Origin of the sequence: Candidatus Fermentibacter sp. (genome assembly GCA_030373045.1) — a bacterium.
Lineage (GTDB): Bacteria > Fermentibacterota > Fermentibacteria > Fermentibacterales > Fermentibacteraceae > Fermentibacter.
Genome location: JAUCPW010000050.1, coordinates 1 through 56818 on the forward strand (window position 1 = coordinate 1; position 56818 = coordinate 56818).

Annotated in this window: 54 protein-coding genes and 1 tRNA gene (1 of these 55 cut by a window edge); 44 read left to right on the plus strand and 11 right to left on the minus strand. The window is 65.4% G+C overall.

The genetic code is table 11. The features are described from left to right. The first annotated feature begins 48 nt into the window (after positions 1 to 48). The 12 genes from QUS11_08615 (at position 49) to QUS11_08670 (ending at position 12367) form a co-directional block, all read left to right on the plus strand. Positions 49 to 1221: a TlpA disulfide reductase family protein gene (locus QUS11_08615; protein ID MDM7993362.1), complete on the plus strand. Its 1173-nt coding sequence runs from the start codon at positions 49 to 51 to the stop codon at positions 1219 to 1221. 15 nt (positions 1222 to 1236) lie between these two features. Further along, on the plus strand, positions 1237 to 1695 hold the full coding sequence (locus QUS11_08620; GenBank protein ID MDM7993363.1) for a redoxin domain-containing protein: 459 nt from the start codon (positions 1237 to 1239) through the stop codon (positions 1693 to 1695). Continuing rightward, entirely contained in the window at positions 1692 to 2417 is a 726-nt protein-coding gene (locus QUS11_08625) for a 2-phosphosulfolactate phosphatase (GenBank protein ID MDM7993364.1), read from the plus strand. Before QUS11_08620 ends, QUS11_08625 begins: the two co-directional genes overlap by 4 nt. A gap of 99 nt (positions 2418 to 2516) precedes the next feature. Then, positions 2517 to 3158 (plus strand): redox-sensing transcriptional repressor Rex, encoded by a 642-nt coding sequence (locus QUS11_08630; GenBank protein ID MDM7993365.1) that lies wholly within the window; start codon positions 2517 to 2519, stop codon positions 3156 to 3158. Further along, positions 3155 to 3643: an NAD(P)H-dependent oxidoreductase subunit E gene (locus tag QUS11_08635; protein MDM7993366.1), complete on the plus strand. Its 489-nt coding sequence runs from the start codon at positions 3155 to 3157 to the stop codon at positions 3641 to 3643. Before QUS11_08630 ends, QUS11_08635 begins: the two co-directional genes overlap by 4 nt. 1 nt (position 3644) lies before the next feature. Next, complete coding sequence (locus QUS11_08640; protein ID MDM7993367.1) at positions 3645 to 5639, plus strand: NADH-ubiquinone oxidoreductase-F iron-sulfur binding region domain-containing protein; 1995 nt, start codon at positions 3645 to 3647, stop codon at positions 5637 to 5639. A 15-nt stretch (positions 5640 to 5654) separates the two neighbouring features. Continuing rightward, positions 5655 to 7376: an NADH-dependent [FeFe] hydrogenase, group A6 gene (locus QUS11_08645; GenBank protein MDM7993368.1), complete on the plus strand. Its 1722-nt coding sequence runs from the start codon at positions 5655 to 5657 to the stop codon at positions 7374 to 7376. Positions 7377 to 7385: 9 nt separating this feature from the next. After that, positions 7386 to 9392, plus strand: a complete 2007-nt coding sequence (locus QUS11_08650; GenBank protein ID MDM7993369.1) for a [Fe-Fe] hydrogenase large subunit C-terminal domain-containing protein — start codon at positions 7386 to 7388, stop codon at positions 9390 to 9392. 37 nt (positions 9393 to 9429) lie between these two features. Next, the gene (locus QUS11_08655; protein MDM7993370.1) at positions 9430 to 9828 is read left to right on the plus strand and encodes a response regulator; all 399 of its coding nucleotides are present in this window, start codon (positions 9430 to 9432) and stop codon (positions 9826 to 9828) included. Between the two features lies 1 nt (position 9829). Further along, positions 9830 to 11053 (plus strand): ATP-binding protein, encoded by a 1224-nt coding sequence (locus QUS11_08660; protein ID MDM7993371.1) that lies wholly within the window; start codon positions 9830 to 9832, stop codon positions 11051 to 11053. Next, entirely contained in the window at positions 11050 to 11811 is a 762-nt protein-coding gene (locus tag QUS11_08665) for a hypothetical protein (GenBank protein ID MDM7993372.1), read from the plus strand. Before QUS11_08660 ends, QUS11_08665 begins: the two co-directional genes overlap by 4 nt. A gap of 1 nt (position 11812) precedes the next feature. Beyond that, positions 11813 to 12367, plus strand: a complete 555-nt coding sequence (locus QUS11_08670; GenBank protein MDM7993373.1) for a peptidoglycan recognition family protein — start codon at positions 11813 to 11815, stop codon at positions 12365 to 12367. Here QUS11_08670 and QUS11_08675 read toward each other — a convergent pair. Beyond that, complete coding sequence (locus tag QUS11_08675) at positions 12360 to 15074, minus strand: FlgD immunoglobulin-like domain containing protein (GenBank protein ID MDM7993374.1); 2715 nt, start codon at positions 15072 to 15074, stop codon at positions 12360 to 12362. The genes QUS11_08670 and QUS11_08675 overlap by 8 nt on opposite strands. Positions 15075 to 15272: 198 nt before the next feature. On the opposite strand from QUS11_08675, the gene secG reads away from it, so the two are divergent. The 6 genes from secG (at position 15273) to QUS11_08705 (ending at position 21154) form a co-directional block, all read left to right on the plus strand. Further along, positions 15273 to 15503 carry a preprotein translocase subunit SecG gene (gene secG, locus QUS11_08680; GenBank protein MDM7993375.1) on the plus strand — a complete coding sequence of 77 codons (231 nt, stop codon included), beginning with the start codon at positions 15273 to 15275 and terminating at the stop codon, positions 15501 to 15503. Between the two features lie 14 nt (positions 15504 to 15517). Continuing rightward, positions 15518 to 15604, plus strand: a tRNA-Leu gene (locus QUS11_08685). A 258-nt stretch (positions 15605 to 15862) separates the two neighbouring features. Beyond that, positions 15863 to 16189: a hypothetical protein gene (locus QUS11_08690; GenBank protein MDM7993376.1), complete on the plus strand. Its 327-nt coding sequence runs from the start codon at positions 15863 to 15865 to the stop codon at positions 16187 to 16189. Positions 16190 to 16201: 12 nt separating this feature from the next. Further along, positions 16202 to 17713 (plus strand): T9SS type A sorting domain-containing protein, encoded by a 1512-nt coding sequence (locus QUS11_08695; protein MDM7993377.1) that lies wholly within the window; start codon positions 16202 to 16204, stop codon positions 17711 to 17713. A gap of 198 nt (positions 17714 to 17911) precedes the next feature. Further along, positions 17912 to 19342 carry a radical SAM protein gene (locus tag QUS11_08700; GenBank protein MDM7993378.1) on the plus strand — a complete coding sequence of 477 codons (1431 nt, stop codon included), beginning with the start codon at positions 17912 to 17914 and terminating at the stop codon, positions 19340 to 19342. Positions 19343 to 19627: 285 nt separating this feature from the next. Further along, complete coding sequence (locus tag QUS11_08705) at positions 19628 to 21154, plus strand: C25 family cysteine peptidase (GenBank protein ID MDM7993379.1); 1527 nt, start codon at positions 19628 to 19630, stop codon at positions 21152 to 21154. 457 nt (positions 21155 to 21611) lie between these two features. Here QUS11_08705 and QUS11_08710 read toward each other — a convergent pair whose 3' ends face one another. Further along, positions 21612 to 22268 carry a 4-vinyl reductase gene (locus QUS11_08710; protein ID MDM7993380.1) on the minus strand — a complete coding sequence of 219 codons (657 nt, stop codon included), beginning with the start codon at positions 22266 to 22268 and terminating at the stop codon, positions 21612 to 21614. Positions 22269 to 22548: 280 nt separating this feature from the next. Between QUS11_08710 and QUS11_08715 the strand changes: the two genes are divergently transcribed. From QUS11_08715 to QUS11_08745, 7 genes are all read left to right on the plus strand, one after another. Then, complete coding sequence (locus QUS11_08715) at positions 22549 to 23733, plus strand: glycosyltransferase (protein MDM7993381.1); 1185 nt, start codon at positions 22549 to 22551, stop codon at positions 23731 to 23733. Between the two features lie 207 nt (positions 23734 to 23940). Next, positions 23941 to 24543 (plus strand): TetR/AcrR family transcriptional regulator, encoded by a 603-nt coding sequence (locus QUS11_08720; protein MDM7993382.1) that lies wholly within the window; start codon positions 23941 to 23943, stop codon positions 24541 to 24543. A gap of 73 nt (positions 24544 to 24616) precedes the next feature. Then, the gene (locus QUS11_08725; protein ID MDM7993383.1) at positions 24617 to 25594 is read left to right on the plus strand and encodes an efflux RND transporter periplasmic adaptor subunit; all 978 of its coding nucleotides are present in this window, start codon (positions 24617 to 24619) and stop codon (positions 25592 to 25594) included. After that, positions 25591 to 28659, plus strand: a complete 3069-nt coding sequence (locus tag QUS11_08730; GenBank protein MDM7993384.1) for an efflux RND transporter permease subunit — start codon at positions 25591 to 25593, stop codon at positions 28657 to 28659. Before QUS11_08725 ends, QUS11_08730 begins: the two co-directional genes overlap by 4 nt. Beyond that, positions 28652 to 29494 carry an efflux RND transporter periplasmic adaptor subunit gene (locus QUS11_08735; GenBank protein MDM7993385.1) on the plus strand — a complete coding sequence of 281 codons (843 nt, stop codon included), beginning with the start codon at positions 28652 to 28654 and terminating at the stop codon, positions 29492 to 29494. The genes QUS11_08730 and QUS11_08735 overlap by 8 nt, the downstream gene beginning before the upstream one ends. Before the next feature lie 129 nt (positions 29495 to 29623). Continuing rightward, positions 29624 to 31087, plus strand: coding sequence for a C10 family peptidase (locus tag QUS11_08740; protein ID MDM7993386.1), 1464 nt, complete (start codon positions 29624 to 29626; stop codon positions 31085 to 31087). Between the two features lie 71 nt (positions 31088 to 31158). Next, on the plus strand, positions 31159 to 31713 hold the full coding sequence (locus QUS11_08745; GenBank protein ID MDM7993387.1) for a DNA-3-methyladenine glycosylase I: 555 nt from the start codon (positions 31159 to 31161) through the stop codon (positions 31711 to 31713). Here the strand turns inward: QUS11_08745 and QUS11_08750 are convergent. Continuing rightward, positions 31710 to 32060 (minus strand): hydrogenase maturation nickel metallochaperone HypA, encoded by a 351-nt coding sequence (locus tag QUS11_08750; GenBank protein MDM7993388.1) that lies wholly within the window; start codon positions 32058 to 32060, stop codon positions 31710 to 31712. The genes QUS11_08745 and QUS11_08750 overlap by 4 nt on opposite strands. A 172-nt stretch (positions 32061 to 32232) precedes the next feature. Between QUS11_08750 and QUS11_08755 the strand changes: the two genes are divergently transcribed. From QUS11_08755 to hypB, 15 genes are all read left to right on the plus strand, one after another. Next, positions 32233 to 32481, plus strand: coding sequence for a HypC/HybG/HupF family hydrogenase formation chaperone (locus tag QUS11_08755; protein ID MDM7993389.1), 249 nt, complete (start codon positions 32233 to 32235; stop codon positions 32479 to 32481). Then, the gene (gene hypD, locus QUS11_08760) at positions 32478 to 33572 is read left to right on the plus strand and encodes a hydrogenase formation protein HypD (GenBank protein MDM7993390.1); all 1095 of its coding nucleotides are present in this window, start codon (positions 32478 to 32480) and stop codon (positions 33570 to 33572) included. The genes QUS11_08755 and hypD overlap by 4 nt, the downstream gene beginning before the upstream one ends. Continuing rightward, entirely contained in the window at positions 33572 to 34633 is a 1062-nt protein-coding gene (hypE, locus tag QUS11_08765) for a hydrogenase expression/formation protein HypE (GenBank protein ID MDM7993391.1), read from the plus strand. Before hypD ends, hypE begins: the two co-directional genes overlap by 1 nt. 193 nt (positions 34634 to 34826) lie before the next feature. Continuing rightward, the gene (locus QUS11_08770; GenBank protein MDM7993392.1) at positions 34827 to 35183 is read left to right on the plus strand and encodes a roadblock/LC7 domain-containing protein; all 357 of its coding nucleotides are present in this window, start codon (positions 34827 to 34829) and stop codon (positions 35181 to 35183) included. A gap of 121 nt (positions 35184 to 35304) precedes the next feature. Beyond that, on the plus strand, positions 35305 to 35760 hold the full coding sequence (locus QUS11_08775; GenBank protein ID MDM7993393.1) for a roadblock/LC7 domain-containing protein: 456 nt from the start codon (positions 35305 to 35307) through the stop codon (positions 35758 to 35760). Further along, positions 35741 to 36325, plus strand: a complete 585-nt coding sequence (locus QUS11_08780; GenBank protein MDM7993394.1) for a GTPase domain-containing protein — start codon at positions 35741 to 35743, stop codon at positions 36323 to 36325. The genes QUS11_08775 and QUS11_08780 overlap by 20 nt, the downstream gene beginning before the upstream one ends. A gap of 49 nt (positions 36326 to 36374) precedes the next feature. After that, positions 36375 to 37073, plus strand: coding sequence for a DUF4388 domain-containing protein (locus QUS11_08785; protein MDM7993395.1), 699 nt, complete (start codon positions 36375 to 36377; stop codon positions 37071 to 37073). A 7-nt stretch (positions 37074 to 37080) separates the two neighbouring features. Further along, the gene (locus tag QUS11_08790; protein ID MDM7993396.1) at positions 37081 to 38742 is read left to right on the plus strand and encodes a DnaA/Hda family protein; all 1662 of its coding nucleotides are present in this window, start codon (positions 37081 to 37083) and stop codon (positions 38740 to 38742) included. Positions 38743 to 38784: 42 nt separating this feature from the next. Then, complete coding sequence (locus QUS11_08795) at positions 38785 to 39291, plus strand: hypothetical protein (protein ID MDM7993397.1); 507 nt, start codon at positions 38785 to 38787, stop codon at positions 39289 to 39291. Further along, positions 39288 to 40208 (plus strand): hypothetical protein, encoded by a 921-nt coding sequence (locus tag QUS11_08800; protein ID MDM7993398.1) that lies wholly within the window; start codon positions 39288 to 39290, stop codon positions 40206 to 40208. Before QUS11_08795 ends, QUS11_08800 begins: the two co-directional genes overlap by 4 nt. 34 nt (positions 40209 to 40242) lie before the next feature. Continuing rightward, positions 40243 to 41643: a Ni/Fe hydrogenase subunit alpha gene (locus QUS11_08805; GenBank protein MDM7993399.1), complete on the plus strand. Its 1401-nt coding sequence runs from the start codon at positions 40243 to 40245 to the stop codon at positions 41641 to 41643. Then, positions 41640 to 42362 (plus strand): 4Fe-4S binding protein, encoded by a 723-nt coding sequence (locus QUS11_08810; GenBank protein ID MDM7993400.1) that lies wholly within the window; start codon positions 41640 to 41642, stop codon positions 42360 to 42362. Before QUS11_08805 ends, QUS11_08810 begins: the two co-directional genes overlap by 4 nt. Then, entirely contained in the window at positions 42359 to 42832 is a 474-nt protein-coding gene (locus QUS11_08815; GenBank protein MDM7993401.1) for a hydrogenase maturation protease, read from the plus strand. The genes QUS11_08810 and QUS11_08815 overlap by 4 nt, the downstream gene beginning before the upstream one ends. Before the next feature lie 47 nt (positions 42833 to 42879). Continuing rightward, complete coding sequence (locus QUS11_08820; GenBank protein MDM7993402.1) at positions 42880 to 43992, plus strand: hypothetical protein; 1113 nt, start codon at positions 42880 to 42882, stop codon at positions 43990 to 43992. Further along, complete coding sequence (gene hypB, locus QUS11_08825) at positions 43989 to 44651, plus strand: hydrogenase nickel incorporation protein HypB (GenBank protein ID MDM7993403.1); 663 nt, start codon at positions 43989 to 43991, stop codon at positions 44649 to 44651. The genes QUS11_08820 and hypB overlap by 4 nt, the downstream gene beginning before the upstream one ends. On the opposite strand, the gene QUS11_08830 is transcribed toward hypB, so the two are convergent. Next, positions 44627 to 45340: a copper homeostasis protein CutC gene (locus QUS11_08830; GenBank protein ID MDM7993404.1), complete on the minus strand. Its 714-nt coding sequence runs from the start codon at positions 45338 to 45340 to the stop codon at positions 44627 to 44629. The two genes, hypB and QUS11_08830, sit on opposite strands and share 25 nt — an antisense overlap. A gap of 49 nt (positions 45341 to 45389) precedes the next feature. After that, the gene (locus tag QUS11_08835; protein MDM7993405.1) at positions 45390 to 46307 is read right to left on the minus strand and encodes a prohibitin family protein; all 918 of its coding nucleotides are present in this window, start codon (positions 46305 to 46307) and stop codon (positions 45390 to 45392) included. A gap of 127 nt (positions 46308 to 46434) precedes the next feature. On the opposite strand from QUS11_08835, the gene QUS11_08840 reads away from it, so the two are divergent. Next, a complete protein-coding gene (locus tag QUS11_08840; protein ID MDM7993406.1) occupies positions 46435 to 47520 on the plus strand; it encodes a hypothetical protein in 1086 nt (361 codons plus the stop codon). Here QUS11_08840 and QUS11_08845 read toward each other — a convergent pair. Next, positions 47495 to 48493: a radical SAM protein gene (locus QUS11_08845; GenBank protein MDM7993407.1), complete on the minus strand. Its 999-nt coding sequence runs from the start codon at positions 48491 to 48493 to the stop codon at positions 47495 to 47497. The genes QUS11_08840 and QUS11_08845 overlap by 26 nt on opposite strands. After that, the gene (locus QUS11_08850) at positions 48483 to 49268 is read right to left on the minus strand and encodes a hypothetical protein (protein ID MDM7993408.1); all 786 of its coding nucleotides are present in this window, start codon (positions 49266 to 49268) and stop codon (positions 48483 to 48485) included. The genes QUS11_08845 and QUS11_08850 overlap by 11 nt, the downstream gene beginning before the upstream one ends. Positions 49269 to 49362: 94 nt before the next feature. Between QUS11_08850 and QUS11_08855 the strand changes: the two genes are divergently transcribed. Both QUS11_08855 and QUS11_08860 read left to right on the plus strand, forming a co-directional pair. After that, a complete protein-coding gene (locus QUS11_08855; GenBank protein ID MDM7993409.1) occupies positions 49363 to 49923 on the plus strand; it encodes an 8-oxo-dGTP diphosphatase in 561 nt (186 codons plus the stop codon). After that, on the plus strand, positions 49920 to 51305 hold the full coding sequence (locus QUS11_08860) for an alpha/beta hydrolase (protein MDM7993410.1): 1386 nt from the start codon (positions 49920 to 49922) through the stop codon (positions 51303 to 51305). Before QUS11_08855 ends, QUS11_08860 begins: the two co-directional genes overlap by 4 nt. On the opposite strand, the gene QUS11_08865 is transcribed toward QUS11_08860, so the two are convergent. From QUS11_08865 to QUS11_08880, 4 genes are all read right to left on the minus strand, one after another. Next, a complete protein-coding gene (locus tag QUS11_08865; protein ID MDM7993411.1) occupies positions 51286 to 52104 on the minus strand; it encodes a glutaminyl-peptide cyclotransferase in 819 nt (272 codons plus the stop codon). The genes QUS11_08860 and QUS11_08865 overlap by 20 nt on opposite strands. Positions 52105 to 52228: 124 nt before the next feature. Then, a complete protein-coding gene (locus QUS11_08870) occupies positions 52229 to 53203 on the minus strand; it encodes a M48 family metallopeptidase (protein MDM7993412.1) in 975 nt (324 codons plus the stop codon). After that, the gene (locus QUS11_08875) at positions 53200 to 53736 is read right to left on the minus strand and encodes an SH3 domain-containing protein (GenBank protein MDM7993413.1); all 537 of its coding nucleotides are present in this window, start codon (positions 53734 to 53736) and stop codon (positions 53200 to 53202) included. The genes QUS11_08870 and QUS11_08875 overlap by 4 nt, the downstream gene beginning before the upstream one ends. A gap of 10 nt (positions 53737 to 53746) precedes the next feature. After that, positions 53747 to 55858, minus strand: coding sequence for an adenylate/guanylate cyclase domain-containing protein (locus tag QUS11_08880; GenBank protein MDM7993414.1), 2112 nt, complete (start codon positions 55856 to 55858; stop codon positions 53747 to 53749). Positions 55859 to 55998: 140 nt separating this feature from the next. Between QUS11_08880 and QUS11_08885 the strand changes: the two genes are divergently transcribed. Then, positions 55999 to 56818: the 5' portion of an HD domain-containing phosphohydrolase gene (locus tag QUS11_08885; GenBank protein MDM7993415.1), read on the plus strand. Its footprint extends 263 nt past the window's final position; only the first 820 of its 1083 coding nucleotides appear in the window; it begins with the start codon at positions 55999 to 56001; the stop codon falls past the right edge of the window.

The window sequence follows — 56818 nt, forward strand, 5'->3', positions numbered from 1 at the left end:
CGCCCCCCGCCCCCACCCCTTTTTATCGACCCTCTAGGAAGGCCCGCCATGAGAACCGTCGCTGCACTGGCGCCAGTTGTGCTCGTTCCCCTGCTGATCGCATGCGAACCGGCACCCGCACCGGCATCGCCCGATCCCGTTGCCATGATGAGGGCCGCCGATTCGGCTGCTGCGCAGGTGATGGCGGTGGAGTACGACTTCATGCTCTCCGGATCGGGAGATCTCGAGGAGATGATCCCGCCCTTCACGGGCAGGGTCAGGGCCGGCAGGACCGCAGACGGAGACTTCCCGCTCCTCCTGGTCGAATTCGAAGCCGACACCCTCGATACAGGCGACATCCTGCCCTCCCTGACGATAGCTTCCGATGGCGACAGCGCCTGGGTGCTAGACAGATCGGCCCTGCTGCTGTCCCGAGGCTCCCTGGAGGCCGGCGCCACCGATCTCCTGGAATTCGCCTTCTACGGCCTGATGATCGAGTACGTGGTGGATGAGCCCTTCAGCTCCGAGATCGAGGCCGACAGCATCGCATGGGAGCGGGTCGACTCGGTCGGCGGCGTTCCCTGCGACGTGATCTTCGTCGTCTACCAGGACGGCATCGAGAGCGCGCGCTGGTTCATAGGAAGGGATGACCATCTCCCGAGGAGGGTCGAGCGCTTCGCCTCCGAAGAGGACATGACAGGCGCCCAGATCCTCGAGATCGCGAATCTCGCGGTCCTCGACCCCGCTCCCGGCCCCGAGGCCTACAGGCTCGCCGACAACCCAGACGGGATACGGACCGAGGACTACAGCAGCGTACTCGGCAACGGATCCCAGGCTCCGGACTGGACCCTCGAAACCCCCGACGGTGAGCGGATAACCCTCTCCGGGCTGGCCGGGAACGTCGTTGTACTCGACTTCTGGGCGACGTGGTGCGGGCCCTGCGCCAGCGCGATGCCCGGCATCCAGGCCCTCTACGAGGAATTCGAGGGCAGACCTGTGAGGATAATCGGCGTGAACGTGTGGGAGGACGGCGATCCGGCGGCGTTCATGGCCGAGAACGGATACACCTATCCTATAGTGATCGGCGGCGACGAGGTGGCCGAGGCCTATCTCGTAACCGGGATCCCCACGTTCTACGTGATAGGGATGGACGGCAGCGTGGTCTATTCGTCGCGGGGATACGATCCCGCGGGCGAGGAGACCCTGAGGAGCCAGATAGAGGCGGCCCTGGCCGCGCAGTAGGCGGGAGGTCGGTTCATGCTGCTATCCGAGGGCGACACCGTGATGGATTTCGTGCTCAGGGACCAGCACAACGTCGAGTTCTCACTCTCGGAGCTGATGGGCAGGAAGGTGCTCCTCTCCTTCCACCCCCTGGCCTTCACCCCCGTGTGCACCAGGCAGATGCAGTCCCTCGAGGACGCGTACTACCGGTTCGAGTCCATGAACACCACCCCCGTCGGGATCAGCGTAGATGCATGGCCGGCCAAGCATGCGTGGGCAAGGGAGATGGGCCTCAACAACCTCCGGATCCTGTCCGACTTCTGGCCGCACGGCGGAGTCGCCGGGAAGCTGGGGCTCCTTCGCGGGAAGGAGGGTTTCTCCGAGAGGGCCAACCTCCTGCTGGACGAGAACGGGAGCCTGATCTGGTCCCGCATATACGAGATCCCCGAGCTCCCCGACATAGACGAGGTGCTGTCGATCCTAAGCCAGAGATGAGGCATCCCGGGGCTCCGGCCGTGAGGCGCCTGTCCCTCCTGGATGGCGCTGACAGGGCCGGCGGCCTCTGTGTGGTCATAGACGTCTTCAGGGCAGGCACCTTCGCGTGCCTGGCCCTGGAGAAGGGCGCCGACTCGATCGTCCCTGCAGGATCGGTGGAGGAGGCGCGGGCGCTCAAGGCCGTGAACCCCGGCTGGATCCTGGCTGGCGAGCGCGGGGGCGTCATGCTCCCCGGTTTCGACACCGGCAACTCGCCGACACTCCTCATGGAAATGGACCTGAGGGGACGCACCGTCATACATGCGACCTCGGCGGGATCACGCGGGGTCCTGCGCGTCTCGTCACGCTGTGACACGGTGATGATGGCCTGCTTCTCGAATGCCCGGGCCGCCGCCGGGTTCGTCCTGTCCAGCGGGGCGCGCCTGGTGACCCTTCTCGCCATGGGCGACTCGGGTTCGATCCCCGCTCCTGAGGACGAGGAATTCGCATCGTTCTTCGAATCGACACTGGCAAGGGGCGGCCGGATAACCGATCCGGGACCGTGGCTCTCCCGCATATCGGCATCCGGCGCCACGCGCCGCTTCCTGGAGTCGGTCGAAGCTTCCATGCCGCCCGGGGATGCCTCTATCTGCCTGACCCCGGACACATGCGGGTCCGTGCCCGTTCTCACTGTAGACGGAGGCGGCCCCCCGAGGCTCGTTGATGTCACCCGGACCCCCTGATCCGGGATATCGGACAGAGGCGGGTTGACAACGGAACGATGTTTGTCTAGCATTGCTGTGACGAAGTTCACAAAGCGCACCGAAAGATACTCGTAAATGATGAACGGTGTCACGATCGCGAGCAAGACGGTCGGGCGGCTGAGTCTCTACAGACGCCTGCTGGAATCCTCCATCCCCGGCGGAAGGGAGCACGTCTTCTCCCACGAGCTGGCCGTGCTCGCATGCGTCACCCCGGCCCAGGTGAGGCGCGACCTCATGTCCACGGGGTGTTCCGGGAGCCCCGGGAAGGGCTACAGGACGAAGGATCTGATCGACGGCATCTCAAAGGTCCTCGACTATCCCGAAGTCCAGAGAGTGGCTCTCGTCGGGGTCGGCAACCTCGGCAGGGCCATCCTCTCGTACTTCTCGGGCAGGCGGCCGAACCTGAGGATCACCGCATCGTTCGACACCGATCCCCAGAAGACCGGGAGGGTCATAAACGGCTGCAGATGCCATCCGATGTCGGAACTCACGGCGGTGCTCAGGCGCGAGTCCATAGCCACCGCCATACTGGCAGTGCCGGCCGCGCGCGCCCAGGAGACGACGGATCTCCTGGTCGCCTCAGGCATTCACGGGATACTCAACTATGCACCGGTGCCCCTGAGGGTTCCTGAAGGGGTGTTCCTCGAGGAGAGGGACATGACGATGTCCCTGGAAACAGTGGCCTTCTTCGCCAGGAGAGCCGCGCTGGAGCGGAAATGACTCAGGATCTCGGATCGACGATCGACCGGATTGTGTCTGAACACCCGGGAACGGGCAGGGATTCACTCATCCCGATCCTCCAGGAAGCTCAGCACGAGCTGGGCTACCTGCCCAGGGAGGCAGTGGTGCTGATAGGGAGGAAGCTGAGGCTTCCGGTCAGCAAGATCTTCGGAGTGGCGACCTTCTACAACCAGTTCAGGTTCGAGCCGGTCGGCCGCTTCCACGTGCAGGTCTGCCGCGGTACGGCCTGCCACGTGAAGGGTTCGCTGAAGGTGCTGGAGAGGACCAAGCGCGAGCTGGGCATCGAATCCGGCAGGACCACGCGCGACGGCCTCTTCAGCCTCGAGATCGTCGCCTGCATGGGCGCCTGCGCTCTGGCGCCGGTGATCAGCATCAACGGCGAAGTGCACGGGAGGGTTTCCCCCGACGACGCCGCGAGGCTGATCCTTGACTGCAGGCAGACGGCAGAAACCAGGGAGGCCTGACATGCCGGGGCTTTTGGATCAGAAATGCTGTGACGGCTGCTGGCATTCCTCCGGCAGGACCTGCCCGGAGGTCGTGGAGTGCATCAAGAGCGGACCGCTCTGCCACGAGAACGCCGGCTGCTCTGACAGGAGGGCCGCCGCGGCGGCGGAATTCCTCCGCGGGGATGTCGAGAAACCAGTCGTCTTCGTGGGTACCGGCACCTGCGGACTGGGAGCCGGCGCCGGCCGGACCATCGAGGCCGTGAGGGCATGGATCGCCGGGAGGAGCGAACCCGTCTCCGTCGTCGAAGTCGGCTGCGTGGGAGCCTGCTATCTCGAACCCATCATGGACGTGCAGCTCCCCGGCAGGCCCAGGCTCTCCTTCTCGCAGGTGACGGGCGAGAACGCCCCCGCGATACTCGACGCCGTATTCGCCGGCGAAGTGCCGGCCGGCAACCTGATCGGCCAGTACGAGCCGGCCTCGAAGACTCCCTGGAACGGAGCAGGGCTCCTCTCCGAGCATCCCTTCTTCGCCGGGCAGACCCGCTGGGTGCTGCGCAACTGCGGCCTGATCGACCCGTCGAGCCTCGACGAGTACCTGGCGCACGGGGGCTACAGGGCCTACGCCCGGATGCTCCGGAGCATGACACCGTCAGAGGTGTGCGAGCAGATGGAGAGGAGCGGGCTGCGCGGGCGCGGGGGCGGAGGGTTCCCCACGGGTCGCAAGTGGCGCCTCGCACTCGAATCCCCTTCCGACCAGAAATACATGATCTGCAATGCCGACGAGGGCGATCCCGGTGCCTTCATGGACAGGGCCGTCATCGAGGGAGACCCCCACAGGGTGATAGAGGGCATCGCAATAGCCGCATATGCGATCGGTGCCACGCAGGCCTACTTCTACATCAGGGCGGAATACCCCCTGGCCATAGAACGCCTCAGGGAGGCCATAAGGCAGGCCCGCGAGCGCGGCCTGATCGGCAGGAACATCCTCGACAGCGGCACCGATCTCGAGATCAAGATCAAGATGGGTGCCGGCGCCTTCGTCTGCGGCGAGGAGACCGCCCTGATGAACAGCATCGAGGGCCGGCGCGGTATGCCCAGGCCGAGGCCGCCCTATCCCGCGGTATCCGGCCTGTTCGGCAAGCCTTCGGCCATCAACAACGTCGAGACCCTGGCCAACGTGCCGGACATCATGTGGAACGGCGCCGAGTGGTTCTCCTCCCTGGGCACCCAGGGCAGCAAGGGCACCAAGGTCTTCGCCCTCTCCGGCAAGGTGGTCAGGACTGGTCTTGTCGAGGTCGCGATGGGTACTCCCCTCGAAAGGATCGTGATGCAGATCGGCGGCGGCATCCCCGACGGGAAGGCCTTCAAGGCCGTACAGATCGGCGGGCCTTCGGGAGGCTGCATCCCCGCCCGGCATCTCGACCTCGAGGTCGACTACGAGTCGCTGAAGAAGTTCGGCGCGATGATGGGCTCCGGCGGCCTGGTCGTGATGGACGAGGACAACTGCATGGTCGACGTGGCCCGGTTCTTCATGGACTTCATCCAGCGCGAGAGCTGCGGCAAGTGCATTCCATGCCGCGAGGGCACCAGGAGGATGCTCGAGATCCTCGACGCCATCACCACGGGCCGGAGGGACGAGAAGAACCGTCAGGCCCTCGAGCGCTTCAAGGGCGTGGTCTACCTCGAGCAGCTCGGATCGATCATCAGGAAGACGAGCCTCTGCGGCCTGGGGCAGACCGCCCCCAATCCCGTGCTCAGCACCATCCGCTGGTTCAGGGACGAGTACGAGGCCCATGTCTACGACAGGAAGTGTCCGGCGGGCCAGTGCAAGAGCCTGCTCGTGTTCTCGATAGACCCGGAGAAGTGTGTGGGATGCGGCCTGTGCGCCAAGGCCTGCCCGTCCGGCGCGATCCTCGGAACCAGGAAGAGCCCCCACCACATAGTTCCCGAGAGATGCATAGGCTGCGGCGGCTGCAGGGAAGTGTGCCCCGTCGGGGCCGTCTCCGCCGAGTAAGGCAGGGGTTTTACCATGATAGAGATCACAGTCAACGGCAGGGCGGTCCAGGCGGAGCCCGGTGAGACCATCCTCACGGCCGTGCGCCGTGCGGGGATATCCATACCGACCCTTTGCTACATCGACGGGCTTCCTCCTTCGGGCGCGTGCAGGATGTGCATGGTCGAACTCGAGGGCGACGGGAGGCTCGTGCCCTCCTGTTCCTTCCCGGTGGCACCCGGGATGAGGATCCTCACCCATTCCCCCGACGCCATAGCAGCACGCAAGACGATCGTCGAGCTCCTCCTGGCCAACCATCCCGACGATTGCCTCTACTGCGCGAGGAACGGATCCTGCGAACTGCAGGGCTACGCCCTCGAGCTGGGAGTCAGGCAGAGGCGCTACGCGGGTTCCAGGAACGACTGGAAGCTGGACCTCTCGAGCCCCGCGATAGTCCGCGACCCGGACAAGTGCATCCTGTGCGGCAAGTGCGTGAGGGTCTGCGAGGAGATCCAGGGCGTCTCGGCGATCGACTTCATCGGCAGGGGCAGCAGGGCGCACATCGGCACCGCCTTCGACGAGGGGCTCAACGTGTCGAGCTGCATCAACTGCGGCCAGTGCATCAAGGTCTGCCCCACGGGCGCCCTCACCGAGAGATCGAGCATCAGCAAGGTCATGGACGCGATCAACGACCCGACGAAGACGGTCGTCGTGCAGCACGCCCCGAGCATCTCGGTGACGATCGCCGAGGAGTTCGGCATGAAGCCCGGGATCGACGCGGCCGACATGATGACCGCCGCCCTGCGCAGGATGGGGTTCGACAGGGTCTTCGACACCTCCTTCAGCGCGGACCTCACGATAATGGAGGAGGCTGCCGAGCTGGTCCACAGGATCAGGACCGGCGGCAGGCTTCCCATGATGACGAGCTGTTCCCCGGGATGGATCAAGTTCGTCGAGCAGTTCTACCCCGAGTTCCTGGGCAATCTCTCGACATGCAAGAGCCCGCAGCAGATGCTCGGTGCGATCATCAAGAGCTACTGGGCGGACCGCGAAAAGCTCGACCCCAGGAACGTCTACAGCGTCTCGATAATGCCCTGCACCGCCAAGAAGTTCGAGGCGGGACGGCCCGAGATGCTCCGTGACGGCATCCCCGACATCGACGCCGTCCTCACCACGCGCGAGCTGGCCCAGGCCATCCGCACCTTCGGCATGGACCTGGCCTCGCTGCCAGGCGAGCCTGCGGACACCCCGTTCGGCGAGCGCAGCTCGGCCGGCAAGCTCTTCGGCGCCACCGGAGGCGTGATGGAGGCGGCGATCCGCACGGCCCACTTCATGCTCACCGGCAGGGAGCTGGAGATCCAGAGGATCACCGCGATCCGCGGCCTCGAAGGCGTGAAGGAGGCCTCGGTGGACATCGGCGGCACAGAGGTGCGCGTCGCTGTCGCGAGCGGCACCGCGAACGCCAGGAGGATCCTCGACCAGATCAGGGCCGGTAGGTCCGATCTCCACTTCATCGAGATAATGACCTGCCCCGGAGGCTGCATCGCCGGAGGCGGGCAACCCCTGAACGCCGATCCGGAAGTCCTGAAGGCGCGAATGCAGGCGCTCTACGGGATCGACAGGGATGCGCAGCTCCGCACATCCCACTCCAACCCGTCGATCAAGAGGATCTACAGCGAGTTCCTCGGCGAGCCGGGAGGCCATCTCTCGCACGAACTCCTGCACACCAGCTACACCGAGAGGGACGTTCTCCTCTAGGAGGCCGGAATGCCCAGGAACGCGGGAATACCGCTCGTCACGACCGACCAGGAGAAATGCAAGGCCTGCTATACCTGTGTCAGGGAATGCCCGGCCAAGGCGATCAAGATCCATATCGGCAAGGCCGAGGTCCTGCCCGAGAGGTGCGTGGGCTGCGGAAACTGCGTCAAGATCTGCAACATGAAGGCCAAGACCGTCAGGAGCTCGATGGGGCTCTTCAGCGAGACCATGGCCTCCGGGGCCGAGGTCAGCGCGATCATCGCCCCGAGCTTCCCGGCGGAGTTCGCCGAGTACGACTACAAGGTGTTCCTGGGCATGATCAAGGCCCTGGGGTTCACCTACGTGAACGAAGTGGCCTTCGGAGCGGATCTCGTGGCGGAGCGGTACCGCAAGCTGCTCGAATCCGATCCGGACGGCCACTACATCGGCACGAACTGCCCGGCGCTGATCAACTACGTCGAGATGTACCACCCCGAGCTGGTCAGGCACCTGGCCCCGATCGTGTCGCCCATGGTGGCCACGGCCAGGGCTCTCCGCAAGCTGCACGGCGACGATCTGCGCGTCGTGTTCTTCGGGCCGTGCATCGCCAAGAAGTCCGAGACAGACGCTCCGAGTGTCGAGGACGAGGTCGACGCCGTACTGACGTTCGCCGAGCTCCGGGCGCTCCTGGACGATCGCGGGATCGACCCTGAAAAGGTAGAACCGATCGACTTCGACCCGCCCCACGCCGGGCTCGGTGCACTCTTCCCGGTCACCCGCGGGATGCTCCAGGCCGCCGACATCAAGGAGGATCTCGCAGCAGGCGAGGTCGTCACCGCAAGCGGCAGGCAGTCCTTCGTCGACGCCCTGAAGGAGATGGAGTCGGGCGGCATTGATGTCCGCCTGCTCGAGATCCTGTGCTGCAACGGCTGCATCATGGGCCCCGGCATGACCACTTCCGACCAGCGCTTCAGGAGGCGCTCGAACGTCAGCGCCTATGTCCGGAGCAGGCTCGCGGAACTGAACTTCAACCGCTGGTTCGTCTTCATGGACCGCTTCAAGGACCTCGACCTGTCCAGGACCTTCGAGGCCCACGACATGAGGATGAAGAGGCCTTCGCGCGAGGAGCTGCTCCCGATCCTCGAGAAGCTGGGGAAGCACGGCCCCGAGGACGAGCTGAACTGCGGAGCCTGTGGGTACGAAACCTGCCATGACCACGCCGTGGCCATCTTCGACGGCCTGGCCGAGAACGAGATGTGCCTGCCCTACACGATCGAGCAGCTCAAGAGCGCCCTCTCCGACCTGGCCCGCAGCCACGCGGAGCTGGCCAATGCCCGCGAGGCCCTGGAGCATGCGGAGAAGATGGCCACCATGGGCCAGCTCGCCGCAGGCATAGCCCACGAGGTGAACAACCCTCTCGGCGTCGTCCTCATGTACGCGCACATGCTCCTCGATGGCTGCGAGGACGATCCGGCCATGGGGGAGGACTTGAAGATGATCGCCGAGCAGGCCGACCGATGCCGCAAGATCGTCTCCGGCCTCCTCGACTTCGCCAGGCAGAACAAGGTGGTGCACCAGCCCACGGACGTCCCCGACCTGATCCAGCGCACCGTGAACCTGGTCACCCTGCCGCCGGAGATAGCGGTCGAGTTCAACACGGCGACGGACGACCCGATAGCCGAGATCGACCCCGACCAGATCGCGCAGGTCCTGACGAACCTCATCACGAACTCGATCGCCGCGATGCCGGACGGCGGCCTGCTCAAGTTCACCACGAGAGGCGACGCTCAGAACATCAGGATAGAGGCCTCCGACACCGGCACGGGCATCCCGCCCGCCAACATCAACAGGGTGTTCGAACCCTTCTTCACCACGAAGAAGATCGGCAAGGGAACCGGCCTGGGCCTGGCCGTGACATATGGTATAGTCAAGATGCACCGCGGGCAGATCAGCGTGACATCCAACGCCGACCCCGCAGCCGGTCCGACCGGTACGACGTTCACAGTGGTTCTGCCGAGGAGGCCCCCGGAGGAATAGGCCGGGGCCGCCCGCAGATACAGCAGGGGAGTCTGACATGTCTCAGCCGTCCGGGAGGGTCCTGATCGTCGACGACGATCCCGACTACCTCGAGCAGATGAAGATGTACCTCCAGTCGCGCGGGTACGAGGTCCACTCGGCCTCGAGCAGGCCGGAAGGGGAGAAGATCCTCGAAGAGATCGCCCCCGACATCGCTGTGCTCGACCTGATGATGGAGAACGAGGACGACGGATTCGTGCTCTCGTACCGCATCAAGCGGAAGTACCCGTCCACCCCGGTGATCCTCGTCACGGCCGTCACCCACGAGACGGGGCTCGAGTTCGACGAGACCGAGGACAACGGCAACTGGATCAAGGCCGACACCATCCTCGCGAAACCCATCCGGTTCGAGCAGCTCGAACGCGAGATCGCCCGCCTCCTGAGGGACAAGGCCTGAGATGCCGGGGCAGGGCTCCGCGGCCGCCGCGACCAGCGAGAGGCTGAAGGTCCTCGTGGTCGACGACGAGCCGGGGATGAGGCTCGCCGTCACCAGGGCGCTGACGGGCTTCACGGTGATGATAGAGGAGGTGGGCTCCGCCGTCTCCTTCGACATCATCCAGGCCGCCTCCGGCGAGGAGGCCGTGCTCAAGCTCGAGAGCGACAGGCCCGACCTGATGCTCCTCGACCACAAGCTGCCGGGGATCACGGGGCTCGACGTGCTGTCCTGGCTCTCGGACCAGAAGGCCGACGTCCTCACCGTGATGATGACGGCCTATGCCTCGATAGAGACGGCCATCGCAGCCACCAAGAAGGGTGCGTTCGACTTCCTCTCGAAGCCGTTCACGCCCGCCGAGCTCAAGGCTTCCGTGCGCAAGGCTGTCGGCCATCTCATCGCCCTCCGCAAGGCCAGGATGCTCGAGGAGGAGCGCAGGAAGGTCCGCTTCCAGTTCATCTCAGTACTCGCGCACGAGCTCAAGGCGCCCCTTGGCGCCATCGAGGGATATCTCTACATCCTCAAGGACCCCACCGCCTGCCAGGATCCGGCAACGCGCGACAGGGCCGTGGACAGGTGCATCGTGAGGCTGGGCGGCATGCGGAAGCTGATCCTCGACCTGCTGGACCTCACCAGGCTCGAGTCGGGGCAGCGCAAGCGCGAGATACACGACGTCGACCTGGCCGAGACCGCCCGCACCTCGATCGAGACCATGACGCCCGACGCCTCGGCGCGGGGCATCACGATGGAGCTCGACGTCCCTGACGGTACCGTGACCATCCCCGCCGACAGGGCGGAGATGGAGATCGTGATGAACAACCTCGTCTCCAACGCCGTGAAGTACAACCGGGACGGCGGCAGGGTGGGCATCTCCATACGGCGCAAGGGTGCGAGGATCATCCTGTCGGTCTCGGACACGGGCATCGGCATGACTCCCGAGGAGTCGGCCAAGCTCTTCCACGAATTCGTCAGGATCAAGAACGAGAAGACCAGGAACATCCTCGGCAGCGGCCTGGGATTGTCCATCGTGCAGAAGATCGCAAACATGTACGGCGGTACCGTGGAGGTCGAGAGCAAGCCCGACGTGGGCAGCACCTTCAGGGTGACGTTCGACACGGCCGCGGCCGGACGCCAGGAGGCATCCTCCCCGGCGACGGTAACCGCGGGTTCCGGAGGGGGCGGGGAATGATCGAGGAGAGGATCGAGAAGGCCTTCAGGGTGCCTCCCGACACCCCCGTCATCGTCAGGAACTCAAACGGTTCGGTGCACGTCAGGGGAGTCCGCGGGGAGTCGGGAGTGGTGCTCATCCGCAGGAACGTGGAGCCCGACCTGCCCCACACGAGATATGTCGAGGCCGAGATCGACGAGGGGCCGCCCTTCGTCATCCGCTCCTGCTACAGCCTCAGCAGGGTCAGGGCCTCGGTGGACATCGAGGTCTCGATGCCCGCAGGCATCAAATCCCTGAGGATCGAGACAATAAACGGCAACATCGTCGTTTCGGACATCCCATGCAGGCTCGAGGCCGCGTCGAGCAACGGGTTCATCCGCACGAGCGGCGGCGGCGGTCCCCTCGACCTCCACACCCGCAACGGCAAGATAGACGTGTCGGGGCCTGCCACCGTCGCATGCCTCGAGACCCTCAACGGCGACATCAGGGTGCAGATGGCCGCGCTGGCCGGAGACCCGGCGATGATCAGCACCGTTTCGGGCTCGATCGAGATCGGAGTCGAGGACGGGCTCTGCGCCGACTTCGAGGCGGTCACCGGGCGCGGAGCGATCCGGCTGAACGGCATCGACGTCATTTCGCCGACCACGGGCACCGGCATGCTCAAAGGCACCATCGTCAGGAGCGGACAGCGCTTCCGGGCCGTTGCCAGGATCGGCGGCATCTCGTTCTCCAGGGCATCCGCCCTGGGCGGCCAGCCCGGAGAGCAGCAGGAGAACTGATATGACGGGGGAGCCCCGGCCGGGCCTGCTCGCCTGGCTGCGCTCCGTGGGCGCACCCGTTCCGCCGGGCATCACGGAGGATGACTGCGCCCGCCTCTCGTCGAGCCCCCCCGAGTCCGCCTTCGAGAAGCGCCCTTCCACCACCCGGATAGTCGTGCACCATTCCGCCACCCGCGACGGATCGATGCGGCACTTCAGGGTCATGCACAGGGTCGTGTCGGGATGGACCGACGTCGGCTACCACTATGTCATAGGCAACGGGATCCTGGCAGGTGACGGCCTCGTCGAGCCCGGCCGCCCGGCATGGGCGGTGGGCGCCCACGCCCGCGGCTCCAATACCGACAGCATCGGCATCTGCCTGGTCGGAGACTTCACTGCTTCGCTCCCGTCGCCACGCCAGGCCGCGTCGCTGTCGAAGCTGCTCTCCCGGCTGATGGAGGAGCACGGCATCCCGAAGGACTGCGTGCTCCTCCACCGCGAGGTTCCTGGCTGCGTCACCGAGTGCCCCGGCACGCTATTCACCCGGGGGTTCCTCGAAGGTACCGTCCTTACCTGATCAGGATCATCCGCCCGGTCTGCCTGGAGCCCGGAGCATCGAGCCTCATGAAATAGAGCCCGGCCGGGGCGGCCGATCCGTCGGCGGTGCAGCCATCCCACCGGATCGAGTGTGTCCCGGCCGCGAACTCGCCCTCGGCAAGGATCTCGATGCATCTGCCGGCCATGTCGTAGACCGCGAGCCTCATGGCCCCGCCCGAAGCCGGCACCTCGACGGGTATGCAGGTCGAACCGTGCGAGGGGTTGGGCCTCGGAAGGCCGAGTGAGAACTCGCCTGGCCCGGCTCCGCCTTCGATGCCCGTCTCCGGTTCGAGCGTCAGCCTGAACGACCAGTCGCCTGCAGTCATGTTGACCCATCCGGAGCTCGCGTTGTGCCACCAGCTCCGGTTCGTCCTCGGCTGGTCGAGATCCGTTCCGACGCCGAGAGCCTTCGTATCGGGCCAGTGCGTCACGAACCAGAGGTCGCCGGGATCGTCGATCCACACGTCCAGTGGCACTTCCAGCCAGGCCGGGGCCGAGGGCGCCGACAGGTTCTCGGCGGTGTAGTAGGGGTTCGCGATGTCCGGCATCCCGCTGCCGTTGTCCGGGCAGAGGGCCGCCCAGTCGAAGGGCTCGGTGGAGTTGACGTGAACCCTGAAGAGGGTGGCCCTGAAGGGAGTGTCGATGGTGGGGGTGAAACGGGTCGCGAACATGTCGTCGTCCAGGGAACCGACCCAGTAGTAGGTGTCCCACTCCCCGTCGTCGTAGATGATCTCGTACACGATTTCGACTGGCTGAAGGGCGCTGTTGTTGCCGGGGACATAGTCGTCCGCCACAGATACCGATGCCGTGGCCTGCCCCGAGCCGATCGCCGCAGGGATCCAGGCGGGGAGTGTGGCCTGTGCCGACGCGCCCGCAGCCACTCCGGCGACGGTCGTGCTCTGGCTGTAGACCTGGGAGCCGCCGATCTGGATCTGCATCGAGACCGTGATGCTCTCTGTGTAGGTGCCGGTGTTCTGCACCGCCACGACCGGCGAGGCGGACATCCCGATGGTGTTCTCGGCGTAGGGGCACAGCACCGAGATCGCGGCGGCGTCGTGATATGCCCGGAGGCCGGTGGAGAGGGTGTCGTTCCCGTGGTACGAGTCGCCGGCGAGGAGGGTCTGCGCGGTGAAGGTCCAGCTCCCGTAGGATGGGATCGTCCATGAGTCGAAGGAGACGTTCGTCTCCTGGCCGGCCCCCAGGCCGGTGACCGTGGCGTTGTCGGACCAGACCGTGGTGCCGCCTGCGTTCCTGATCACTGCCGAAACGCCGAAGGTCTCCGAGGACAGCCCCAGGTTGGAAACCGTGACCTGCGGAGTGACCGTGTTGCCGACCTGCTGGTTCTCGGCGGGGGAGAGCACGGCTACTACACCGACGTCGTGCTGCTGCGCCGCCATGATCTGGATCGAGTAGACCTCGCCGCCGTTGCCCATCTCGCGGGCGTGAACGGCCTTGCCGCTGGCAGTGGCGAACGATCCGTCGTCGCTGATGTCGACGCTGTAGATCGATCCGGGTTCGTCGATGCCGTCGAGGAGATGGAAGATGATCCCGCCGTCGTGGTCGAAGGCGGTGAACACGTCGCCCGAAGTGCCGCCGTACTGGCCCCAGGAGCCCGCGACTATCACCGAGCCGTCGTCGCAGACCGCGACCGAGGAAACCTCGTCGCCGTAGCTCCCGTACTGCCAGAGAGAGGACGGGGTTCCGCCCGAGGGCCAGCCTATGCAGAGCACCCTGCCCTTGTACGGGCTGAAGCCGAGAGTGCCGGCCGCCACGGTCAGCCCGTCGTCGCTGATGGCGACCGACGTGACCCAGCTGTCGCCCGACGTGATCTGCGCCGAGAGCTGCCAGGCCGATCCCGACCAGGCGTACATCCTGACTTTGCCGTTGAAGTCGCCCAGCACGAAACGGGATCCGTCGCCCGAGATCACTCCGCGGGTCTGCCCGTAGTTGCCCACGGGCGAGCCCACCAGCGCACCGTTCGACATGCTGTAGACCTGGGCGCCGGTGGATGCGTCATAGGCGCTGACGAGCACCCTGGAGTTGTTTGCCGAGATGTCCACCCCGTAGATGCCGTTCCCGACGGTAGAGATGGGTACGGTCCACAGCACGGCTCCGGTCGATGTGTTCAGGCACACCAGGTTGTTCTGTATGTCGGCAAAAACGAGCCTCGTACCGTCCTCGGAGATGTCCTGGTGCGATCCGGGGTCGGCCATCAGGGTTGGCGTCCCGCCGCTGCCCAGCCAAGCCAGGGTTCCGAGCACGTTGTTCGTCGCCGACCACGCGAGGCCCGCCGCCGAGGCGATGTCGACATTCCCGCCGCCCGTGGAGACAGGGTAGGTCCACTGCGGTGTCGACGAGCCGCAGGTCACATACCGGCTCACGCGCGTGTTGTTGAGGTACCAGCTCGTGAAGATGCCTTCGCCCCCGCCGCTGATGGCTGTTTCCTCGGCGATGGCGTTCTGGTGGGCGCGGTCCACCCAGAGGGTGCTCGCTCTGTACCCGCCGCTGGCACCGCCTGCCTCCGGCACTCCGGGAAGGATGGTCGAAGGTGCGGTTGCCCCGGGGGAGCACTCCGTAACCGAGGATTCGGCATATGAACCGTCAGGCATGATGCCTTCTACGGTGGAATGGCCCGCGGATCCCGCGGCGCCAACTAGCAGCGATGCGACTACAGGAAGGAAAAGCATCTTCTCGACCTCCTAGAGCCTCACACCCCATCCGTACTTCTCGCCCGGCCGGCCCTCGCCTCGACCGTCATCACCCGACTGCACTAAACTACACGGTGGAGCCCGCGATCCCAACCTCTTCCGCCACGGCACCCGCTATTGCCCGAGGGCTCGTCCAGGCCTTATATAAGCGCGCATTGTACGGGAGGATTGGAACACATGGCGATCGTTCTCTCATTCGTCCACATTCTCGCCTGCATCCTTCTCATCGGCGTGGTGCTGATGCAGAAGTCGAAGGGCGACGGCCTCTCCGGTGCCTTCGGCGGCGGCGGCGCGCTGACCGCTTCGTTCGGCACCCGCGGGGCGGCGACTCTGCTGTCCAAGCTCACGACGGTATTCGCCGTGGTCTTCATGCTCTCTTCGTTCTTCCTCGCTCTCATCAGCAGGTAGGAACTGCTCTGGGTGCCGGGGTGGTGGAATTGGCAGACACGCTAGGTTGAGGGCCTAGTGGGCGAAAGCCTGTACGGGTTCAAGTCCCGTCCCCGGTACCAGATTGCAAAAAGGTCGCTGGAAGACAGTCCGGCGACCTTTTTCTTTTCCAGACCGCGTTCGCATCTGCAAGCAAGGGTTCTTCACCGTAGGTAGGGAACTAGTCCAGTTCAGGCTGCTTCTATTTCATCCAAAACCTCACAAGGTTAAGATCATCGTGAAGAAGACCATCACGTATCGGCGCCCGCCTTGACCCGGCCAGTCTGACAATGCATCACTGGACAAGTGAATGGCTGCGGATTCTCTTCAGGGAGGCGCATATGAAGCTATTCCTGATCATGTTGGCGGTTGTCGTGTCGTCAGCAAATCCGGACTCAGCCACTCAGACAGACTGGTCGGGATACAAGAGTTCGGGGTACTGCGTACAGAATTGGGGTACAACCTTCGAATCCAACTCGGGAACTGACTGGGTCAGATCAGGTCAGTTGACCATCCTGCCTCCGACAACCCTGTTCGCCCCAGCGAACACACCTACCAGTGGGATCTGCAGCAGCGACCATGATGATGATGGGTATCCCGATGTTGCTCTCTGTCTCAACGATTCCTACTACTGGCTCGAGAACCCGGGAACCTTCGAACCCGCCTAGGAAGCCCACTTCGTGGCTGCGTCTCCGCTCAGTTATTCGACCAACATAGCTGCCGCCGATATGGATCGTGACGGCGATTCCGATCTGATCGCCTCGGGGGCCCCTGGAAAGTGCTACATCCTGTTCAACTCCATGAGCGGGGAAAGCTGGGAGATCTACCAGGTGCCGCAGTGTTCCGCCTTCAGGCAGGTAGCTGCGGGAGACATCGACAATGATGGAGATATCGACCTGGCCTGGGCTTCTATCAATGGCAGCATTGTTGCCTGGCAGGAGAACTTGAACGGAGCAGGCACGATGTGGCTGCGACAGACTATTGGTTATGTGAACCCAGGAGCTTGGGGTGTCTGCCTTCTCGATGCAAATGGTGACGATTACCTGGATGTAGCGGTGACCCCAGGGTATCCCCAAGGTGGGGTCTGGCTTTACTTGTATGCCCCCAACGGCGCTGTGAAGTGGACCCCCTGCCCGGTCGACACAACAACGATGGAGGTCACGGGATGTTTCGAGATCTACGCGGGCGATATCGACGGCGACGACGATCCCGACCTACTCACGGGCAGCTACGATTCTCCCGCAGGTGTTGTTCTCTGCTGGTTCGAGAACACGAGTGAGTCAGGTGACTCGTGGGAGCCCCATCCTCTTCCGTTGCCGCTTGGCGAGGGGGTGGGGCCGCTTGGCGAGGCAGTGGGATACGGGATTCACGATATCGATGATGACGGTGATTCCGACATTTTCGGTGGTGTGTACTGCTTCAGTAGCCTGAACATCCTGAGATGGTGGGAATCCGTTCCCGGTGGTGACTTCATCGATCACTGCATCGACGATGCATATCCACACCCCGGACAGGCCTGCTGCCTCGATGTCGAAGACAGCTCGATAAACTGCTATCTGGTAGCCGTATCGGAAAACTCTGCCGGAGTGAGAGCATGGATTCCTGAGCTTTTCAGAACCGGTCCGACACAGCTGTACTCGAATCTCCTCTACCTGAACTGTGATCCGGACTACTCCTGGGTCGAAATGACTGACGTGACTCCAGAAGGAACGTCAGCATCCATACAGGTTAGAGCCTCGGACAACCCTGCTGCGATGGGCGACTGGTCGGACGAGATCTATGAGCCATGCTCACTTGATGGAATCCTGGACGATAACGCAAGCTGGCTCCAGTACAGAGTGAACCTCCAGACCAGCGATCCGGAGACCACCCCTGTCCTCGAGGATGTGGCCGTTTTCTGGAACCCGCTTTCCAACGAACCCGGGCCTATCCCCGACTCGCACCAGATGCTGCCCATATCACCCGATCCCGCCTTCGGGCCGGTCTCGGCGGTCATCGGCCTGTCGTCGAGTGTCGCTGTCACTCTCGATGTCTTTGATATCACCGGGAGGATGGTCGAGAGCACCTCGCTGTCAGAATTCCAGCCAGGATGGCACACTGTTCTCCTGGGAGAGTTCCTGCCGGGTATCTACTTCGTACGGATGCAGGCGGAGGAGTTCGAGGCTACAGAGCGCTTCGCGGTCCTGGAGTAGGCTTACTTGATTCGAATCATCGACCACGGGAGAGCATGAAGGATAACCCCGGCCCTGCCGGGGTTTTCTTCATCTCTGACAGATCCTCGAAAGCGCCCGGCCCTGTCCTGGAGCGGTCTGTCCGGACGATTCCGCGAAGACTTGCGCGACGGCCCGGAAATGCCGAGAATTGCGTGTCTCGAGCCGATGGAGAGGCGAATGAGGGTTCTCTTCCTGATCCACGACGTGATCACGATCCCCCTCGGCATCACCTACATCGCCTCCATCCTCCAGAAACGGGGTCACGAACCGGGGGCCCTGACGATCCGGGATCCGGAACTCGACCGCCGTGTGAAGGACTGGAATCCCGACGTGATCGCCTTCGGCTGCACGACCGGCTTCCACAGGCAGTACTTCTCCGTGGCAAGACGCCTGAAGGACCAGCATCCCGACATCCCGATCATCGCGGGCGGGGCACACGCCACATTCTTCCCCGAGGACTTCGACCGGAATCCCTTCATCGACTACATGATCATGGGCGAGGCAGACACCGCCGTGACCCAGATGGTCGAAGCAATAGAGGGATCGAGACCGTTCCCGGACGTCGGCAACCTCATCCGGAGAGACTCCGGGCGAACCGTGAGAAATGCGATGCTCCCCCTCGTGGAGGACCTCGACACGATCCCGTTCCCGAAGAGGGACATCCTCGTCGGATACAGGCCCTCGACCGCCGACAGGGCCGCATTCTGCATCACCGGGCGCGGATGCCCCTACAGCTGCACCTACTGCTTCAACCACAGCCTGAAGAAGCTCTACAGCGGGCTGGGGACCTACGTCAGGAGGCGCAGCGTGGACAACGTGATCGGCGAGCTCGTCGAGCTGCGCGACGCGTCACCCGCCCTCCAGATGATAGTGTTCCAGGATGACACATTCGTGCTCGGGCACGACTGGGTCAGGGAGTTCTGCGAACGGTACCCGTCGGAGGTCGGCCTGCCCTTCCACTGCCATGTCCGTGCGAACCACCTCACGCCCGGGATTGCGAAGGTGATAGCGAAGGCGGGCTGCCTGAGCGTGAAGATGGCCGTGGAGACGACGGACGACAGGGCGCGCAACGATATCCTGGGCAGGAACATGGATATGGAGACGATCAGGGGCGCATGCAGGTCTCTGAAGGATGCCGGCATCAGGTTCGTGACCCAGAACATCCTCTGCATCCCGACCTGCTCGTTCGAGGATGACGTGCGCACCATGTCGTTCAATTCCGAGATGAGGCCGGACTTCACCTTCGCCACCCTGCTGCAGCCGTATCCCGGCACGGAGATAGCCAGGTTCTGCAAGGAGAACGGATTCATCGACAGTGCCGCGGAGGCGCCCGAGACGCCCGACTCGTTCTTCCACGCGAGCGTTCTGGACATCCCGGACAGGAAGAGGCGGGAGAGGCTGAGGGCCCTCTTCGCTCTTTCGGTCGAGTTCCCCATCCTGATGAAGCTGGCGGGGTTCCTGACGAGACTGCCTCTCGGGGGGCTCTACTCGTTCATGGACAAGATCTGGAAGGGCTACTGCATCAAGCAGCGGATCTTCCCGTACAGGCTGACCGCGGCCGAGTACGCGCGTGACGTCATCTCCTACTTCCGCAGCAACTACTACTAGGTCATCCACCGCGAACAGCGACACGACAGCATCCTGCCCCCACCGCGGGCCCGTCTTCCGCCTGAGATGCCCGCACCATGCAGGGTGTGGGGCTGTGCCGGCCAGCTCCTCGAGACCTCCAAAGGGGGTTTCTGATGCTTCCACAGACTGATCCCGGTATCACATGCCACCAGTGTGCAGGTGGACCACGCCGCCCGCTGGTGCCATGCATTGCCATCCGCCGCGCGTTTTGGTATTGAAAACAGTCAGTGAGCATCAGGACCCATCCTGAAGCGGTGGTGTAGAATGGACGTTGCAGCCATTGCCGCGCTGATACTCTCGATTCTTTCGCAACCCGCCGATCCATATTCGACTGCGGTCCAGACAATGAACCCGGATCCCGACTGGGTCGATCCCACCCCGTGGGAGTTCGCAGCACAGACCGGAGCCTACGAACCCTTCCGGGTCACACCCGTGCCGGGGGCCGACGAGTCGCCGGAGATGGTGATCCTCTTGGAGGAGGGGCTGACGCAGCAGATCGGCACGGAGCTGGTCCAGCAGTGGATGGACGACATCCAGGCCGAGGAGTACAGCGTCCAGGCCCTCGAGATCTCTTACGGCACACCGGAGGAGATCAAGGGCCTGCTCGACTCGCTGTACGATCTCGGACTCGAGGGTGCAGTACTGGTCGGGAATCTCCCGGCGGCATGGACGGCGGTGTGGGACACCGAGGCGCACCTGGGCGAGAAGTGCCCCACCGACTACTTCCTGATGGACCTGGATGGAGAGTGGCTTGACCTCTGGGTGAACTTCCCGCGCGACAGCGTGGCAGGCCAGGACGGCTACTATGACACCTTCCTGGGATCGCTCGATCCCGAGATCTGGGTGGGCAGGATCAGGGTCGACAACCTGTCGGCGCTGGGCGACCCGGTGGCCATGCTCCAGGCCTACCTCCAGCGCAACCACCAGTGGCGCACGACGGGGGATCCGCCTCCCGCCAGGGCTCTCTGCTACGTCGACGACGACTGGCAGGCTATGGGCGATATCTACCAGGCAGCGCTGGAGCTGTTGTACGAGGACGTCGATCTCTTCTCCAGGAGCCCCGAGACCTGCGAGCGCGACTACGAGGAGTTCCGGCTGCCCGATACCTACCAGTGGGTGAGCCCCTTCGTGCACTCCAGCCCGAACAACCACTTCTGGATGCCCGCGGGGGGCACGACGAACTGGAGCGAGATCGTCCCGATAGCGCCCCCGGCACGCTTCTACAACCTCTTCGCATGCTCGAACTGCCGGTTCACGACCACGAACAACATGGGCAGCATCTACGCGGTGGCCGCCCAGAACGGTCTTGCAGCAGTGGGCAGCACCACCAGCGGCGCCATGCTGCAGTTCAACTACTTCTACGGCCCACTGGGCGGCGGCGGCAGCCTCGGCGAGGCCTGGAAGCTCTGGTGGGACCGTATCGCACTGAACGGCCTGAGCCAGGTAGAACTGAACTGGCACATCGGCATGGCCCTCCTTGGTGATCCCTCCCTGGTACCCTCGATGTTCCTGACCGGGATAGGCGGGCAGGAGGGAGCAGGCGCATTCATGCTGTCCGTGGCACCGTCCCCCTCGACCGGTCCTGCTACTGTCACCGTCCTGAACTCTCCCGGGCAGGGCACTTCGGTGGATGTCTTCGACACCTCGGGCAGGCTCGTCCGGCGGACGGTCCTCGATGGCTGCGGTGCCGAGGCCTGCGTTCAGATCGACATCGACATCCCGGGCGTGTACCTCGTGCGCGCGAGCTCGGGCGGTCAGACGGAGGTCCGGCGCCTGGTCGTGATCGAGTAGTCCCCGGCCGCCACCGTCTCGCTCGCGCCATTAGCGGCAGCGATCTCCCCACTTCCTTGACGTCCGGGCGTCCTGGACATCCCGGACAGGAAGAGGCGGGAGAGGCTGAGGGTCCTCTTCGCTCTCTCGGTCGAGTTCCCTGTCCTGACCAGGCTCGCGGGAATCCTCACCAGGCTGCCTCTCGGGGGGCTCTACTCGTTCCTCGACAAGATCTGGAAGGGCTGCTGCATCAAGCAGCGGATCTCCCGTACAGGCTGACCGCGGCCGAGTACGTGCGCGACGTCATCTCCTGCTTCCGCAGCAACTACTACCAGGTCTGAATCGGACAATACGCCGGTCCAGGCACCCGTCCGCCGGGTACCATGACCGCGCATCCGGCTGCCCCTGGGGCCGGATCGACCGGGCTGACTGCGGAAAGGCGGGCAGGAAGGCCTGCCCGCCAGCGGAATGGAAGAGGCTACCAGGGGCTGGGCAGGCCCCACTTGGTGCAGAGTGCCGACGAGACTTCCCGCAGCTTCCTGGGAGGGCACATCACGAAACGGCACTGGGCGTCGCCGCGCGCAATGCAGGTGACCTCGCGGGTATCGAGCTGGATGCCCATGGCCTCGCCGCACCAGCCGGCAGAGTAGCCGCACGTGAGCCAGCAGACTGTCTTGGTGGTGGCGATGCCCCTCCGCTGGAACGATTCGGCCTCGTATGAATGGGGATGGTCGATGGCGAGGAGGTAGGTGTCGTCGGAGGCGGGGTTGCTCTCCTCGAGCACCCTTGCCTGGGCGAATCCGCCCAGGGCGAAGGACATCGGTCCCATCGCAAGCCTGTGCTCGGGGGGCATGTCCGGGAAGCGGCTGAAGTAGTACCTGCAGTCCGACGCCCCGATCGCCTTGCCGATCCTGTATATGGCGGCATCTGTGCCCGATCCCAGGACCTTCTCGAGTTCCTCCCGGATGCTGACGGCGATGGATTCCGCACGGTACATGACGTAGCGCTCGCCCGAGACGAGGTGAGCTCCGATACTGGCATCCCAGGTCCTGTCCTCGAGCAGTCCGGCCGCACGGGCCTCCACTGCCTCGAACAACGGGGCAAAAGCCGGGGGACAGGTAACGTACTTGGTCATGCCGTCTCTCCCTGGAGGTGGTGGGATCATTTAGCCGGCGGACCGGCGGGGGATGGGCTGCATACTGACGCATCAGGCGATCCCCGTCAACTCGGTTTCAGCACTTCGAAACCCGCTCGGCGGGCATGCCGCGTGATAGACATCGTCCGGGCCGAAGGGCCGGAAATGGTTCGAGACCCCTGCAGTCCGGCCCGGGCTTGCCCTGTGAGTGCGGCTCGGCGATCTTCCAGCGCGGTCGCTCTGTTCGGATCGGTACTGAAATGCCGGAGGCGGAGGAGCAGTGAGGGTACTCTTCGCGGATTTCATCAGATCGGAGATAGGCGGAGGGCACATGGTGCTTGCCAGGCTCGCCAACCGTTTCGCGGGCGATCCGGCGAAGGGCGTCACTCCGCTGGTGTTCGTCAACGACATGGGCCGGTTCGCGGAGAGGTTCCTCGACGAAGGCGTGGCCAGGACCATGTTCCGTTTTCCCGGCTCGCTCCGGAAGGTCGACAGGAGAAGCGGCCTTCTCGCGGCTGCGGTCCTCCTGGCAAGGCTGACACCCTTCCTCGTGTCGTTCACGATCCGCCTGACGCGCCTATGCGTGCGGGAGAGGATAGATCTCATCCACGCCAACGGGATGACGATGCTGGCCCTCGCCGTGCTGCCGTCACTGCTCTCGCGGGCGAAACTGGTGTTCCACATGCACGACGCACTCCTGACCGAGGAGGAGGGCGGCAACATGAGCCGCGGCGGGAGGAATGCCCTGCTCCTTCTCGCGGGGCGTTTCGCCTCAGCGGTGATCGCGAACTCGGGGTTCGTGAGGGATGCGGCGGTGTCGGCCGATCTCCGCCTCGCGTCGAAGACGGTCACGATCCACAACGGAGTCGAGGAGACGTCTCCCGAGCCGCTGCGCGCCGGAGCCCCGGGTGACGGGCTGAAGATGCTGAGTTTCGGCAGGCTGGTGCCCGAGAAGGGATTCGCACAGGGCCTGGAAGCCGTCGCGATCCTCAAGGGCAGGTACGGAATCGACGTCGAGTACTCGATACTCGGCGTGGGCCCCGACTCCGACCGCCTTTCCGGCCTGGCGGCATCGCTGGGCATCGCCGACAGGGTGAGGCTGCCCGGGTTCGTCGACGAGGTGAGGCGCTGGATTGCCGAAACCGACGTGGTCCTCGTGCCCTCGCTCTGGCAGGAGCCGTTCGGCCTCACGGTGATCGAGGCGATGGCGTGCGGAAGGCCGGTGATCGCGACGAGGGTGGGCGGCATCCCCGAGATAGTCACCGAAGGGGAGGACGGCTTCCTGATAGATCCCGGCAACGCGGCCGGAGAGGCTGCGGCCAGGATTGCCGCCCTGGCCGCCGATCCTGCACTCGGGTCCCGCATGGCGGCCTGCGCGGCGGAAACCGTGGGACGGCGGTTCACGATGGATGTCATGGCCGGCCGTGTAGCCTCACTGTACGCTTCACTCGTCGCGGAGGCCTGACGCGGGGCTTCGCGTCGTCGACCCGCCCGCCCCGATCACATCGACAGCGGCCACCACATGGTCCGCCAGATGCTCCGGAGCCGGTGACCCTGTCCCGGTTTCAGGGGACCATCCCTCGGCGGTCGATCCACCCGCACCGAACCGGGCTTGCATGAAAGAATGCTCCGAGATATGTTCCGCTGACCGAACGGTCAGTCAGGAGGCGTGATGAGCGGCAAGGAAAGGATTCTGGAGGTTGCGGAGGATCTCTTCGCCGAGAGGGGATTCACCGGCACCTCGATGAACGAGATAGCGGAAAAGGCTGGCGTGGCCAAGAGCCTCATCTACCACCACTTCGAGTCGAAGAAGGACCTGTGGCGAGCCATGGTCAGGCACTACCACGACAGCTCCGATCTCCTCGAGAGGTTCTTCGCCACCCTCTCGGACGACGACCCTGATGTGATGGTCGATCTCGTGACGGGTCGCGACGGCCTCTTCGAGTTCTTCAGGAAGAACCCCAAGCTGGTCAGACTCTTCTCGTGGCTCAACGTGCAGAGCGAATTCGAGCCGGAGTACCTCGACGAGGAGCTGAGGGGAAGGATCATCAGCAGGCTCCGCGACCTGCAGAGGAAGGGTTGCATAAGACCAGACATCAACCCTGCCGTCATCCCGGTGGTAGTGCTGCTCTTGACGATGAACTGGTTCGCGTCGAGGTGGCTGTTCGCAGGCTGGTTCGGGAACACCGTGCCCGGGGAAGACATAGATGATGCATTCATTGGCGGTGTGATGGACATCATCGTGAGAGGAACCACGTGCGATGAGAAGGCCTGACGTCATTTCCATGGCACTCCTGCCGTTGATGGCGGCCGGATGCGGGCGGGGACCCGCGCCGGAGCACGATCCGGTGCCCGTTCTCATACAGGTGGTCGAAACCGCCTCGATCACGGGCACGGTGATCGTGCCGTGCCGGCTGGAGGGCTCCGACGAGGCGGTCCTGGCCGTTTCGACACCCGCGACAGTCACTTCGGTCCTCGTGTCCGAAGGCGACGCCGTCGAGGAGGGTGACATCCTCATGACGATGGAGACGGACGGACTGCACTCCGCCGGCATTTCCACCGCTGCAGCCAGGGTCTCCGCCGCCCGTGCCGCGCAGGAGTACGCGGCAGGCAGCCTGGCCCGGGCCGAGGATCTTTTCGAAAGCGGGGCACTCTCCGAGAGCGGGATCGAGACGGCCCGCGCATCGGAAGCCTCGTCGCAGGCAACACTCGGCCTCGCGAGGGCCGGATACCAGCAGGCTGTGTCGGAGGCTTCGCTGGGGCAGGTGAGGGCGCCCTTCGCGGGCACCGTGACACGGGTGTGGGCCAGGACCGGCAATCCCGCGTCGGGGAGCCTGGTGGCCCTGGCCGGCGGTGAGGTGCTCGAGGCGTCCCTGGGCTTCGCCCCGTGCCGGCTGCGCCAGCTGTCCGAAGGCCAGCCGGTCTTCCTCGAGACAACGGTCTATCCAGGCGAGCTCTTCGACGGAGTGATCACGGCCGTTTCACCGTCGGTCGACCCGGTATCGGGCCTGGCCTTCTGCACGGTTCAGTTCGGCAACGCCGACGGCAGGCTCAGATCGGGCATGAGCGGCACCGCGACAGTGGCTCTCTCGACCGTCACCGGAGCCGTGGTGGTCCCGCAGTCCGCGATGGAGAGGCAGCCCGACGGAGGCTGGCGGGTGGCGGTGTCCGAAGGCGGCATCTGCCGGTTCAGAACGGTGGAGGCGGGGATGCAGGACGGGTTCGACTGGCAGATCCTGTCGGGGCTCTCGGAGGGTGACAGCCTGGTGGTCTTCGGGATCAACCGCGCATTTGAAGGCTGCAGGCTCGTGGAGGCGGAGATATGAGCCTCCCGGCGCTGGCGATAAACCGCAGGGTGACTTTCCTGATGGTGTTCCTGCTGATGACTGGCGCAGGCGTGTTCGGCATCACGCAGCTCGGCCTCGACTACCTCCCCAAGGCCGACCTGGGACAGGTGATGATCATCACCGCCCTGCCCGGCAGCGGACCCGAGGAGGTGGAGACCCTCGTCTCCGAGGTGCTGGAGGATGCGGTCAGCGGCGTGGAGGACGTGGACTGCGTGGAATCCGAGAGCAGGGCGTCCCTGAGCACCGTGACGGTGGATGCGTCTCTCGGGGCGGACATCGACCAGGTGCTGGACGACGTGAAGGAGGCGGTGGACAGGAGCCAGACACTCCTGCCCGCAAATGCGACGGACCCCGTGGTCTTCGCCCTCGAGAGCAGCATGAAGCCCCTGATGATCGTTAGCTTCTCGAGCCAGACCCTGTCCAGCGCCGGGCTCCGCCGCCTGGTGGAGGACGAGGTGCAGCCGGTGCTGAGCCGCGTGGGCGGCGTGGCCTCGGCGGACATCTCGGGCGGCGAGGTGCGCAGCATCAACGTCACGGTCGACCCCGTCCTGACATGGGAGCGCGGGATATCCATCGCGCAGATCTACGGAGTGCTGTCCGCGGTGGACGCCGACCAGCCCGGCGGCAACCTCGAGGCCGGCGGGCTCGACATCTCCATCAGCGTGCGCAGCGGCTTCCACAGCCTCGACCAGATCCGGGAGCTCGTGGTCGGTGCCCACGGAGGCGTGCCGGTGCGCCTGGGCGACGTGGCGCTCGTCGAGGACGGCTTCGAGGACCCATCGAGCATCTCTTCGCTCGATGGCGCCAACACCATCATGCTCGTGTTCCGCAAGAGCGCCGACGCGAACACCGTGAACACCTGCCGGAGCCTGGAGGCCGAGGTGGAGCGGATCTCGGCGTCCTACACCGGCCAGTTCGAGACCGGCATCGTCTACAGCCAGGAGGACTACGTGAAGTCCTCCATGAATTCGCTGCTGGAGACCGGGATACAGGCGATGGTGCTGGCCGCCGTAGTCCTGCTGCTGTTCCTGGGTTCGCCCGCGAACGCCGGCATCGTGAGCATCTCGATGCCGCTGTCCTTCATCACCACGTTCGCGTTCATGTACGCCTTCGGGGTGAACCTCAACATCATCTCCCTCGCAGGCCTCTCGATCGCGATCGGGATGATCCTGGACAACTCCGTGGTCGTGCTCGAGAACATCCACAGGCTGCGCAAGGATGGCGCCGGCGTGAGGGAGGGTTCGGAGAAGGGCGCCACCCAGGTCGGGATGGCGGTGGCCGCCTCGACCCTGACCACCGTGGCGGTGTTCATCCCCATGCTCTTCGTGAAAGGCCTGACGGGCCAGGTCTTCAGGGACCTCTCCATAACGATAGTCTGCGCCCTGATGATAAGCCTCTTCAACAGCATGACCTTCGTGCCCCTCCTGGCCGGGATGTCCACGAGGATAGTCAAGACGCACCGGAAGGGCTCGCCTCTCCAGAAGGTCCAGGATCTGATCCAGGCGCTGGAGGAGAAGTACGCCGGCTGGCTCTCGTGGTGCCTCGCGCACAGGAGGCTCACCCTCCTCCCGACCGTGGGGGCCTTCCTCGGCTCGATGCTGCTCGTCGGGCGCATACCGACCTCCTTCATCCCCGACGTCCAGGAGGGCATGATGACCATCACGGCCTCCGCACCCCCCGGAACGGGCCTGGACGTGACGGACAGCCTGGCCATGGTGATGGTCGATTCGATCGAGGGGGTCTTCACGCCAGGCGACCTCGTCCATACCAGCATGACCGTGGGCAGGAGCGCGGGGATCTCCGCGGCGTTCGGGGCCGACGCACCCAACCGCATCGATCTCGTCTTCTACTTCGCCCCGGAGAAGGACCTCACCAGGCAGGTGGACGACTACCAGGAGCCCGTGAGGGAGGTGCTCGACGCCGTGCCCGGCCTGACCTACACGCTGACCACGGGCATGGGGTTCAGCACCGGCAACCCGATACAGATCGCCATCTACGGCAGCGACCTCGAGGACCTGCTCGCGAGGGGAGCGACCCTGAAGGCGGAACTCGAGCGCATCCCGGGCACGATCGACCACGAGTCGAGCCTCGACGAGTGGGTGGACCTCATGCGCTTCACACCCGATCCCGCGGTAATGTCGCAGAGGGGGGCCAACCCCGCGGCCATTGCGGCCGAGGTGACTCTGGGGGTGATGGGTCTCGACGCCTCCACGTACTACGAGGGCGACGAGGATCTCGACGTGCATCTCGCCTTCGACGACCGGGCGGTCTCGAGCCGCGAGCGCATCCTGGGCCTCCCCGTGTCGGGGGCGCCGCTGGAGAGCTGGGGCACGCTCTCGACCGACCTCGTGCCCAACATGATCTGGCACAGGGACAGGAGCAGGAGCGTGCTCGTGTCGTGCGGGATAGAGGGCAGGGCCCTGGGCGACGTTGGGGGGGACGTATACGCGATGATGGACACGCTCGACCTGGGCGGCGCGAGATGGGAGCTGCTCGGCGACATCCCCGACCAGAAGGAGTCCTTCTCGAGCATGGCCATAGCCATATCCGTGGCGATCTTCCTGGTCTTCCTCGTGATGGCGGTGCAGTTCGAGTCGCTCAAGGAGCCGTTCCTCCTGATCTTCGAGATACCGATGGCCATGATCGGCGTCATCCTGGTGCACGTGCTGACCGGGATGACCCTTGGCCTCACCTCGCTGATCGGCATCCTGATGCTCGCGGGCATCGTGGTGAACAACGGGATCGTGCTCGTCGACTTCGCCAACCAGGAGATGCGCTCACAGGGTCTCTCCCCCGTGGAGGCCGTGCTCGACGCCGGCAGGAAGAGGATGAGGCCCATCCTGATGACGGCGAGCACGACCGTGTTCGCAATGCTGCCCCTGGCGCTGATGTCCACCGGCAGCTCCGGCCTGTGGTCGCCCATGGCGCGGACGGTCGTGGGCGGGATGGTCGTGGCCACGCCGCTGACGCTGCTGATCCTGCCGGTGATGTACGTGCTCATGGCGGAGCGCAAGAACCGTGGAAAGGCGGCCGGCGATGCCTGACAGGACGGGGATCTGCGCGGCACTGATCCTTGTGTGCGCATGCGGAGGCCGCAGCCCCGGGACCGGTGACGCAACGGCGGTTACGGTGCCTTCGGACGCCGCTCCGGAAGAACACGGCACGGTCTCTGCCAGCGTGCGCGTGGAGGCCTGCGACGAGGCGCTCCTGTTCGGCTCGGGCCGGGTGACCGGGGTCTTCGTGGAGGAGGGCGACTCCGTCTCGGCGGGCCAGGTCCTGGTCGGCCTGTCGGGAGATGCTCTCGTTGACGGAGCGGTGGCCGCCGGGTTTTCCGGAGTCGAGGCAGCCAGGGTCGAGGCTTCCAACGCGGAGGCAGCGTACAGGCGCTGCTCCGAGCTCTTCGAGGCAGGGGCGCTCAGCAGCGAGCAGATGGAGGGCGCAGAGACGGCCATGCTGGCTTCCCGGTCCACCCTCCAGGCGGCGAGGGCCGACCTGTACGGCGCGCTCTCCGGCCGCAGCGCATCCACGGTCGATGCGCCGTTCGACGGCGTGGTCGGGCGGGTGTGGGCTAGCGAGGGTCTGATGGCCGGCCCCGAACCCCTCGTGATGGTCACGGGCGGATGTGGATTCGTGCTCCGCGCTCTTCTGCCCGAGAGATACATCGGATCCTTCGAGATCGGAGATCCCGCCGGGTTCGAGACGACTGCGCTGCCGGGGGAGGTCTACGGGGGGGTCGTGACCTCCGTGTCGCCGGCGATAGATCCGGTCACCGGCCTGCTCCCGCTGACTGTCACTCTCGACGACTCTTCGGGCACGCTCTTCCCGGGCATCTACGGCACGGTCAGGATCGATCCGGGATGGGAGGGGGACGAGCGGTGAGGGGTGGGCGGCGACGGAGGGCGGAGGCGGGGCGAAGGCTCCGCGGTTTGACCCGGTGAGGGCTTCCGGCTATCATCCCTGCGGAACTCCCGATCCCCGCATCATGGACCGAAACGGCAGGAGACAGGCGTGATCCAATACGCGAAGTTGCTGATGCTGGCCGGGGCTGCCATGGCGGTCGCCGCCGCCCCGGTGACACCCGCGGATGCCGGGCTGGCTGCGAACCACAGACTCGAGCGGGACGGCATGGCCGGCTCCTTCACGATCGATGGTGTATCCGGGCTTACGGGCAATGACGGTACGATGCTCGCGTATGTGTTCGACCTCTCCCCGTCGGGCTACGTGGTGGTCTCGGCTGATGACGCCATGCCTCCAGTGCCGGCCTACTCCTACTCCTCGGATTTCGGCAGCGGCGAGGGGCAGACGTTCGGCATGTCCGACCTCCTGGCGATGGACATCGAGAACAGGATGGCCTGCGCCGGGATGATCTCCGAAGAGGCGGCCCTGGCGAACGCCCGCTCGTGGGAGGCCGCGACGTCCGGTCTCGTCGATCCGGGATTCCCGGTGATGCTCGAGCAGTGGCCGGCGGCTGGCACCACTCCCACCGGGGGCTGGCTCTGGGAGAACTGGACCCAGGGCTCCCCATACAACGCCTACTGTCCCATGGATCTGACCTCGAGCTCCAGGAGCGTGGCGGGATGCCCCGCAGTGGCGATGGGCATGATAGTCGACAACCTGGAGACGACCAACTCCACGCGGTTCTCCGACTCGGACGACTACCACCACGTATACCTCGAGAACTACTGGATCGACGACGACTGCGTTGCACACGACTTCCCTGACTGGTCCGAGCTCAACGACATGCTCGACATCCTCGACACCCACTACGAGCAGTCCACGCCCCTCACCAACTCCGACAAGGCCGCCCTCGTGTTCGCTTGCGGGTCGGCCTGCAAGCAGGTCTATTCCGCCTCGGGCTCGGGCACCTTCGGCGTGGGGCAGGCCCACGACGCATACACCAGGTTCGGGTTCGAGAACTGCGAACTGCTCGATGCGGAATCCGACAGCCTGTTCGAGAAGCTGTCCCAGAACATGATGGACGCCCTACCGGCCCATCTCGCGATAGTCGACGCCGCATGGCAGTACGGGCACAACATCGTGGTGGACGGCTACAACACCGACGACTACTACCACTTCAATTTCGGCTGGGGCGGCTCCACGAACGGCTGGTACCAGTTCCCGCTCAGCGGCATGCCCTACCAGATGAACATCATCGAGGGGCTGATCCTGAACATCTACCTCGACTCCACGGGCATCGATCCGGCCGATCCCGATGCATCGGTGTCGCTGTCGTGCCCGTCCAACCCGTGCCCGTCGACCCCGTCGGTTTCGGTAGAGCTCGCACGGCCCGGAAACGTGGCCGTGAGGGTGTTCGGAATCGACGGAAGGCTCGAAGGCATCCTCGTCGACGGCAGCCTCGGAGCCGGCAGCCATGCGCTGGCCTGGCCGGGCAGCCTGCCTTCGGGGGTCTACATCGTGAGGGCCGACGCCGGCTCCTCCTCCGACACGCTCAGGCTGGTGGTGCTGGAATAGCCGGGAACGGCGCGGCGGCCGGCTGCGGCCGGGCTGCGACAACCCCGCAGGACAGAGCGAGATGCCCCTGGGTGGACCTCGCGAAACCGCTCTACGTCGATTACCACGACAGGGAGTGGGGAGTCCCGGTCCACGACGACAGGCTCTGGTTCGAGTTCCTCGCCCTCGAGAGCGCGCAGGCCGGCCTGAGCTGGTACACCGTGCTCCGCAAGCGCGAGAACTACCGCACGGCCCTGGACGGATTCGATCCCGGGATGATCGCCAGCTACGACTCGAAGAGGATCGAGGGTCTGCTCCAGGATCCCGGCCTGATCCGGAACAGGGCGAAGATGAACGCGATAGTCGGGAATGCCCGGTGCTTCCTGGCGGTCCGGGAGGAGTTCGGGTCGTTCGACTCCTACATCTGGCGCTTCACCGGCGGGCGGCCGATCGTGCACGAGATAAGGGGCCCGGGCGACTACAGGGCGACGAGCCCCGAATCGGATGCGCTCAGCGCAGACCTGAGGGCGCGTGGCTTCGGATTCGTCGGCTCGACGATCTGCTATGCCCACATGCAGGCCACCGGGATGGTGAACGACCATGCCCTGGGCTGCTTCAGGCGCGGCGAGATAATGGCGGGATACTAGCTCGGGCCGGCCTGTGACGTCTCGATGCTCTCCACGGAGCACTCGCGGCCGGACAGCACCTGCTTGAACACCCCGCCGCAGGCCGGGCAGCAGGCCGCGAGGTCCGAGGCCTCATACGATGCGCCGCATTCCGCGCACTTCACCACTGCAACGGTCGGCCTGATCCTGAGCACCGGCCGCCCGAAACCGCGCTGTGAGGCCATCTCGGTGAAACAGAAATCGAGCGCCTCCGCGGAGACGCCCGAGAGCGGCCCCAGCACGAGGTCGACCGCCCTCAGGCTCTCCCTGTGCCCGAGCGCCTCCTCGACCACGTCCAGGATTTCGGAAGCTACCGACAGTTCGTGCAAGAGAACCCTCCGGAAGGCTCCTGGGCCCGGGCACTTATAACGCGGCATGCCGCCCGTGCACAGCCGTGCGCCCCTAAGGGTCCCGGAGGGGCTTTCTTTCGGCGCAACCAGCCTTATACTTGGGTGTCGACCAGGACGAGCTGCCGTTCTCCTCTCCGACCGGAGGTGGCCCATGTGTCTGGGAGTTCCCGGTGAGATCGTCGAGATCTCGGGGGACGACCAGATTTCCCGCACCGCCAGGGTCAGCTTCGACGGAGTCATCCGGGTGGTCTCCCTCGCAGGCATCCCCGAAGCCGTCGTCGGTGACTACGTGATAGTCCACGCAGGGTTCGCGCTGAACAGGCTCGACAGGGCCGAGGCCGCCAGGGTGATGGAACTCATCGACGCACTCCGGGCCTGCCCCGGGGAAACCCAGCCGTGAAACTCCTCGAGGAATACAGGGATCCCGCGACGGTCCGCCTCCTGGCAGACGCAGTCGCACGCATCGCTACGAAGCCGTGGAGGCTCATGGAGGTGTGCGGGGGGCAGACCCATTCGATCCTGGAGAACGGGATCGACTCCCTCCTCCCCGATGCGATCACCCTCGTCCACGGGCCCGGCTGCCCTGTCTGCGTCACGCCGGCCTGCTCCATCGACACGGCCGCGGGCATCGCCTGCAGGCACGAAGCGGTTGTCTGCACCTTCGGCGACATGCTGCGCGTTCCCGGGGCCGCCACGGACCTGATGACGGCCCGGTCGGCCGGGGGGGACGTACGGATCGTCTACTCGCCCATGGACGCCCTGGGGATGGCCCGGTCGGATCCCTCCCGCGAGTACGTCCTCTTCGCCGTGGGTTTCGAGACCACCGTGCCGGTGACAGCCACCGCAGTCCTCCGGGCGCGCGCCTCGGGAACCGGCAATTTCACCGTTCTGAACGCGCACGTAAGGGTGCCCCCCGCGCTCGAATGGATACTCAGGATGCCGGACTGCGCCGTGGACGGCGTGCTGGCGGCCGGACACGTCTGCGCCGTCACCGGATACGAGGAGTACGAACCCATGGCGGCCAGGCACTCCACGCCCATCGTCGTCACGGGGTTCGAGCCGGTCGACATCCTTCAGGGCATCCTGATGTGCATCTCCATGCTCGAGGCGGGGGAGGCCCGCGTGGAGAACCAGTATGCGAGGGTTGTCTGCAGGGAGGGGAACCCCGCCGCCATGGCCATGGCCCGGGAGGTCTTCGAGCATGCTGACGCCGACTGGAGGGGGCTCGGAGTGATCCCCGGGGGCGGATGGGCCTTCAGGGAGGATTTCAGGAGCTTCGACGCCGCATCGAGGTTCGGAGCCGTTCCGGACCCCCCCGATCCCGGGGACGGGATCTGCATGGCCGCGAAGGTGCTCACCGGAGTCCTCGAACCGACGTGCTGTCCGGCATTCGGACGGGAGTGCACGCCCGGCAGCCCGCTCGGCGCCCCGATGGTCTCTTCGGAGGGCGCCTGCGCGGCATACTTCAGATACAGGGGAGGTGGCCGGTGATGGACCGCGATTCCGTGGATCATTCCGGCGGTTTCTCGTGCCCCGTGCCGCTCTCGCGCCATGCGGTGGTCACCATGGCCCACGGCGGCGGCGGCACCATCATGAAGAGGCTGGTCGACGGATTCGTCGAAGCCTTCGGAGGCCCCGCCCCCGGAGACAGGCACGACGGAGCGGTGCTCGAGCTGAACGGAGGCCGGATAGCCTTCACCACGGACAGCTATGTCATCGACCCCATCTTCTTCCCGGGCGGAGACATCGGATCGCTGGCAGTCCACGGCACGGTCAACGACCTGGCGGTCTGCGGAGCCAGACCGCTCTGGCTGAGCGCAGGCCTGATTCTCGGCGAGGGCTTCCCCCTAGACAGCCTGAAGCGTGTGGTGGAGTCGATGGCGGATGCGGCCCGCAGGTGCGGGGTGAGTTTCGTGACCGGCGATACCAAGGTCGTGGGACATCCCGGTTGTGACGGCATCTACGTCAACACCGCCGGCATCGGGGCCGTGCCTCCCGGAGTGGACGTGCGCCCCGCGAACGTGCGGCCCGGCGACGGCATCGTGGTCAGCGGCGACATCGGCAGGCACGGGATGGCCATCATGTGCGCGAGGGAGGGCATCGGCCTGGAGACGGACATAGTGAGCGACTCGGCCCCGATTCACGGAATGGTCGGGAGTATCCTCGAATCCGGCATCCCCGTCCGGTGCATGAGGGACCTGACGAGGGGAGGCCTCGCTGCCGCTCTTTCGGAGATCGCATCCGATTCTGCCACGGATTTCGTCATCGAGGAGTCCTCCGTGCCGGTGAACGGGCAGGTGCGCGCCGCGTGCGAGCTGCTCGGCTTCGATCCTCTGCACGTAGCGAACGAGGGGCGCTTCGTGACGTTCGTTCCGGGAGGCATGGCCGCTGATCTGGTGCGGCTCATGGCCTCCTTCGACCCCGAAAGCACGCCTGCATGCATCGGAACGGTCGCCGGGGAGGGGACGGGCGCTGTCACGTTGAGGAGTTCCCTGGGAACAAGGAGGCCGATGTCGGTGTTGAGTGGTGAGCAGCTTCCGCGGATTTGTTGAAAAACTGCACAGGGAGGGCACTTTTGCATCGGGTGACAGCGGGTCGGCCCCCATTCGAAAAAATTCGAACGTTCAGGAAACGCCACACGCTATTGGGTCCGCGCGAGCGAGGCCTTATCTTACATCATGTCCCGAACGCGCCTTCCATCGTGATGGAAGGCATTCTCATCACCCGATACAGGAGGTTTCACAAGTGAGCGACACTTCCCGGATCCTCAAGGAACTCGTCGACGTCCAGGGCATCAATGTAGCCGTCTGCGTGGGTCGCGACGGCTTCGTCATCGATGCCGCCTCCACCGGGAACGCTGATGCCGATGCCATCGGCGCGATGGTCTCCACGGGAATGGGCTCCGCCGAGAGCGTCGGCCGCGAGCTTGGCGTCGGCGAGATGGCCCAGGCCATGATGGAGTACGAGAAGGGCATAGTCGTCCTTTCCGCCCTCGGAACCGACGCTCTGCTCGCAGTCGTCGCATCGAGCGACGCCAACCTGGGCAACGTGCGTCTCCAGGTTAAGCGCCGCACGGCGGACCTGGTCAAGAGCCTGAGCTAGACGGCTCCCCGGCCCTGACAATCGCCGGTCCAGACGATCCGCTCTTTCGAAGGGAGTCCGGATAGCGATGAAAAGCGATCAGACGAGCCAGAGCAGCGCTATACATCGCGAGTTGTCGGAGATGGTTGGCGCGACCGGGGCCCTCATAAGCCTGCTCATTTCCAGAGAAGGCGTCTGTCTGAGCCAGGCCGGCGAGCTGACGTCGCTGAACACGACCGCGCTCGCCGCCCTGGTCGCAGGCATGTTCGCGGCCACCAAGGAAGTGGCCACCATCGTGGGCGAGAACCAGTTCTCGATCCTTCTCCAGCAGGGTGACAGGCGGCATATCCACATCTCCCTGGTGGGGAAGAGGTCGATGATGGTCATCGTCTTCGAGGACTACACCAGGATAGGGAAGGTCCGGATAGAGGCCAAGAAGGCAGGCGAGGCCATATCCAGGATCCTCGAGATGCCGGTCGAGAAGACACCCGACGAGGAAGGCGAGATCTACCTGCCCCGCTTCAAGGAGTACGCGCTCAACCTGGTGGACAGGATCTTCCGGGTAGACGAAGAGGACGATGGCGCACATCAGCTCTGAGAACCAGCAGATAGTCTTCAAGCTCGTCTATTTCGGACCGGGCATGAGCGGCAAGACCACCAATCTCCACTGGATCCACGCCCAGCTCGCCGAGAAGTACCGGGGCGAACTGCTCGTGCTCGACACAGAGAAGGAACGGACGCTCTTCTTCGATTTCTTCCCCGTGTCGCTCGGAAGGGTCGAGAACTACGCGATCAAGTTCCACCTCTACACCATCCCGGGGCAGATACACTACGAGGCCAGCCGCCGACTGATCCTCGAAGGCGCCGATGGAGTGGCCTTCATAGCCGATTCGCGCATGGGCCATCTCGAGAAGAACATCCAGAGCTACAGGATGATGATCGACAACATGATCGATCTGCGGATCCCGGTCGATGACTTCCCGGTGGTGCTCCAGTACAACAAGCGCGACCTGGAACCCCTGATCGAGCTGGGCAGCATCGAGAGGGAGCTGGGTCTCTCCCCGGGCATCCCTGCGATAGAGGCCGTGGCGAGCGAGGGCAGGGGGGTAATGCAGACCCTCCGGCTGCTGAGCATGGAAGTCATCAGGAAGTTCCAGCTCTAGGCGGGAAAGAAGCGACGGCGCCCCTGCGCCGCATGAGTTTGGAAATGGAATGGCTCTCAAAGGCACACTGAGCGATCTCGGCCTCGTCACCCTGCTCCAGTTCCCCAACTCGAGCAGGAGATCGGGGCTTCTCTCGATCACTGTCGACAACGATCAGGCGAACCTCTATTACGTCGACGGAAACCTCGTGCACGCCACCCTCGGCGACCTGACGGGGCAGCAGGTCCTCGTCGAGATGGTCGACTGGAAGGACGGCACCTTCACATTCGAGACCGGCGTGCCGTCCCCCGAGGTGACCATCAAGAAGGACCTCCACAGGCTCATCATGTGGGCCCTGAAGGAGCGGGACGAGATCAAGAAGGCTCAGGCCGAGGCCGAACAGAACGCCCTCCAGCACCCCGACGGCCACATCTACGAGCAGCCCCTGCGCGACTTCGTCGCTTCGTCGCCGAGCCACGTCTGGGCGAGCATCATCGATTCGACAGGGGTGATCATCGCCAGGTCCGACCTGCCGAGCGACCTCTCCGAGATCGCCCCGGTGATCGTGAAGAGCGTGTCGGCCTTTGTGAACTCGTATCCCGGCGGGGCGCCCGACAGGGTGATCATCGAGGACGGCTCGAGGACTCTCGGGCTCATGTCGGTGGACAAGAAGCTGGTTCTGCTGACCGTCGTGAAGCCCGACACCAAGATCGGCCTGATGTGCATCGCCCTCGGCCGCCTTCTGGACAACGTCCGCAAGAAGGAGTGATGGCGGAATGGCGGAGGATCCCGAGCCGTCCCCGATCCCCTTCGACGAGTTCCTCCGGGTGTGCACGGATTCCGGCCTGATCACGGAGGACATGTCCAGGCGCATACACGGTTTCGCCCGCGCCATGGGAGGAGTGGGTTCGGTACCCCGGATGTCCGGCGCCGATTCGGAAAGGCTGCAGAGCTTCGAGAACATCCTCTCGTTCGACTATCCCGACAACATGACCTTCGACAGCTACATCACCACCGAGGAGAACTACTACACCTGCGAGATCCTCCGCACGATGGCGTTCATCCCGAGGATCTGGAAGGCCATCGCACCCGTGTTCATCCATGCCCCCACAGGGCAGGGCAAGACCCATCTGCTGGCCGCCACGCGCAACGCCACGTCCCGGAAGGCTCTTCTCATCAACACCCTGGACCTCGAGACGGAATTCCAGCACGCCCTGAGCGCCGGCAGGGAGCGCGAACTCCGCGACTGGATGATCCAGCACGACCTGATACTCATCGACGACATCCAGTTCACACGCGGCAACAGGAGCTTCGAGAAGTTCGTCATATCGGTGATGAACCGGATGCCGAGGGAGACCCACGGCATAGTCATCTCTTCCGACGTCGAACCATCCATGCTCACCGGGATGGACGCATCGCTCCTGTCGCGGCTGATGTCCGGGATCACCATCAAGCTCGAGATCGTGAGCAAGAAGGGGCGCCGGGAGATCCTGGAGCAGTTCTTCAAGTACACGGGCATGAACCTCTCGGACGACGTGGTAGACTACCTGGCCGACACCTTCACGACGAACGTCAGGCAGCTCAAGGCCGCGGCAAGGATGGTCCTCGCGAGGGTGCTCGGTACCGGCAGCGCCATGACCGTGGAGTCCACCAGGGCGCTCCTCGGCTTCATGACGGAGAGGATCGGCGCCGAACTGCCCGAACTCGACGAGGATCTTCCCATGGCTCCGGGAGGGAGGACCGAGTACATCGTCGTGGAGGTGGAGGAGGAGCCCGAACGCAGAAACACCGGATCGGGCCTGGAACCCTTCGTCATCGAACCGGTGAACGGCGCCGCCTCGTCCCGCAGGCAGCAGACAGCAGGCTCGAGCGATACCCCGCCCAAATCCGTGGCAAGGAGAGCCAGGGTGCAGCCCGTCCGGCCGGTCGAGCCGCCTCCTGCTCCCGCGGCAACGGAAGATGCGGATGAGGAATCCGGGCATACCGAAGAGGATTTCCCCGTCCCGATGGCGGTGTCGAAGGAGAAACCGCATGCTCCGGCCGTGGAGAAGCATGTGGAGCAGCCTTCGCCCGCCAGGCCGGCCGGGAGTGCGCAACCTGCACCCCCTGCACTGAAGCCTGCCCCGTCCGGAAGAACTGCAGCGCCCGCGGGAACGCCTGCGGAAGCTGCCATCGCGCAGCAGCAGGCGCCCGCCCCGGACGATGCGCTCGAGCCGCCGCGCTCGGGGCGCAGATCGGCGAGGAGATTCAAGGAGATGCTCGAGTCCGCGGACACCGTGGAGAAGCAGACCGAAGCCCTCCGCCTGGCCGTGGGCGAGAGGATCAGGCAGCTCATGGAGTCCGGAGCGAACGATATCGACATAGGCAAGCTCCAGGTCACGCTCAAGTTCCTCGAGAAGGGCGACCTGGAGTCGGCGATGCTCTCGCTCAAGGCGTGACGATGAAGGTACGGGGTCGAGTCGAGGGAGGAAGGAGATATTGTGCACGCAGTCGCGGATGCAGATCTCTCCCGTTTCCACGGAGTCGCCTATCTTCTGGGAGCGCTGGCGCACGCATCGGAGCTGAACCTCGGCAAGAGCAGCCTCTCCATCTGCATGCTCGCCGGGAAGAAGTTCGGCAGGGAGGCGGTCGAAGGCACACGACAGACCGATGACCTGACCGAAGCGGTCACCCTTCTGGGCGAGGCCCTCGCGAAGCGGGGCATCGTCTGGCACTTCGAACCCTTCGCCGGCGAGTCCGCGACGCCCATCGAGGACCGCGACGGCAAGAAGGTGATGAGACTCTCCTTCGGGACCTGCATGGTCCGCAATGCCCTCTTCAGGTACGCCCACGAACAGAAACAGTCCCTCTGCTACATGGCCCACGGCGTCTTCGCCGGGGCGATGGAGAAGATCATGCCCGGCAGGACGGTGCATCTCGAGATTCTCCACGCCGGACCCAACGGCTGTCTCAAGGAGATGATCGTGGAGGAGGGTGGTCAGGAATGAAGGCGAGGGTGTCTACGGAGTGGCTCTCGGGCTGCTCGGGCTGCCATGTCGCCATAGTGGATCTCCACGAGAAGCTGCTCAACCTGGTCGACGACGTCGAGTTCGTGAGGGTCCCCGTGCTGATGGACGAGAAGGGCTATCCGAAGGCCGACGTCGGGATAGTCGAAGGGGCCGTCAGGAGCGAGCACGACAGGCATGCGCTCGAGAAGATGCGCGAGAGCTGCGGAAAGCTGCTGGCCTTCGGAACCTGTGCGGCATACGGCGGCCCGTCCGGGATCGGATGGCTGTACGGACGCGACGCCATCCTGGCCAAGGCCTACGGCGGGAACGTCTCCGACGCAAAGGGATCGAGGGTTCCCGGCGGGGCGTCGAAGCTCGAGGAGAGCGTGATCCCGATCGACGAAGTGGTGAAGATCGACCGGTATCTGCCGGGCTGTCCGCCTCACCCCTACTTCATCGCGATAGCGATACGCGACCTGCTCGGGGTCGAGAGCATCCCTCTGAGCCCCATGACGGTCTGCTCCGAATGCGGCCGCAGGATGAAGAAGACGGAGGGAGCGAAGCTCTCGAAGGGCGAGGTGTCGGCCAACGATCCGGAGACCTGCTTCCTCAGCCAGGGTGTGGTCTGCCTGGGCAGCGTCACGCTCGACAGGTGCAAGGCCCAGTGTCCCAACAAGGGCGTGGCCTGCGCGGGATGCGCCGGGCCCTCGGTGGACCTCATCCGTGAGCCGCACCTCGACATCAGGAGCATGGTCGCGAAGAGGATGGCCATGCTGACGGGCATCCCCGAACAGGAGATCAGGGACTACATCCAGGGCGAAGCCAAGACGTTCTACTCCTATGCGCTGTCATCCCCGGTGATGTACGGGAAGCCCACCGTCGAGCTGCGGGAGTGGGCGGCGGAGGCCGCGAAATGAGACCACCGACACCCGTCACATGGGAGACTGAGATATGAAGAAGATAGTGGTCGATCCGGTCACGAGGATCGAGGGGCATGCCCGCATCGTCCTCGATACGGACGACGCGGGCCGCGTGGTCAGGGGCCATCTGCAGGTCCTCGAGATAAGGGGTTTCGAGAAGCTCCTCGAGGGCATGGAGCTCTTCAAGATGCCCCTGATCACGGGCAGGATCTGCGGGGTCTGCCCCGCCGCGCACCATATCGCGTCCGTGAATGCGATCGAGACCGGACTCGGGGCGAAGATCCCCAGGGATGCCGAACTGCTGCGCGAACTGATGTACATGGGCCACATCCTGCACTCCCACGCCCTCAGCACTTTCGTGCTCACGGGGCCGGACGTGCTGGGCGGCATAGGTGCGAAGCCGGAGCAGCGGAACGTGTTCGCCCTCCTCAAGCTCGAACCGGAAGCCATAAGGAAGGTCCTCCGACTCAGGAGCATCGGCCAGAAGACCGTCGAGATCGTCGGCGGCAGGGGGGTGCACCCCGTGACCTCCATCCCCGGGGGGCTGGCCAGCAGACCGTCGAAGGAGGAGCTCGCCTCGATAGCGGCATGGGGCGGCGAAGCCTTGGGCATCATCGAGGAGCTGACCCCTCTCTTCATGGCCAGGCTGGCGGATCTCGACGAACTGCGCGGGCCTGCGGTGCTCGACTTCCTGCCGGCGGCTCTCAGCAACGGCGGGAAGGTGGCGTACTGGAACGCACCGTGCGTCGTGAGGAACCGCGACGGCAGCCAGGAGAGGTCCTTCACCGCCCGTGAATACGCCGACAACCTGGTCGAACACGTTCTGGACGACTCCTACATGAAGTCGATCACCCTCGGCGGGAACCCGGAGAAGAACCTCTTCGTGGGCCCCCTGGCGAGGATGCTGGTCAACGACGGCTTCTCGACCCCGAAGGCCACCGCGCTCCTGGGCGCATTCCGGAGCAGGCCCCGGAACTCCACCCTCGACAACCTCGAGGCCCGCCTCGTGGAGTCCGTGCATACCGCCGAGAGGATGGCCGCGATAGCCGGGAGCGAGCTGGGCGACGGCCCGATCCGCATCGAGCTGCACCCCGGCCCGGGCAGATACATCGGCATGGTGGAGGCGCCGAGGGGCATCCTGATACACGACTACACGGCCGACGACGCGGGGAGGATCTCCGCCGCGAACCTGATAGTCGCCACGCAGGGCAACTACGACGCCATCGACAAGTCGATCACCGGGATGGCGGAGCACCTCATCGGCGGGAAGGACGACGAGAAGCTGATGAACGGGGTCGAATTCGCCCTCCGGTGCTACGATCCCTGCCTGGCCTGCGCGACCCATGCCGCCGGGAGGATGCCCCTCGAGATCGAGATAAGGCATCGCGGCAGGCTCGTCCGCAGCGTGACCCGGAGGGAGGAGCGGGCATGATAGACATAAGGATCGACGATGATGCCTGCGTCGGCTGCTCGCTCTGCGTGGAGGTCTGTCCGACGAAGGTGTTCGAATTCGACGAGAAGAAGGCCCGGCCGGTCGTCAAGAAGCCGAAGGAGTGCTTCGGCTGCCTGAGCTGTTCCGAGATATGCCCCGCTACGGCGATCGTACACGAGGGAGCGGTGCACTCCGAGAACCACTACTACGATCCGGGCGCAGTGGAGCTCTCGCAGAAGACCGCTGACGCAGCGGGGGGGATAAACTTCCCCGATGATGCAGGTATCCGCAGGCAGGCGGTGGGCGACCTCGGAATACGGCTGCTGTCGGTGGCTTCCGTGTTCAGGCAGACCCTGGGCGGCAGCCTGCCCGCGGTGGGCACCATGGCCGGCAGGACACTCGCGACGCACCTCCCGAGGTATCATGTGCCGGCCGACTTCAAGGAAGCGCTCGCGATGGTGGTGGGGCAGCTCGCGCCGACGTGGGACCTCAAGGCCGCGTATGACGGGGCCGAGAGCCTGAAGATAACCGCCGGGACATGCTTCATAAGGGATCTCTGCAGGCGCGAGGGGCTGGAGCTCGGGGGCGACCTGTGCGTGCTCTTCTACAACTACCTGGCGGGTTACCTCGCGAAGCTCTCCGGTGTGAGGCTGAAGCTGGAGAAGACCTCGCCCGGCGACACCTGCGCGTACGAGATCAAGGTGATCAGGAAGGAGTGATCCCCGCAGGGGCTTCGAGGCTCGCTGTCGCGGGCATCGGGAACACTCTGGCCGGCGACGACGGGGCGGGGATCAGGGTCCTCGAGGCGCTCGAAGCGCTCCTGGGGGACGAGCGTCCCCCGGGAGTGCTCCTGGTCCGCATCGAGGGAGACCTCCTCGATGTGACGGATCTCCTGGGCGAGGCCGATCACATCATCTTCCTCGACGCAGTGGCGGCATCGCCGCCGGGGAGGCTGATCCGTTCGGTCTCCGCGAGGCGGGCGTTCGCCCCCTCCTTCCATCAGACCGACATCGGCACGCTCATGGCCAGGCTCGAACCCCTGGGACTGGTGAAGGTCTTCCCTTCCTGGGAGATACGGGGCATCGCGATAGACCCCCCGACCATACTGGGGGAGGGGCTCTCGCCGGCGGTGGCCGAAGCTGCAGAGAGACTGGCGGGATCGCTCGCCCGCGAGATCCTCGCTCGATGAGGCCGGGGAATGCGGGGAGTTCCGATGCCGGACGTCCGCGTTTCGTCGTGACGAAGGCGGTCGGAGCAGGTTTTTCGACCCCGGTCCCCGTCGCAGCTGCGGGAGCGGATCAGGCGGCATCCTTCGCACTCATGCGGGATGCTTCGGTGCTGGTGGGAGGACCGTCCGGCGATCCGGGAGGCCCGGAGTCAGCGAATGCCCGGAGAGAAGGGCTCCGTGACCTTCTGGACCTGTGCCCCGCAGGCGGTGCCGTCGTCGCAGCCGATCTCCACCCCGGATACGGATCGAGGGCGATGGCCGAGGAACTGGCTGCGGAGCGGGGCTGGCCGGTCTACCTCGTCCAGCACCATTTCGCGCATCTGTGCGCCGTACTGCTCGAATGCGGGATGCGGCCCGGAGACGAGGCCCTCGGACTGATCCTCGACGGGACCGGTTACGGCACCGATGGGACGGTCTGGGGATGTGAGATCCTCGATGGCAGTCTGTCGGGTTTTCACAGGAGGGGACATCTCAGGAATGTCCCCATGCCCGGCGGGAGCGCCGCCGTGATGGAGCCGAGGAGGATGGCTGCCGCGCATCTTGCGGCGGCGGGCCTCGGACACGACTGGCCGGAGCTCGATCAGGTGATCCGGTCCAGGAGCCTCTCTCCCATGACTTCGAGCGCGGGCCGCCTGTTCGACGCTGCTGCATACATCCTCGGCGTCTCTCCGGCGCGCGTGGCCAAGCAGGCGGAGGCCGCCAGGATGATCGAGTCCGCCGCCGATCCTGGAGAGAAGGGCCACTTCGACATGGATGTGGGCGATGACTGCGTTATCGATCCGTCCGGGGCGATCCGGGGGCTCCTCGACGACCGGATTCCCGTCCCGGCCAGGGCGGCCATGTTCCACAACGGATTCGCACGGGCTCTTGCAGGAGCAGCCTTGATCGCCCTCGGGGGGCGTCGGATGCCCGTGGCTCTTTCCGGGGGCTGCTGGGCCAATGCGCTCCTGTTCAGCGCCGTTCGCAGGCTGCTTTCGGACGAAGGGCTGGAGGTCCTGTACTGCACGGACCTCCCGATGGGCGACGGGGCCGTATCGGCCGGCCAGGCCGCAGCGGTGGCCGCGGCCCTGATCGGGAGCGGCGACAGGCCGGTTCCGGGAAGGATGGTGGCGGGATCATGACGATCCGGCGCATCGGCAGGAGCGTATCCGAGAAGAACGATCTGATCGCCTCCCGCAACAGGAGCCTGCTCGACGGCCTCGAGATCCTGGGCATCAACCTGATGAGCTCGCCCGGGTCGGGCAAGACGACCCTCCTCGAGGCTCTGGCCGGCAGGTTCGGCCCGAAGCTGGCCGTGATAGAGGGTGACGTGAGCACCCGCAGGGATGCCGAGCGGATACTGGACAAGGGTGTCAAGGCATGGCAGATCGAGACCGGGGGAGCCTGCCACCTCGATGCGGCATCGGTCGGCTCGGCCCTGCAGGGGCTCCGGCTCTCGAAGGGCGTCGAGCGCTTCCTCGTCGTCGAGAACGTGGGCAACCTGATCTGTCCGAGCTCCTACGACCTGGGCGAGAGGTTGAGGGCCGGACTGCTGTCCCTTCCCGAGGGCGACGACAAGGTGCTGAAGTATCCGTCCCTGTTCAGCAGGATCGACCTCCTCCTGCTGACCAAGAAGGACCTCGCACCCCATCTGGGGTTCGACACGGCACGCGCCGCCATGGAGTGCAGGAGCATAAACCCCGGCGTCAAGACGATAGAAGTCAGCGCCCTCACGGGCGAGGGGATGGACGAACTGGCCGGGTTCCTGGAGGAGCGCTACAGGTCGCTGTGGGGCGCCTGAGGGGAGCGCCCCAGGGCGCTGAGCACCCGCCCGAACTCAACAGGATCGAACACCGGTTCGCCCGATACGCCCCGGCGATCCGAGAAGGATCCGTGGATCCATCCCGTCAGTCCGGCCAGCGCCGCAGCATTCTGCGATCCGATCCCGCCTCCCGGCAGGATTTCGATCCGCCCTCCGGCCTGCTCCACCAGCGCGGCTATCGTGCCCGCCCCGTCGGCCGCGGCCGGCGGGCCGCCCGAGGTGAGGACCCTCGACACCCCCAGGTCGATGAGCATCTCGAGGGCTGCCGGCTTGTCGGGCACACGGTCGAAGGCCCTGTGGAACACCACCGGCACGCATCCGGCCGCGCCCACCAGGGCCGATACCGCCTTCCCGTCGATGCCCGAGAATTCGTCGAGCGCCCCTGTCGCGATCCCGGAAACCCCCCGGGATGCGCATTCGCGGATGCTCCGGACGGTCGTGGCGATCTCTCCGGGGGAGTACACGAAGCCGCCCGGCCGCGGCCTGACCAGGACGACCACGGGAATGCCGGCCTCCCGCAGGACCCTGCGCACGTCTGACATCGAGGGAGTTACGCCTCCGCACGAGAGGCGCGAGCAGAACTCTATCCGGCCGGCGCCGCAGGATGCCGCGGAAAGGGCATCGGGTACCGATCCTGCGGCCACCTCGATACCGATACCGATGCCCATGCCGCCACCCGCGACCGCTGCTGCCTCCTGCCGGATCGAGCAGTCCCTCTCAGCGCGCAGGGGGCTGATAGATCATGGGCAGGCCGTTTTCGGTGTCGCCCACGATGACGAAGACGCTGTTGTCGGACTGGGCCAGCTCGCCCGTGACCTCTATCGCCTTCCAGGACAGCAGATCATCGGTCAGACCGGTCGATACTATGCTCTGGTAGTCCGCTATGCCCTGCGCCTCTATCCGCATCCTCTCGGATTCGAGCACCTGGGCCTGGATGACATACTCCATCCGGAGGGCCTCCTGCTCGGCCTCCTGCTTGGCCACTATCGCGTCCCGGAGAGTCTGGGGCAGGTCGATGTTCTCTATCGGGGCCTGTTCGACGATGATGCCGAGCGGGGCCAGCAGTGTCGTGAGGCTGTCCTCTATCTGCGTGTTGACCCCGGCCCTGTCGAGGGTGTAGAGCGCCTCCGGGTTGTACATGGCGAGGATGTTCTTGGCCGTCCTGTTGATGAACGGTTCGATCAGGATCGCGTAGTAGTCCGACCCCACCGTCTGGTAGATGGTCGGGGCCATCCGGGGGTCGAGCCTGTAGACGAGGCTCATCTGGATGTCGACGGTGACGCCGGTGGAGGTGGACGCGTTCATCGACATGGATTCGGACTGCCTGCGGATGGACATCAGGTGGATGTCCGACCAGGGGATCTTGGTGTGCAGGCCCTCGGGTATCGAGGTCATCCTGACCTGCCCTGCGATCGTGACCACCCCCACGTGTCCCGAGGGGATCATCACGAAGCAGGACATCAGGAGAAGGGCCAGACCCACGACGAGCGCCAGCCCGCCGAGCTTGCGGAGCGGCGATCTGTCGGTCCCGTAGGCCCTTATCACCCTGTCGTCGCCCTTGCGGGTCCCGGAACCGCCCATGAACAGTGCGAGCCCGATCAGGACGAGGATCATCGCGAGTATGAAAAGGAACATCACCCCTCCGTTCGAGTGTCGGCACCACTGCGCCGATTCTACTCCACGGACGGAACCGGGGCCATGCCGCCCATTCCCTCAGGAGCCTCCGTGCATTAGATATCGGAAAACACCCCAAGGAGGACGGATGTCTCACAGGCTTCCCTTCTGCGTTGTCCTCTCGGCGACCTCGATGCTGTTGCCGACACAGGCCTTTTCCTACGGGTACCTCGATTCGTTCCAGGGCGGCACGCCTATGTCCGGGTCCGGAGCCTACTCTGCGGCACTCGGCGGGGCCGTCTCCACGCACAATCATGACGCCTTCGCCTTGTTCCTCAATCCTTCGGGCATGTCGTACCTGGACGGCCTTACCGCTTCGACCGGGGCGGGGGCGCTCAGCTGGAAGGAGACCCACAGGTACGGCATAGAGAGCAAGCTGAGATCCGAGAGCGCCATGGGAATGAGGTGCATCGCGGGCACCATGCCGCTGGGCGGCTCTCTGACCGTCGGAGCCGGCCTCATGGCCGTGGCCGACGCCGACTACGCCGGAACCCGGTTCTGCATCGACGAGCTCACCGGCGAGAGCTATGCCCAGGAGATCCTCTACGGTTCGGGAGTGCAGTGGGATGCGGTTGCGGGAGTCTCGTGCGGCCCGTTCGACGGCTATTCCGCCGGGCTGTCCGCGGGGCTGAGAACGGGAACGGTCTCGCTCGACTACGTCAGGTACGACTATTTCTCGGGGCTCGTGGACTCGGTCCTCTATCTCGACACGGAGGTGTCCGAACTCGCGTTCAGGGCCGGGCTGATGAAGGTGACCGACATCGCGACCCTCGGTGTCAGCTATTCCGCCGGCGGAGAATGCCTGGATCCGGTTCTGAGCGGTGGTTTCAGGTTCCGCGCCCCGCATCTGCAGAACACCCGGGTGGGCTTCGAAGCCGACCTTTCCTCGCCGCTGGCAAGGAACGACTATGCGGGAAGGCTGATGATCGAGTTCCCGATCACCCAGAGCACGACCATCCTATCGGGCGTCTCCTTCTCCGACTACCCTTCGGAGGCCGGCTCTGGAATGGGATTCTCGCTGGGCGCCGACCAGCACATGGGGGTTTTCGACCTGTCCGCCGCCGTCCACTGGATGACCAGCCAGGTCTACGGCAGGTACATCCCCGACGAGGATTCCGACAGGATCGACGAATCCACCACGGAACTGATCATGGGGGTGTCGGTGAACCCCTGACCCCCGCGCCATGGCGCTGATGTTCCTCCGGGGCCGCGGCCCTGCAGCCTCCCCTGCATGCCGCGGCCTCGCCGCATCCCCGGCAGGACTGCGGCAGGGCTCTGAACTCGAGTGCCGCCTGCGACGACGCCATGGATCCGAAGCTCTCCGCCAGGAAATCCCCGAGCGTAAGCGGCACCTGCTCGCACGGCCTGAGCCTGCCCCACGGGTCCACCGCCCATTTCGGGCCTGCCCCGGTGCATCCCGTGTTGACGAGACCCTCGGGAAGCGATCCTCCCATCGAGCATCCTCTGATCGGGATGCCGGTGTAGACCGGGATGCCGGCGACCGAAGCCCCCTCCACGGCCATGTCGAGTGCGCCGCGGATCATGTCGCGGGATGGGCGGAGTTCGGACCATGCTCCCGAGGCCCTTCCGCCCGGGGCCAGGGGGATGATCTGGAACGATGAGGCTCCCGATGCGAATGCCAGCCTCAGGACATCACCGGTCTCGGCCCAGTTGGGCGAGCAGAGGGGCAGGGCCGCCGACACCGGGAGTCCTGTGGAGGCCGCTGCCGAGATGCCCCGGAGCACCCTGTCGATCGAGCCGCACCCGCAAAGGCCTTCGAATGTCGGAGGACGCGCCGCGGGGAGGGATATCTGGAAGGCGGCCAGCCCCGAACCGGCGAGGGAGCCGGCCGCACTTCCGTCCAGCAGGGTGCCGTTGGTCGCGAGATGCACTTCCGGGACGGAACGGGCGAGGATGCCGACGAGCAGTGACAGGTCGTCCCTCAGGCATGGTTCTCCCCCCGACACTGTGACTCCTCTGGCAGGAATCGAAGCCATTCGTTCCGCGGCGCGGAAGGCCGTCGCGGGATCGGCAGGTGGAGGGGCTGCGTCCCTGGCGCTCCACGGGTTGCAGCAGTACCTGCACCCGAGGTTGCACAGGGGCGTCGATTCGAGGACGAACCAGTCCGTCGCCGGGCTAGCGGGCACAGATCAGGTCGGAGAGCAGCAGGCCGATCCCGGGGAGCATGCCGATGATGCTGTCGGCTGACGTAACGGCTTCCGAAGCGATCCGGCAGCCTTCCAACCCGGCCGCGGAAGTATCCGCGAAGGACCTTATCTCTGAGAGCCGTATCTGGACGAGTTCCCATGCGGGCCTCGTCCCCGGCTCGTCGTAGCTCCAGATGTAGAGGCGCGGAGCAGACATCGTGTCGAGGAGCAGCGCGGCGATGCCGATCTCGAGGGCGGCCCTCGCGGCATCCGCAGCTTCGACCGTTCCCATCAGACCCCGCGACCTCATCTCCTCCACCGCATCGAGGCGGTTCTCGAAGGAGATGAAGGCCTGCTCGGACTCCATCTGCACGGCGGGGGCGATCATCCGGGTGTACATGCTCCTCGAGCCGTACATCAGCGTGCGGAGCCGGAGCATGAAGAGCCTCCGCACGACGGCCATCTCGCCGGAGACAGGGGAATCGGCCTCCGAGAGCCGGTCGAAGCAGGATTCGACTCCGGCCCTGAATCGTGCGCCCTCGGAGTCTTCCAGCACACCCCGGAACCATTCCGACGAGTCAGGCTGCCCGATGGCGGTCATCTCCCCCCACGCGGCCCGCAGGTCGTTCCATTCCTGCGAGCTGAGGATCTCCGCGATTACGGATTCCTTCGCAGCGGGGAGGCAGGAGTCCGTTGACGTGATGGCAGTGCCTGCCGCCGCGGGCAGGGCTCCGGGGATCAGGAAAAGGCCGGCCGGTCGGATGGAATCGAGCATGGGGCGAATATCGCCGGACGGAGGGGCCGGGTCACCTTTTCCGCGGAGCCCCGCCCGGACTATGTTCGGGGGACTTTCCCGAAGGGCGGTTGGGTTGAAGATCGGCACTCTCTGCTACATACGCCGCAACGGCCGCACGCTCATGATGTTCCGGGACAGGATCCCGGGCGATCCGCACCGGGGCAAGTGGAACGGCCTCGGAGGCAAGATGGAGCCGGGGGAGACCCCCGAGGAGTGCGTGATCCGCGAGGTGATGGAGGAGTCGGGGCTGGCCCTGGAATCGCCGGTGCTGAGAGGGTTCCTGACTTTCCCCGCCTTCGAGGGCGACGAGGACTGGTACGTGTTCCTCTTCGAGGCATCCTCCCCCGCAGGAGAACCGGGTGACTGCCGGGAAGGCCGGCTGGAGTTGGATGGATGCAGGATGGAAAGCTCTTCACCCCACAGATCGACGGAGGGAGAGCCCTGGGAGTGCCGGGAAGGCCGGCTGGAGTGGATCGAGGATTCGAGGATTCCGACCCTCCCGCTCTGGGAGGGGGATCATCTCTTCATGAAATGGATGGAGGACGGGCGGTTCTTCTCGGGCAGGCTGGCCTACGGCGGCGGCAGGCTCGTTTCGAGCGGCGTGGTCTTCTATCCCCGGGAGGCGGCGAATTGAAAGGCAGACTGCTACTCGTCGTATCGGCAGCAGCTATCTCCTGCGGCGGCCCGGAACCTGCGGCACAGGATCCGGCCGGCCTCTGGAACGGCTTCATATCGATCTCCGGACAGAATCTCGACATCTCGGTCGAGATCGAGGGGCCGGCCGATTCGCTGTCGGCCACGATCGACATCCCCGTCCAGGGCGCCTTCGACCTGGGGCTCGACCTAGTATGGCTCGAGGGCGACAGCATCGGCTTCTCCCTGCCGTCCTTCCTCGGCATGGCCGAGTTCGAGGGAGTCATCTCGGACGATGCGATCTCCGGCAGCTTCACCCAGGGGGGCCAGGAAGGCACCTTCCAGCTCAGGCGCGCGTTCGGGGGCGCGAGACCCTACACTTCCCGGGAGGTCGAGTTCGAGTCGGAGGGATGGTCCTACTCGGGCACCATCACCATGCCGCCGGGAGAAGGGCCCTTCCCCGGCGTCGTACTGATATCCGGCAGCGGGGTTCAGGGCAGGGATGAACTCGTAGCCGGATTCGGCGTTCTCGGAGCCTTGGCCGATTCGCTGTCGTGCAACGGGGTCGCGGTGATGAGGTGCGACGACAGGGGCTACGGAGCCTCGCCGGTGGCAGCCCTCTACAACACCTACCGGATCCAGGCCGCCGATGCGAGGACGATGCTCCGCATCCTGGAGGCCGAGGAAGGCGTCGACCCTGACAGAACAGGCTTCCTCGGGCACAGCGAGGGTTCCACCGTTGCCCTGATCGCCGCGTTCGACTCAACGGCGGGCGCCGACTTCGTGATCTGTCTCGCAGGGCCCGCCGTGCCGGGATACGACCTCCTGCTCCGGCAGATCGGTGACATCTCGAGACTGGCAGGGGAGGACGAGGAGCGGATCCAGATGCTCGTCGACGCCCAGAGGGACGTCATGGATGCAGTGCTGGCGGGCGACAGCGGCGCCGCTGCGCTCGATTCCATCCTCGAATCGCAGATCAGGACCCAGGTCGAATCCCTGCCCGACGAGGAACTCGCAGCCATCGGAGATGTGGAGAACTACGTCGCTGCGTCGCTGATGCAGACCAGGACCACGGCCACGAGCCCCTGGTTCGTCGAGTTCGTATCCACCGATCCCGCGGAATATGCAGCGGCGTGCAGGTGCCCTGTTCTCGCGGTCTACGGCTCGCTGGACGTGCAGGTCGAAGCGGATGTGAACGCGCCTGCGATGGCCGGGGCGCTGGCCGGGAATGCCGGATCGGCGGTGGAGGTCCTGGATGGCGCGAACCACCTCTTCCAGGCCGCGAACACGGGGTCGATAGAGGAGTACGCATCGCTCGACCAGCGTTTCGTGCCCGGGCTCATCCCGCTTCTGCTGTCGACGATCAGTTCCGCTGGGGAGTGACCGGCTCGACGGCGAACATCCAGGGCCAGCACTTCCCGGTGAGGATCATCCGGCCGCCCGAGTCGAAGGCTATGCCGTTGAGCACGTCGGCGCCCGACCATCCGGAGGGGTCGAGGAGCCCCGAGGCGTCCATGATCGAGGCGACCCGCCCGGTGGCCGCGTCTATGGCCAGTATGGTGCCCAGGCCCCACTGGTTCGCGTAGAGAACCCCGTCACGGTACTCGAGCTCGTTGAGGAATGGCGCAACCGAACCCCCGGCCCTGACCTCGATCGAGCCCAGCTCCACGAACGTCGAGGGATCGCGCAGAGCGATCGTCCCCGATCCGTCGCTCATGTATAGGAGGCTTTCGGAGGCCGCGAGGCCCCATCCCTCGCCATCGTACGAGAAGGATCCGCACCGCGCGAGATCGGGGACCGTGAAACGCAGGGCGGTGCCCTCGCGCCAGGTCAGCATGCAGAGAGTGTCGTCGACTATCGCGATGCCCTCGGCGAAGAGGCTGTCGGGCAGAACGACCTCTTCCAGGATCTCCATCGAGGGCCAGGCGATCCGCCTCAGCCGCGAAGAGCCGTAGCCACCTGAAGATTCATAGATGTCCCCATCGTAGAAGCATAGCCCCTGCGTGAACATTGTCCTGTCGTGTTCAAGCGTGTCTGTTATGACGGCGACCCATGCATCGAATCCTGGGCCGGCCACTCCCGGCGGATTTCCTGCAGGAGCCGGACCGGGAACCCGCTCCGGGGAGGAGCAGGCTGTCAGGGCCTGGATGGAGACGAAGACCCCCAGAAGGAACGGTCTCATCGCAGTGTGCCGCCCGTGAGGGACCTCTCCGCCGGACGGCCGGGGACCGCCGCACCGATGAGGCAGCGGCAGCCCCCGATATGCACCGATGGGCGGCAGGGTTCGCGCCGGAGCGACCCCGTCGCTATCTGGACCTTCCTCCGGAGGACCCGCCGGAGGAGCCTCCGCTCGAGCCACCCCTGGAGCCGCTGCCCGATGATCCCGTCGAGGAGGAGTGGGAGCCCGGCGCCGAGTAGGCCGCAGGCGAACCCGCGGTCGCCAGGGCTTCCTCGAACCGGGCCTTCCTGGCCTCGTATCCGGGGGTCTGGCCGCCTTCGACGTCCTCCAGCTCCTCCATCCTGTCCTCGGGGGAGGGATGGGTCTGCCAGAAGCCCGGACCGCTGCGCCCGGAGACGGCCGCCATCCTGCCGAGCACCCGGGAAAGGCCGGCGGGATCGTATCCTGCATTCGCGGCGATGATGGCTGCAAGGCTGTCTGCAGAGGACTCCGCCTCGCGTGAGTAGCCCTTGGTCACGAGAGCCTCCGTGATGTCTGCGGTCACGTCGCCGTAGCTGTCGGCGGCCTCCTGGACCTCCTGGGAGCCGAACCTCTCGGCACCGGCCATCCCGGCGACAGAGAAGGCCTGCACCCAGCGGGCCTGCTGCACCGTGCCCATGCCGTGGCTGAGGCAGACGTGAGCTATCTCGTGGGCCAGGACGCACGCGAGCTCGTCCTCGTCGCGGATCTGGTCGAGGAGCCCCCGGGTGATGAAGATCGTTCCCCCGGGGCAGGCCATGGCGTTGATCTCGGTCGAGCCGAGGAGCTGGAAGTGCCAGCCGCCGTACGTGCAGGGCTTTGGCGAGTTCATGGCCGTCCAGGAGCCCACGGAGTTGAGATAGGAATGGAAGGGGTACCCGCCCACCGGCGTGTAGGTCTCCAGGATGTTCGCGGCCACCGCACGGCCGATGTAGTACTCCTCGCTGTCGGATATCCCGCGCCCGGCCTGCGCGAAGGCGTCCACGACGCCGATCGCCGTCTGCGCGTCATCGCTCTCGATGATGTCGGTGATGTCGTCCAGGCCCCATGCCACGAGGCCGAGCACCAGGAGGAGGTGCGTCATCTCGATCCCCCCCTCGGGGTCCCGCCCGCGGGCGGAGTCTGGGGCGCCTCTCCGGAGACTTCGGGCAGCAGTGCCGGGTCGACCAGCCCGCCGTCGGCCAGGAAGGCGTTCATGAATGCCTCGGTGATCTCGAAGGCCTCGATCCTGTCGACCGCCTCGAAGTCGAGAGAGGGGTTGTCGCTCTCGTACTGCGCCTCAACGTCGGAGTTGAAGCCCCTGCCGGCGAGCGTGACCTCGTCCTGGGTGACGGAACCGGAGCCCGACTGGACAGAGCCCGACCCCGCCGAAGCCGAGGTCAGCGCCGTGGCGTGCACCCATCCGCTCAGGGATGACGAGACCGAGACCCTGAACCACTGGTTGCCGACTTCGAGGACCGTCAGCACCTGCCCGAGCTCCAGCTCCGCGATGGGCTGGGCATAGAAGGCAGGCGACGGGAAGACATACTGCCTCATCACCTTCACGGTTGCCTCGTCGCCGGCCGATAGGGCCGTATCGGAGGCGAGCAGTGCCAGCATCAGCGCCAGAACAGCCATTCCCCACTCCTCACTTGGATGTCATGTCGAACACGCCGCCCCAGCCCTCCGCGGGGGATCTGCCGGCGAATTCGGCGCTACGCTTCGCCATGACGGAGGACGCACCGTCCCCTGCCGCGGCGAGTGAATCGAACATGGCGGCCGCGCGCTCGAACCCCAATGCCCGGTAGACCGCCAGGGCCTCGGCGTAGAGCGCGGCTGTCCGCATCGTCTCTTCAGGAACCAGTCCACGATAGCCAAGGAGCTCGAATATGTCCACGGGGGTCTTCTGTCCGACCACACGGATGGAATCGAGCTCGCGGAAGACGAACCCGTCGCCCGCGGCCTCCACCGTGGCCCTCGAGGCCATGATGCGGGTGCGGTAGGCCTTGTTGACGCCCTCGAGCCTCGAGGCGAGGTTCACCGAGCTGCCCATCATCGTGTAGTCGAACCTGCGCGACGACCCCATGTTGCCCACCGTCATCAGGCCGGTGTTGAGCCCCGTCCGGGGCTTCAGCTCGGGCAGGCCCTCGGCCGACAGCACAGCGTTCAGATCGGCCAGCGAGTCCCTCATCGCGAGCACGGCCCTGCAGGCTGCCGCGGCATGGTCCCCGCACGGCAGGGGGGCGTTCCAGAATGCGACTATCGCGTCGCCGATGTACTTGTCCAGCGTTCCCCCGTGCTCGAGGATCGTGTCGGTCATCATGCCCAGGTAGCGGTTCAGCAGGTGCACGAGCTCCGGCGGGGAGAGCTTCTCGGAGAATGAGGTGAAGCCCGCGAGATCGGAGAAGTAGGCCGTCATGACCTTCTGCTCGCCCCCGAGGACCAGGAGCTCGGGGCGCCTGGAGAGCTGCTCGACGACCGTGGGCGAAAGGTACTGGGAGAACGCGGCCCTGATCTCCTTCCGCTGCCTGTTGGCGTTCCCGTACGAGAGGATGCTGCCGGCCAGGAGGGCGGCCGCTCCCGCCGAGAGCGGATAGACCGCCTCGAGCCAGATGTTCTGCGAGAATGCGAGGAATGCCGCGCCGGACCATGCCGCGAGAACGGCGAGGCCGGCCGCGCCCTGGAGCAGGACCGACCTGCCCAGGAGGAAGGCTCCGGCACACAGGAGAGCAACAACAAGAGCGCACGCCAGGGACACCTGCGTGCCCGGCCTCCTGAGGGCCACGCCCGCGAGGATGTTGTCCGCCGTATTGGCGTGGACCTCGACCCCGGGGCAGATGGCCGAGTAGGGAGTGGGCTTGAGGTCGTACAGACCCGGCGCGGTGTAGCCGACGAACACTATGGCGTTGCGGAAAATCGCGGGGTCGACGGGGGATGGCTGCCCGGAGGCCTCGGCCTGGACGGCCTCGAGCAGATCGGCTATCGGCACGTATCTGAATGTGGCCGTGGGCCCCCTGAACCTGAGGATCATCCTGTAGTCCTCGTCGAGCGGTATCCGGGCGTTCCCTATCGAGAGAAGGCCGGGCTCCAGGGAGACCGGAGGCCTGCCGGCGGAGAGCCATGCCGCTGCAAGGGCGAGGCATGGAACAGGTCCGTCGGGGGTGTCGGTGAAGACTCCCACCCTCCTGAACACCCCGTCGGCGTCGGGGACGGCAGAGACGTTGCCGAGGGCCGCGGCGCCCTCGAGGATGGGGTCGAACGGGGGAGTGCTGGTCCACGCCGAGTCGAGACCCGGCCAGCTTCCCTCCACGGGCATGATGGCACTTGCGGGTATCGGCCTGCCGTCACGCTTCTGCAGGGCCACGGCGAAGACTGCGCTCCCGAAGGCCTCCGCGCTGTCGCCGAGGGCTTCGTCGTCGGCCGTCCCGTACAGCGACGGGAGGTCGTAGAGAACATCGAAGGCCACCACGCTGGCGCCCCAGCGCCGGAGGACGCCCAGGCAGTCGCCGTAGAGCTGCCTCGGCCACGGCCAGCCGAGCCATGGCAGGCGCTCGAGCGATCCGCCGTCGACCGTCACGATGATGATGGAGGGATCGGGCGGCGTGGGCTGGGCCTTGAACCTCAGGTCGAGCGTACGGTTCTCGAGAGACTGCACGAAGCCGAGCCTGGAAATGGGAAGGAGCACGACCGCGCAGACCGCCGCGAGCGCGACCAGCCTCAGCGGGAAGGGGATCCTGGCGAGCCGGCGATCGAGGCCCATGATTCCTCCTGGTTGGATGCTGCCGCCATTATCGTTCCGCCTCCGTTCAAGTCAACGGATGGCGGGGATCCCGGCTCTTCCTGCGGGAGCCGCGGAAGGCTAGAATCGAGGAGCCCGGGCGGACGGGCGGGAGGCGGGACATGGACGGGGATGCAGGGCGCCTCGGTTCGATATTCAGGATCCTCAAGGCCATAAACAGGGTTCGGAGCCTCGACGCGCTCCTGACCCTCCTGGCGAGGGAGACATCCGAATCGATAGGCGCCGAGCGCTCCACCGTATTCATCTTCGACAGGGCCAGGAACGCACTCTGGTCGGTGGTTGCCGAAGGCCTCGACAGGCAGATCTGGCTCGACGCCGACCACGGGCTCGCCGGACATGTCCTCCGCACGGGCAGTACGCTGCTGACACCGGACGTCTCGCTCGATTCGCGCTTCGACTCCTCGGTGGACCGCTCCACCGGGTTCACGACGCGGAACGCACTCACCGTGCCGATCCGCGACACCCGCGGAGAAGTGACCGGAGTCTTCCAGGCCGTGAACAAGCGGGGCGGCGTCTTCACGCCGGAGGATGCCGACTTCCTGGAGGCCGTGGCCGCCGAGGCGGGCGTCACTATCGAGAACGTATCCCTGTACGAGAAGAGGCGGCGCATGCTCGAATCCCTCATACAGGCGCTCGCATACTCGATCGAGGCGCGGGACCCCATGACGGCCGGCCACAGCGGGAACGTGATGAAGTATGCCGGCGGCATCTCCAGGGCCATGGGCCTGCCGGCGGGGGTGGTGAGGGAGATAGAGTACGCCGCCCTGCTCCACGACTACGGCAAGATCGGCGTGCCCGACGCCATCCTGCGCAAGCCCGACCCGCTCGATCCCGCCGAGACCGAGGTGATGCGGAGCCACGTGGAGCAGACCGGGAGGATACTGAACGCCATAGAGTTCGAGGAGGACCTGGAATCGGTGG

What these genes read in the sequence shown, in the direction of transcription:
- QUS11_08615 (MDM7993362.1), top strand. Translation starts at nt 49, where the DNA reads ATGAGAACCGTCGCTGCACTGGCGCCAGTTGTGCTCGTTCCCCTGCTG.
- QUS11_08620 (MDM7993363.1), top strand. Translation starts at nt 1,237, where the DNA reads ATGCTGCTATCCGAGGGCGACACCGTGATGGATTTCGTGCTCAGGGAC.
- QUS11_08625 (MDM7993364.1), top strand. Translation starts at nt 1,692, where the DNA reads ATGAGGCATCCCGGGGCTCCGGCCGTGAGGCGCCTGTCCCTCCTGGAT.
- QUS11_08630 (MDM7993365.1), top strand. Translation starts at nt 2,517, where the DNA reads ATGAACGGTGTCACGATCGCGAGCAAGACGGTCGGGCGGCTGAGTCTC.
- QUS11_08635 (MDM7993366.1), top strand. Translation starts at nt 3,155, where the DNA reads ATGACTCAGGATCTCGGATCGACGATCGACCGGATTGTGTCTGAACAC.
- QUS11_08640 (MDM7993367.1), top strand. Translation starts at nt 3,645, where the DNA reads ATGCCGGGGCTTTTGGATCAGAAATGCTGTGACGGCTGCTGGCATTCC.
- QUS11_08645 (MDM7993368.1), top strand. Translation starts at nt 5,655, where the DNA reads ATGATAGAGATCACAGTCAACGGCAGGGCGGTCCAGGCGGAGCCCGGT.
- QUS11_08650 (MDM7993369.1), top strand. Translation starts at nt 7,386, where the DNA reads ATGCCCAGGAACGCGGGAATACCGCTCGTCACGACCGACCAGGAGAAA.
- QUS11_08655 (MDM7993370.1), top strand. Translation starts at nt 9,430, where the DNA reads ATGTCTCAGCCGTCCGGGAGGGTCCTGATCGTCGACGACGATCCCGAC.
- QUS11_08660 (MDM7993371.1), top strand. Translation starts at nt 9,830, where the DNA reads ATGCCGGGGCAGGGCTCCGCGGCCGCCGCGACCAGCGAGAGGCTGAAG.
- QUS11_08665 (MDM7993372.1), top strand. Translation starts at nt 11,050, where the DNA reads ATGATCGAGGAGAGGATCGAGAAGGCCTTCAGGGTGCCTCCCGACACC.
- QUS11_08670 (MDM7993373.1), top strand. Translation starts at nt 11,813, where the DNA reads ATGACGGGGGAGCCCCGGCCGGGCCTGCTCGCCTGGCTGCGCTCCGTG.
- QUS11_08675 (MDM7993374.1), bottom strand. Translation starts at nt 15,074, where the DNA reads ATGCTTTTCCTTCCTGTAGTCGCATCGCTGCTAGTTGGCGCCGCGGGA.
- secG (MDM7993375.1), top strand. Translation starts at nt 15,273, where the DNA reads ATGGCGATCGTTCTCTCATTCGTCCACATTCTCGCCTGCATCCTTCTC.
- QUS11_08690 (MDM7993376.1), top strand. Translation starts at nt 15,863, where the DNA reads ATGAAGCTATTCCTGATCATGTTGGCGGTTGTCGTGTCGTCAGCAAAT.
- QUS11_08700 (MDM7993378.1), top strand. Translation starts at nt 17,912, where the DNA reads ATGAGGGTTCTCTTCCTGATCCACGACGTGATCACGATCCCCCTCGGC.
- QUS11_08705 (MDM7993379.1), top strand. Translation starts at nt 19,628, where the DNA reads ATGGACGTTGCAGCCATTGCCGCGCTGATACTCTCGATTCTTTCGCAA.
- QUS11_08710 (MDM7993380.1), bottom strand. Translation starts at nt 22,268, where the DNA reads ATGACCAAGTACGTTACCTGTCCCCCGGCTTTTGCCCCGTTGTTCGAG.
- QUS11_08720 (MDM7993382.1), top strand. Translation starts at nt 23,941, where the DNA reads ATGAGCGGCAAGGAAAGGATTCTGGAGGTTGCGGAGGATCTCTTCGCC.
- QUS11_08730 (MDM7993384.1), top strand. Translation starts at nt 25,591, where the DNA reads ATGAGCCTCCCGGCGCTGGCGATAAACCGCAGGGTGACTTTCCTGATG.
- QUS11_08735 (MDM7993385.1), top strand. Translation starts at nt 28,652, where the DNA reads ATGCCTGACAGGACGGGGATCTGCGCGGCACTGATCCTTGTGTGCGCA.
- QUS11_08755 (MDM7993389.1), top strand. Translation starts at nt 32,233, where the DNA reads ATGTGTCTGGGAGTTCCCGGTGAGATCGTCGAGATCTCGGGGGACGAC.
- hypE (MDM7993391.1), top strand. Translation starts at nt 33,572, where the DNA reads ATGGACCGCGATTCCGTGGATCATTCCGGCGGTTTCTCGTGCCCCGTG.
- QUS11_08775 (MDM7993393.1), top strand. Translation starts at nt 35,305, where the DNA reads ATGGTTGGCGCGACCGGGGCCCTCATAAGCCTGCTCATTTCCAGAGAA.
- QUS11_08780 (MDM7993394.1), top strand. Translation starts at nt 35,741, where the DNA reads ATGGCGCACATCAGCTCTGAGAACCAGCAGATAGTCTTCAAGCTCGTC.
- QUS11_08785 (MDM7993395.1), top strand. Translation starts at nt 36,375, where the DNA reads ATGGCTCTCAAAGGCACACTGAGCGATCTCGGCCTCGTCACCCTGCTC.
- QUS11_08790 (MDM7993396.1), top strand. Translation starts at nt 37,081, where the DNA reads ATGGCGGAGGATCCCGAGCCGTCCCCGATCCCCTTCGACGAGTTCCTC.
- QUS11_08800 (MDM7993398.1), top strand. Translation starts at nt 39,288, where the DNA reads ATGAAGGCGAGGGTGTCTACGGAGTGGCTCTCGGGCTGCTCGGGCTGC.
- QUS11_08805 (MDM7993399.1), top strand. Translation starts at nt 40,243, where the DNA reads ATGAAGAAGATAGTGGTCGATCCGGTCACGAGGATCGAGGGGCATGCC.
- QUS11_08810 (MDM7993400.1), top strand. Translation starts at nt 41,640, where the DNA reads ATGATAGACATAAGGATCGACGATGATGCCTGCGTCGGCTGCTCGCTC.
- hypB (MDM7993403.1), top strand. Translation starts at nt 43,989, where the DNA reads ATGACGATCCGGCGCATCGGCAGGAGCGTATCCGAGAAGAACGATCTG.
- QUS11_08830 (MDM7993404.1), bottom strand. Translation starts at nt 45,340, where the DNA reads ATGGGCATCGGTATCGGTATCGAGGTGGCCGCAGGATCGGTACCCGAT.
- QUS11_08835 (MDM7993405.1), bottom strand. Translation starts at nt 46,307, where the DNA reads ATGTTCCTTTTCATACTCGCGATGATCCTCGTCCTGATCGGGCTCGCA.
- QUS11_08840 (MDM7993406.1), top strand. Translation starts at nt 46,435, where the DNA reads ATGTCTCACAGGCTTCCCTTCTGCGTTGTCCTCTCGGCGACCTCGATG.
- QUS11_08850 (MDM7993408.1), bottom strand. Translation starts at nt 49,268, where the DNA reads ATGCTCGATTCCATCCGACCGGCCGGCCTTTTCCTGATCCCCGGAGCC.
- QUS11_08865 (MDM7993411.1), bottom strand. Translation starts at nt 52,104, where the DNA reads ATGAGACCGTTCCTTCTGGGGGTCTTCGTCTCCATCCAGGCCCTGACA.
- QUS11_08870 (MDM7993412.1), bottom strand. Translation starts at nt 53,203, where the DNA reads ATGACGCACCTCCTCCTGGTGCTCGGCCTCGTGGCATGGGGCCTGGAC.
- QUS11_08875 (MDM7993413.1), bottom strand. Translation starts at nt 53,736, where the DNA reads ATGGCTGTTCTGGCGCTGATGCTGGCACTGCTCGCCTCCGATACGGCC.
- QUS11_08880 (MDM7993414.1), bottom strand. Translation starts at nt 55,858, where the DNA reads ATGGGCCTCGATCGCCGGCTCGCCAGGATCCCCTTCCCGCTGAGGCTG.